Annotated in this window: 53 protein-coding genes (2 of these 53 running past the window's edge); 26 read left to right on the top strand and 27 right to left on the bottom strand. The window is 68.5% G+C overall.

The features are described from left to right. Together mnmC and P8934_RS15435 are read right to left on the bottom strand one after the other, a co-directional pair. Window positions 1-1,624, bottom strand: the 5' portion of a protein-coding gene (gene mnmC / locus P8934_RS15440) for a bifunctional tRNA (5-methylaminomethyl-2-thiouridine)(34)-methyltransferase MnmD/FAD-dependent 5-carboxymethylaminomethyl-2-thiouridine(34) oxidoreductase MnmC (RefSeq protein ID WP_278031829.1). Its footprint begins 392 nt before the window's first position; 1,624 of the gene's 2,016 nt are visible here — the first part of the coding sequence; its start codon is at window positions 1,622-1,624; its stop codon lies off the left edge, out of view. A 179-nt stretch (window positions 1,625-1,803) separates the two neighbouring features. Beyond that, complete coding sequence (locus tag P8934_RS15435; protein WP_106230478.1) at window positions 1,804-2,103, bottom strand: YciI family protein; 300 nt, start codon at window positions 2,101-2,103, stop codon at window positions 1,804-1,806. Window positions 2,104-2,224: 121 nt separating this feature from the next. Between P8934_RS15435 and P8934_RS15430 the strand changes: the two genes are divergently transcribed. Then, entirely contained in the window at window positions 2,225-3,127 is a 903-nt protein-coding gene (locus P8934_RS15430) for a PHP domain-containing protein (RefSeq protein ID WP_133635727.1), read from the top strand. A gap of 70 nt (window positions 3,128-3,197) precedes the next feature. Beyond that, the gene (locus P8934_RS15425; RefSeq protein WP_133635728.1) at window positions 3,198-3,821 is read left to right on the top strand and encodes an L-threonylcarbamoyladenylate synthase; all 624 of its coding nucleotides are present in this window, start codon (window positions 3,198-3,200) and stop codon (window positions 3,819-3,821) included. A gap of 18 nt (window positions 3,822-3,839) precedes the next feature. On the opposite strand, the gene P8934_RS15420 is transcribed toward P8934_RS15425, so the two are convergent. Both P8934_RS15420 and P8934_RS15415 read right to left on the bottom strand, forming a co-directional pair. After that, a complete protein-coding gene (locus tag P8934_RS15420; RefSeq protein ID WP_278031828.1) occupies window positions 3,840-4,772 on the bottom strand; it encodes an ion transporter in 933 nt (310 codons plus the stop codon). 29 nt (window positions 4,773-4,801) lie between these two features. Then, window positions 4,802-5,686: a CYTH domain-containing protein gene (locus tag P8934_RS15415; protein WP_278031827.1), complete on the bottom strand. Its 885-nt coding sequence runs from the start codon at window positions 5,684-5,686 to the stop codon at window positions 4,802-4,804. A gap of 104 nt (window positions 5,687-5,790) precedes the next feature. On the opposite strand from P8934_RS15415, the gene P8934_RS15410 reads away from it, so the two are divergent. From P8934_RS15410 to glrR, 6 genes are all read left to right on the top strand, one after another. Continuing rightward, window positions 5,791-6,471: a TIGR00153 family protein gene (locus P8934_RS15410; protein WP_106230474.1), complete on the top strand. Its 681-nt coding sequence runs from the start codon at window positions 5,791-5,793 to the stop codon at window positions 6,469-6,471. A gap of 73 nt (window positions 6,472-6,544) precedes the next feature. Further along, a complete protein-coding gene (locus P8934_RS15405; RefSeq protein ID WP_133635731.1) occupies window positions 6,545-7,810 on the top strand; it encodes an inorganic phosphate transporter in 1,266 nt (421 codons plus the stop codon). Between the two features lie 174 nt (window positions 7,811-7,984). After that, window positions 7,985-9,298 (top strand): amino-acid N-acetyltransferase, encoded by a 1,314-nt coding sequence (argA, locus tag P8934_RS15400; RefSeq protein WP_278031826.1) that lies wholly within the window; start codon window positions 7,985-7,987, stop codon window positions 9,296-9,298. An 853-nt stretch (window positions 9,299-10,151) separates the two neighbouring features. Beyond that, on the top strand, window positions 10,152-11,657 hold the full coding sequence (locus P8934_RS15395) for a histidine kinase dimerization/phospho-acceptor domain-containing protein (protein ID WP_278031825.1): 1,506 nt from the start codon (window positions 10,152-10,154) through the stop codon (window positions 11,655-11,657). Continuing rightward, a complete protein-coding gene (locus P8934_RS15390; protein WP_278031824.1) occupies window positions 11,654-12,229 on the top strand; it encodes a hypothetical protein in 576 nt (191 codons plus the stop codon). Before P8934_RS15395 ends, P8934_RS15390 begins: the two co-directional genes overlap by 4 nt. Before the next feature lie 15 nt (window positions 12,230-12,244). Continuing rightward, window positions 12,245-13,639: a two-component system response regulator GlrR gene (gene glrR, locus P8934_RS15385; RefSeq protein WP_278031823.1), complete on the top strand. Its 1,395-nt coding sequence runs from the start codon at window positions 12,245-12,247 to the stop codon at window positions 13,637-13,639. A gap of 84 nt (window positions 13,640-13,723) precedes the next feature. Here the strand turns inward: glrR and P8934_RS15380 are convergent, their stop codons facing one another. Continuing rightward, window positions 13,724-14,377 (bottom strand): peroxiredoxin, encoded by a 654-nt coding sequence (locus P8934_RS15380; protein ID WP_278031822.1) that lies wholly within the window; start codon window positions 14,375-14,377, stop codon window positions 13,724-13,726. Between the two features lie 163 nt (window positions 14,378-14,540). Next, entirely contained in the window at window positions 14,541-15,926 is a 1,386-nt protein-coding gene (gene xseA / locus P8934_RS15375; RefSeq protein ID WP_278031821.1) for an exodeoxyribonuclease VII large subunit, read from the bottom strand. A 182-nt stretch (window positions 15,927-16,108) separates the two neighbouring features. On the opposite strand from xseA, the gene guaB reads away from it, so the two are divergent. Both guaB and guaA read left to right on the top strand, forming a co-directional pair. Next, the gene (gene guaB, locus P8934_RS15370) at window positions 16,109-17,578 is read left to right on the top strand and encodes an IMP dehydrogenase (RefSeq protein WP_278031820.1); all 1,470 of its coding nucleotides are present in this window, start codon (window positions 16,109-16,111) and stop codon (window positions 17,576-17,578) included. A gap of 95 nt (window positions 17,579-17,673) precedes the next feature. Beyond that, window positions 17,674-19,251 carry a glutamine-hydrolyzing GMP synthase gene (gene guaA, locus P8934_RS15365; protein ID WP_278031819.1) on the top strand — a complete coding sequence of 526 codons (1,578 nt, stop codon included), beginning with the start codon at window positions 17,674-17,676 and terminating at the stop codon, window positions 19,249-19,251. A gap of 236 nt (window positions 19,252-19,487) precedes the next feature. Here the strand turns inward: guaA and P8934_RS15360 are convergent, their stop codons facing one another. Further along, entirely contained in the window at window positions 19,488-19,922 is a 435-nt protein-coding gene (locus tag P8934_RS15360) for a c-type cytochrome (RefSeq protein WP_278031818.1), read from the bottom strand. 458 nt (window positions 19,923-20,380) lie between these two features. Between P8934_RS15360 and P8934_RS15355 the strand changes: the two genes are divergently transcribed. The 6 genes from P8934_RS15355 (at window position 20,381) to P8934_RS18785 (ending at window position 26,137) form a co-directional block, all read left to right on the top strand. Beyond that, complete coding sequence (locus P8934_RS15355; protein ID WP_278031817.1) at window positions 20,381-20,803, top strand: VOC family protein; 423 nt, start codon at window positions 20,381-20,383, stop codon at window positions 20,801-20,803. 97 nt (window positions 20,804-20,900) lie between these two features. Continuing rightward, entirely contained in the window at window positions 20,901-21,419 is a 519-nt protein-coding gene (locus P8934_RS15350; RefSeq protein WP_278031816.1) for an N-acetyltransferase, read from the top strand. 83 nt (window positions 21,420-21,502) lie between these two features. After that, entirely contained in the window at window positions 21,503-21,964 is a 462-nt protein-coding gene (locus P8934_RS15345) for a YchJ family protein (protein WP_278031815.1), read from the top strand. A 292-nt stretch (window positions 21,965-22,256) separates the two neighbouring features. Further along, window positions 22,257-22,925 (top strand): HAD-IC family P-type ATPase, encoded by a 669-nt coding sequence (locus P8934_RS15340; protein WP_278031814.1) that lies wholly within the window; start codon window positions 22,257-22,259, stop codon window positions 22,923-22,925. Further along, a complete protein-coding gene (locus P8934_RS15335) occupies window positions 22,826-24,988 on the top strand; it encodes an HAD-IC family P-type ATPase (protein WP_278031813.1) in 2,163 nt (720 codons plus the stop codon). The genes P8934_RS15340 and P8934_RS15335 overlap by 100 nt, the downstream gene beginning before the upstream one ends. Before the next feature lie 255 nt (window positions 24,989-25,243). Beyond that, complete coding sequence (locus tag P8934_RS18785; RefSeq protein WP_347403440.1) at window positions 25,244-26,137, top strand: DUF6789 family protein; 894 nt, start codon at window positions 25,244-25,246, stop codon at window positions 26,135-26,137. A gap of 46 nt (window positions 26,138-26,183) precedes the next feature. Here the strand turns inward: P8934_RS18785 and P8934_RS15320 are convergent, their stop codons facing one another. Together P8934_RS15320 and P8934_RS15315 are read right to left on the bottom strand one after the other, a co-directional pair. Further along, window positions 26,184-27,935, bottom strand: coding sequence for a sensor domain-containing phosphodiesterase (locus P8934_RS15320; RefSeq protein ID WP_278031812.1), 1,752 nt, complete (start codon window positions 27,933-27,935; stop codon window positions 26,184-26,186). Window positions 27,936-28,050: 115 nt separating this feature from the next. Continuing rightward, on the bottom strand, window positions 28,051-29,667 hold the full coding sequence (locus P8934_RS15315; protein ID WP_278031811.1) for a sensor domain-containing diguanylate cyclase: 1,617 nt from the start codon (window positions 29,665-29,667) through the stop codon (window positions 28,051-28,053). 304 nt (window positions 29,668-29,971) lie between these two features. Here P8934_RS15315 and P8934_RS15310 point away from each other — a divergent pair, with 304 nt between their 5' ends. The 5 genes from P8934_RS15310 to P8934_RS15290 all read left to right on the top strand — a co-directional run bounded on the left by P8934_RS15310 (window position 29,972) and on the right by P8934_RS15290 (window position 35,073). Beyond that, window positions 29,972-30,727, top strand: coding sequence for a TIGR01458 family HAD-type hydrolase (locus tag P8934_RS15310; RefSeq protein ID WP_278031810.1), 756 nt, complete (start codon window positions 29,972-29,974; stop codon window positions 30,725-30,727). Between the two features lie 123 nt (window positions 30,728-30,850). After that, the gene (locus tag P8934_RS15305) at window positions 30,851-31,321 is read left to right on the top strand and encodes a phosphate-starvation-inducible PsiE family protein (protein WP_098180643.1); all 471 of its coding nucleotides are present in this window, start codon (window positions 30,851-30,853) and stop codon (window positions 31,319-31,321) included. A 134-nt stretch (window positions 31,322-31,455) separates the two neighbouring features. Continuing rightward, window positions 31,456-32,289, top strand: a complete 834-nt coding sequence (locus P8934_RS15300) for a PhzF family phenazine biosynthesis isomerase (protein WP_278031809.1) — start codon at window positions 31,456-31,458, stop codon at window positions 32,287-32,289. A gap of 179 nt (window positions 32,290-32,468) precedes the next feature. Further along, window positions 32,469-34,337 (top strand): glutamate synthase-related protein, encoded by a 1,869-nt coding sequence (locus P8934_RS15295; protein ID WP_278031808.1) that lies wholly within the window; start codon window positions 32,469-32,471, stop codon window positions 34,335-34,337. A gap of 175 nt (window positions 34,338-34,512) precedes the next feature. Then, window positions 34,513-35,073, top strand: a complete 561-nt coding sequence (locus P8934_RS15290) for a hypothetical protein (protein WP_278031807.1) — start codon at window positions 34,513-34,515, stop codon at window positions 35,071-35,073. A 4-nt stretch (window positions 35,074-35,077) separates the two neighbouring features. Here the strand turns inward: P8934_RS15290 and P8934_RS15285 are convergent, their stop codons facing one another. Both P8934_RS15285 and P8934_RS15280 read right to left on the bottom strand, forming a co-directional pair. Beyond that, window positions 35,078-35,293, bottom strand: coding sequence for a TIGR02450 family Trp-rich protein (locus P8934_RS15285; protein ID WP_278031806.1), 216 nt, complete (start codon window positions 35,291-35,293; stop codon window positions 35,078-35,080). Between the two features lie 116 nt (window positions 35,294-35,409). Then, the gene (locus P8934_RS15280) at window positions 35,410-36,408 is read right to left on the bottom strand and encodes an NADP-dependent oxidoreductase (RefSeq protein WP_278031805.1); all 999 of its coding nucleotides are present in this window, start codon (window positions 36,406-36,408) and stop codon (window positions 35,410-35,412) included. 157 nt (window positions 36,409-36,565) lie between these two features. Here P8934_RS15280 and P8934_RS15275 point away from each other — a divergent pair, with 157 nt between their 5' ends. Further along, the gene (locus tag P8934_RS15275) at window positions 36,566-37,405 is read left to right on the top strand and encodes a CPBP family intramembrane glutamic endopeptidase (protein ID WP_278031804.1); all 840 of its coding nucleotides are present in this window, start codon (window positions 36,566-36,568) and stop codon (window positions 37,403-37,405) included. Between the two features lie 442 nt (window positions 37,406-37,847). Here P8934_RS15275 and P8934_RS15270 read toward each other — a convergent pair whose 3' ends face one another. Then, window positions 37,848-38,135, bottom strand: coding sequence for a hypothetical protein (locus P8934_RS15270; RefSeq protein ID WP_278031803.1), 288 nt, complete (start codon window positions 38,133-38,135; stop codon window positions 37,848-37,850). 182 nt (window positions 38,136-38,317) lie between these two features. Between P8934_RS15270 and P8934_RS15265 the strand changes: the two genes are divergently transcribed. Continuing rightward, a complete protein-coding gene (locus P8934_RS15265) occupies window positions 38,318-39,175 on the top strand; it encodes an alpha/beta hydrolase (RefSeq protein WP_278031802.1) in 858 nt (285 codons plus the stop codon). Window positions 39,176-39,296: 121 nt separating this feature from the next. Further along, window positions 39,297-39,935, top strand: coding sequence for a lysozyme-like domain containing protein (locus P8934_RS15260; RefSeq protein ID WP_278031801.1), 639 nt, complete (start codon window positions 39,297-39,299; stop codon window positions 39,933-39,935). Window positions 39,936-40,005: 70 nt separating this feature from the next. On the opposite strand, the gene P8934_RS15255 is transcribed toward P8934_RS15260, so the two are convergent. Together P8934_RS15255 and P8934_RS15250 are read right to left on the bottom strand one after the other, a co-directional pair. Beyond that, window positions 40,006-40,317, bottom strand: a complete 312-nt coding sequence (locus tag P8934_RS15255) for a hypothetical protein (RefSeq protein ID WP_133635756.1) — start codon at window positions 40,315-40,317, stop codon at window positions 40,006-40,008. Window positions 40,318-40,782: 465 nt separating this feature from the next. Next, a complete protein-coding gene (locus tag P8934_RS15250) occupies window positions 40,783-41,652 on the bottom strand; it encodes a LysR family transcriptional regulator ArgP (RefSeq protein WP_278031800.1) in 870 nt (289 codons plus the stop codon). A gap of 135 nt (window positions 41,653-41,787) precedes the next feature. On the opposite strand from P8934_RS15250, the gene P8934_RS15245 reads away from it, so the two are divergent. Next, on the top strand, window positions 41,788-42,402 hold the full coding sequence (locus P8934_RS15245; protein ID WP_278031799.1) for a LysE family transporter: 615 nt from the start codon (window positions 41,788-41,790) through the stop codon (window positions 42,400-42,402). Between the two features lie 60 nt (window positions 42,403-42,462). Here the strand turns inward: P8934_RS15245 and mltF are convergent, their stop codons facing one another. The 6 genes from mltF to P8934_RS15215 all read right to left on the bottom strand — a co-directional run bounded on the left by mltF (window position 42,463) and on the right by P8934_RS15215 (window position 48,751). Further along, window positions 42,463-43,839, bottom strand: coding sequence for a membrane-bound lytic murein transglycosylase MltF (gene mltF / locus P8934_RS15240; RefSeq protein WP_278031798.1), 1,377 nt, complete (start codon window positions 43,837-43,839; stop codon window positions 42,463-42,465). 84 nt (window positions 43,840-43,923) lie between these two features. Beyond that, a complete protein-coding gene (locus P8934_RS15235; RefSeq protein WP_278031797.1) occupies window positions 43,924-44,607 on the bottom strand; it encodes a DUF6064 family protein in 684 nt (227 codons plus the stop codon). A 3-nt stretch (window positions 44,608-44,610) separates the two neighbouring features. After that, window positions 44,611-45,546 carry an aldo/keto reductase gene (locus tag P8934_RS15230; RefSeq protein ID WP_278031796.1) on the bottom strand — a complete coding sequence of 312 codons (936 nt, stop codon included), beginning with the start codon at window positions 45,544-45,546 and terminating at the stop codon, window positions 44,611-44,613. Window positions 45,547-45,606: 60 nt separating this feature from the next. Next, on the bottom strand, window positions 45,607-46,536 hold the full coding sequence (locus P8934_RS15225) for a patatin-like phospholipase family protein (protein ID WP_278031795.1): 930 nt from the start codon (window positions 46,534-46,536) through the stop codon (window positions 45,607-45,609). A gap of 2 nt (window positions 46,537-46,538) precedes the next feature. Continuing rightward, window positions 46,539-48,005, bottom strand: a complete 1,467-nt coding sequence (locus tag P8934_RS15220) for a dihydrolipoyl dehydrogenase (protein WP_278031794.1) — start codon at window positions 48,003-48,005, stop codon at window positions 46,539-46,541. 128 nt (window positions 48,006-48,133) lie between these two features. After that, entirely contained in the window at window positions 48,134-48,751 is a 618-nt protein-coding gene (locus P8934_RS15215; protein WP_138181307.1) for a LysE family translocator, read from the bottom strand. Window positions 48,752-48,896: 145 nt separating this feature from the next. On the opposite strand from P8934_RS15215, the gene P8934_RS15210 reads away from it, so the two are divergent. Next, window positions 48,897-49,388, top strand: a complete 492-nt coding sequence (locus P8934_RS15210) for an Lrp/AsnC family transcriptional regulator (RefSeq protein ID WP_278031793.1) — start codon at window positions 48,897-48,899, stop codon at window positions 49,386-49,388. Between the two features lie 48 nt (window positions 49,389-49,436). Here the strand turns inward: P8934_RS15210 and P8934_RS15205 are convergent, their stop codons facing one another. The 7 genes in view from P8934_RS15205 to hypF are tightly spaced (at most 48 nt apart) and all read right to left on the bottom strand, a layout consistent with a single transcriptional unit that may run on beyond the window. Further along, complete coding sequence (locus tag P8934_RS15205) at window positions 49,437-49,934, bottom strand: hydrogenase maturation protease (protein WP_278031792.1); 498 nt, start codon at window positions 49,932-49,934, stop codon at window positions 49,437-49,439. A 28-nt stretch (window positions 49,935-49,962) separates the two neighbouring features. Further along, window positions 49,963-51,294, bottom strand: coding sequence for a Ni/Fe hydrogenase subunit alpha (locus P8934_RS15200; RefSeq protein WP_278031791.1), 1,332 nt, complete (start codon window positions 51,292-51,294; stop codon window positions 49,963-49,965). Beyond that, window positions 51,291-52,112 (bottom strand): sulfhydrogenase subunit delta, encoded by an 822-nt coding sequence (locus tag P8934_RS15195; protein WP_278031790.1) that lies wholly within the window; start codon window positions 52,110-52,112, stop codon window positions 51,291-51,293. Before P8934_RS15195 ends, P8934_RS15200 begins: the two co-directional genes overlap by 4 nt. A gap of 2 nt (window positions 52,113-52,114) precedes the next feature. Continuing rightward, window positions 52,115-52,948 carry an FAD/NAD(P)-binding protein gene (locus P8934_RS15190; protein ID WP_040185291.1) on the bottom strand — a complete coding sequence of 278 codons (834 nt, stop codon included), beginning with the start codon at window positions 52,946-52,948 and terminating at the stop codon, window positions 52,115-52,117. Continuing rightward, on the bottom strand, window positions 52,945-54,063 hold the full coding sequence (locus P8934_RS15185) for a 4Fe-4S dicluster domain-containing protein (protein WP_278031789.1): 1,119 nt from the start codon (window positions 54,061-54,063) through the stop codon (window positions 52,945-52,947). Before P8934_RS15185 ends, P8934_RS15190 begins: the two co-directional genes overlap by 4 nt. Before the next feature lie 48 nt (window positions 54,064-54,111). Then, window positions 54,112-55,140: a hydrogenase expression/formation protein HypE gene (gene hypE / locus P8934_RS15180; RefSeq protein WP_278031788.1), complete on the bottom strand. Its 1,029-nt coding sequence runs from the start codon at window positions 55,138-55,140 to the stop codon at window positions 54,112-54,114. Further along, window positions 55,141-55,426: the final stretch of a carbamoyltransferase HypF gene (gene hypF, locus P8934_RS15175; RefSeq protein WP_278031787.1), read on the bottom strand. It continues 3,257 nt past the right edge of the window; 286 of the gene's 3,543 nt are visible here — the last part of the coding sequence; its start codon lies beyond the right edge, outside the window; the stop codon is at window positions 55,141-55,143.

Raw genomic sequence — 55,426 nt, 5'->3', positions numbered from 1 at the left:
CCGCCAGGTTGGCCGCGTGGTCGGCCTTGCGAATTCCGGTGTCCGTCTCGCGTGGCGCGAAGGTGGCGCCGAAGGTGAGCTCGCCGTCCAGCGCCGGCGACACATAGCCGCCGGCGCAGATGACCCGCTCGAGCTCGGGCGCGCCCCGGGGCAGGGCGAGCCGGCTGACCTGGCCGCGCACCGGCTGCAGCGGGAGCCGCGTCGTCTGCACGAAGCGGTTGGCCCGTGCCGCATTGGCGACCACCACCTGGTCGGCCGAAAGGCACGCGCCGTCGGCCAGCGCCAGCGACCAGCCCTGCTCGTCCGGGGTCATGCCGACCACCTCCGCACGGCGCAGCTCGACGCCCGGCATGGCGGCGAGCCGGTCGCAGAGGGCGGCCGGCCGCACCCAGCCCGCCTGGGGGTACTCCAGCCCGCCGTGGGCGATCGGCGTGCCGGCCAGTCGCGAGGCCTCGCCCGCCGTCACGCCCCGCACCACGCCCTCCGGCAGCGGATGGTGGGCCAGGAAGCGCGCCTGGCGGGCCCGCTCCTTCTCGTGGGTGGCCAGCTGCAGCACGCCGCAGGGCGACCAGAGGTTCCGGTCGGGATCGAGGATCTCGAGCCAGCGTCGGCTGTGCATCAGGCCGGCGAGGTAGACCCGGCTCTGGAGATTGGTGTCGGCGGCGAGCTTGACGTAGAGCGCCCCCTGGGCGTTGCCGGAACCGCCGCTGCCGGGTCCCTCGCGGTCGATCAGGGTGACCGTCACGCCGCGCCGCGCAAGGGCAGCGGCGGTACTGGCGCCGGCGATCCCGGCGCCGATCACCGCGACGTGGCGGGCGCGGCGCGGCGCCGGGGGCGAGAACCAGGGCGTGCGCTCGCGGCGGCGATCCGCGGTGGGCTCGGCGATCTCGCCGGCCAGCATCTCGCGCTTGCGCCCGAAGCCCGGCACCTTGCGCCAGTGGAAGCCGGCGGCGGCGAGGCCCCGCTTGACCATCCCGGCGCAGGTGAAGGTGGCCAGGGTCGCCCCGGGGCGCGAGCGGGCGGCCATCGCCTCGAACAGCTCGGGTCGCCACATCTCGGGATTCTTCGCGGGGGCGAAGCCATCGAGGAACCAGGCGTCCACCCGGCCGTCGAGCAGCGCCAGCCGCTCGACGGTGTCGCCGAGGTGCAGGTCCAGGGTGACCCGGTCATCGAGCCACAGCCGGTGCACGCCGGCCACCGCCTCGGGCCACTGGGCGACCAGGCGCGCGGCCCGCTCGGCCAGGTCCGGCCAGACCGATAGCGCCCGGGCCAGGTCGTCGCGGCGCAGCGGGAACTTCTCGGTGGAGACCAGGTGGAGCCGGGCGGCCGGCGGGGCATGGGCAGCGAAGCAGGCCCAGGCGCAGAGCATGTTGAGCCCGGTGCCGAATCCCGTCTCGCCGATCACGAAGGGGCGTGTTTCCTGCCAGCCGGCAAACCGCTCGGGTAGCCGATTGGCGGCGATAAAGACATGCTCGGTCTCGAGGCGTCCGTCATGGCGCGAGAAGTAGACGTCATCGAAGGCCATGGAATGGGGCGCCTCCTCGCCGCCTTCCTCCCGGCGCCACGCCAGATTGGCGCTTTCCAGGCCGGACAGCGGGGGCAGGGCATCGGGGGCAGCGGTCACGGCGGGGCCTCCGGGTCTGGTTCCAGGGGGTGGGGTAGAAGGGGCGGGCTGGTCAGGATTTGATCGATCTCGTCTCGGCGGCCTGTCGACCGGGCTGGCGCAAGGCGTCCGCGGCGTTTCAACAGACTTGTCCACAGCAGCTGTGGGAAACCCGCTGTGGACAGTCGGAAGGGCAGGGCTCAGGGCAGGACCTTCTTGAAGGGCTTCACGCTGGCCCGGGCATAGACGCCAGCGATCATGTAGGGGTCGGCATCGGCCCAGGCCTGGGCACTCTCCAGGTCCTCGAACTCGGCGACCACCAGGCTGCCGGAGAAGCCGGCCTCGCCCGGGTCGTTGCTGTCGATGGCGGGGTGGGGGCCGGCCAGCACCAGGCGGCCCTCATCGCGCAGCGCCTCGAGGCGGGCCACATGGTCGGGACGGGCGGCCAGCCGCCGCTCCAGGCTGTTGTTCACATCTTCACTGATGATGGCGTAGAGCATCTTGGGTCTTCCTCGCTGGTAGGCGGCTCGCGCCGCGGGTGCGACCGGCGCCCGGCATTGACCGTCACCGGTCGGGCACGCAACATGGAAGGATATTCTGACAAAGTCACCTGCCGGCGTCATGCCCATGCCAGCACTTCCCGTGCGCTTCGGGGGCGAGCCCCTCACCATCGACCTGCACATGCATTCCACGGCCTCCGACGGCGCCCTGCCGCCGGCCGAGGTGGTGGCGCTGTGCCGTGCCCGCGGGCTGAGCCACATGGCGCTGACCGACCATGACACCATGGACGGTATCGCGGAGGCACAGGCGGCCGCGCGTCGCGAGGGGATCCGGCTGATTCCCGGTACCGAGCTCTCGACCCAGTGGCGCGGCATCAACATCCACGTGGTGGGACTGCTGCCCGAGGGGCCCCGGGGCGACCTGGTGGCCGGGCTCGCCGCCCAGGCCCAGGCCCGGGAGTCCCGCGCGCTGAAGATCGCCGAGCGCATGGAGAAGGTCGGGCTCACCGATGCCCTGGCGCGGGCCCGCGAGCAGGCCGGCTCACCGCGCCCGCTGGGCCGGCCGGACTTCGCCCGGGCGCTGGTCGCGGCGGGGCTGGTGCCCGATATCGGCACCGCTTTCAAGAAACACCTGGGCAACGGCAAGGCCGGCGACATCAAGGCCCACTGGCCCTTTCTCTCCGCGGCGGTGGGCTGGATCCTCGATGCCGGCGGGGTCGCGGTGCTGGCCCACCCGCTGCGCCACGGCCTGACCCGGCGCAAGCGCGGCCTGCTGCTGGACGACTTCGCCGCCGCCGGGGGCCAGGCCGCCGAGCTGGTCAGCGGCTTCCAGAATGCCGACGTGACCCGCGACCTGGCGCGCCAGCTCCAGGAGCGCGACCTCTACGGCTCGGTGGGCAGCGACTTCCACTTCCCCGGCGGCCACCTGGCGCCGGGCAGCATGAGTCCGGTGCCGCGCACCGCCACGCCGCCGGTATGGACCCACCCGCGCCTGGCCGGCCTCGCCGCCCCGGTGGCCGCCTGAGGCGGGGAGCGGGACCGCGACGCGCTATAGTGACAGACACCTTCCACCGGCCACCGAACAGGGAGCTCGCATGAGCCAGTTCTTCCAGATCCACCCCGACAATCCCCAGAAGCGCCTGATCGACCAGGCGACCCAGATCATCCGCAATGGCGGCGTGGTCGCCTACCCGACGGACTCGGGCTATGCCCTGGGCTGCCACCTGGGCGACAAGAAGGCCATCGAGAAGATCAAGTGGCTGCGCTCGCTGGATGACAAGCACAACTTCACCCTGGTCTGCTCCGACCTCTCCGAGATCGGCACCTACGCCAAGGTGGACAACGACGTCTTCCGGCTGCTCAAGGCCCACACCCCGGGGGCCTATACCTTCATCCTGGACGCCACCAGCGAGGTGCCGCGGCTGCTGCTGCATCCCAAGCGCCGCTCCATCGGCGTGCGCGTGCCCGACCATGCCATCACCCGGGCGCTGCTCGCCGCCCTGGGCGAGCCGCTGATGAGCGTTACCCTGATCCCGGTCGGCGAGGAGCTGCCGATGACCGACGCCGAGGAGATCCGCGAGCGGTTCGGCGCCCACCTCGACCTGGTGATCGATGGTGGCGCCTGCCACCTGGACGCCACCAGCGTGATCGACCTGCGCGACCTGCCGCCAAGGATCGTCCGCGAGGGGCGTGGTGACATCACCCCCTTCCAGCTTTGATCCCTGCCTGCCGCCGGCTCACTGGGCCGGCGGCGACCCTCCATCGTCTTCCTCCTCGCCGCCATGTTCGCGCCACCAGGCCTCCTGCTCCTCCTCGGGCAGGCGTGGGTCGGGGGAGTTCTCGTCCAGCCAGGTACCGCACCGCAGGCAATACTTGGCGCGCTGTTCGTGGCGGTCGTGGCCGCACCCCGGGCAGGCCTCGTCGGAGTAGCGGTCGGCGCGGATCGAGCGTATCACCTCGGCCGAGAAGACCCCGGTGGGCACGGCGATGATCGAGTAGCCGATCAGCATCACCATCACCGAGATCGCCTGGCCCAGCGGGGTCACCGGCACGATATCGCCGAAGCCCACCGTGGTGAGGGTGACGATGGCCCAGTAGATCGCCATGGGGATGCTGGTGAAGCCGGCCTCACGGGGTTCGATCAGGTAGACGATCGAGGCGAAGATCGACACCAGCATGAAGACGGTGAACAGGAACAGGAAGATCTGGTGGCTGCTGCGCTTCAGTGCCCCCACCAGCAGTCGGCCCTCGCCGACGAACTCCATCAGGCGCAGCACCCGGAAGATGCGCAGGGTGCGCAGCAGGCGCACCATCACCAGGGTCTGGGCGCCGGGCAGGATCAGCGTCAGCCAGGTGGGCAGGATGGCGATCAGGTCGACGATCCCGTAGAAGCTCTTCAGGTATTGCAGCGGGCGCTCCAGGCAGTAGAGGCGTACCGCCAGCTCCAGGGTGAAGGCGATGGTGAAGCCCCACTCCAGCCAGAAGAAGAGGGTGCCGTAGTCGGCGCGCAGGCTCTCGATGCTCTCCAGCATCACCACCAGCACGCTGGCCAGTATCGCCACGATCAGGGCGATGTCGAAGCCCTTGGCCAGCGGGGTGTCGGACTCGAAGATGATCTGGAAGACCCGGGTGCGCAGGCCTTCGCCGGCGGGCTTGGGGAGGTGGTTCACGGGGGCGTCCTTGTGGTGGCCGGGGCCGGTCAGGCCAGGTCGACGTCGCCGGGCAGCCGGCGGGCCAGCCGCAGCATCCGGCGACCGAAGGCCGGGGTCAGCCAGGCCTCGGTCTCCAGCGCCTCGGCGAGGGCGCGGGCGTCGTCGCGCAGTGAATCATCGTCGCGGGCATCATCGCCCGGGTCGGCCAGGCGTTGGAAGGCCTCGCGCGCCTCGTCCCGCCAGGCCGGCTGGCCGGTATCGGCCAGGGCATCCAGCGCCACGCTGGCGCGATGCAGCCAGGCCGCCGGGGTGGTGCCCTCGGGCAGGGTCCAGCCGCCGCCGAGCAATGCCCCGCCGCGGGCCGCCTTGCTGGTGTCCGAGGGGCGCAGCGCCACGTCTTCGGCCAGCGTCTCGGCCAGCGACCATAGCGCCGCCGGCTCGCCTGCCTTGAGCTCAAGCTCCAGTTCGCGGATCGCCACCGCCTGCTCCCCCGCGCGGATTTCGCCCAGGTCCAGGGCCAGTTCCACGCTCAGCCCGTCCTCCTCTAGCCACCAGGTCTCGCGCATGAAGTCGGTGGCAAAGCGTGGCACCAGGCGCTCGAGCAGGGCCGGGTCACGCTCGGCCATGGGGGGCAGGGTAGCCAGCCCGGCGAGGTCGAGCCCCGGGCCCGGCACCTCCCACTCCCACTCGCCGCGGGTCGAGAGGCCGCCGCCGCCCTGGCCGCGGGTCTTCAAGGTCTGCAGCAGGCGGTCGCCGGCGCGGCGCAGGCGCAACGCCATGCGCGCGCCCTCCAGCTCGCCCTCGGGGGTGTCGTAGTAGGTATTGCCCAGGCGCGTGAGCGTGGGTACCAGGCCGGCCAGGCGGGGGTGGCGTCGCAGGGCCTCGGGCGCCTCGGCCCCCAGGGCCAGCTTGAGTTCGATCTCGTCTGCCATCGGGGCGCCACCTCGGTTTGATGAATATTGGATGATTTTTTCATGACGGTGACAGTGTCAGTCACTATACTGACGCCGCCATTTTCCAGGTTCACAGATGCCCCATGGTGACATCCAATCCCTTCTCCGCGATGTTCGGTCGCTCGCCATTCCATCCGCTGCTGGCCCATATCGTCAAGGCCAATGAGTGCGCCGACGAGCTGCTGCCCTTCTTCGAGGCCTCCCTCGTGGGCGACTGGGACACCGCCGCCCAGCATCGCGAGACCATCACCCGACTCGAGCACGAGGCTGACGAGCTCAAGACCGACCTGCGCCTCAACCTGCCCAATACCATGTTCCTGCCGGTGTCGCGCTCCGACCTGCTCGACCTGATCAGCGTCCAGGACAAAATCGCCAACAAGGTCCGCGACATCACCGGCATCATGCTGGGACGCCGGATGCAGATGCCCCAGGAGCTGGCCCAGCCGATGCGCGACTACATGCGCACCTCGGTGGCCTGCGTGGCCCAGGCACGCCATGCCCTGGAGGAGCTCAAGGACCTGCTCGAGTCCGGCTTCGGCCGCAACGTCTCCGATGTGATGCAGAAGCTGATCCGCGAGCTGCACGTGCTCGAGCAGCAGGCCGACAGCCAGCAGGTGGCCATCCGTCGCCAGCTCTTCGAACTGGAGGACCGCCTGCCCCCGGTGGACGTGATGTTCCTCTACAAGATCATCGACTGGGTGGGCGAACTCTCCGACCGCGCCGAGCGCGTCGGCAGTCGCCTGCAGATCATGACGGCCAACTGAATACCGCGGCCCCGGCGATCCCGGGGCCGCCTCGTGTCGACCTTCTTCTGACCGCAACAAGGGAACCCTCCCTATGTCGATCATTGCGCAGCACGGTGAGATCTTCATCATCCTCGCCTGTCTCTTCGGCTTCTTCATGGCCTGGGGCGTCGGGGCCAACGACGTGGCCAACGCCATGGGCACCTCGGTGGGCTCGCGGGCCATCACCATCAAGCAGGCGATCATCATCGCCGTGATCTTCGAGTTCCTCGGCGCCTGGCTGGCCGGCGGCGAGGTCACCAACACCATCCGCAAGGGGATCATCGACCCCGAACTGCTGCAGGAGGACCCGCAGCTGCTGGTCTACGGCATGCTCGCGGCACTGCTGGCGGCGGCCACCTGGCTGCTGGTCGCCTCCATGAAGGGCTGGCCGGTCTCCACCACCCACTCCATCGTCGGTGCCATCGTCGGCTTCGCGGTGGCGGGCCTCGGCGCGGCCGCCGTGGACTGGGCCGCGGTGGGTACCATCGCCGCCAGCTGGGTGGTCTCGCCGCTGCTGTCCGGCACCATCGCCTTCACCCTCTTCAAGTCGGTGCAGCACCTGATCTTCGAGGCTCGCGACCCCTTCGCCGCGGCCAAGCGCTACGTGCCCATGTACATCTTCCTGGTGGGCTTCGCGGTGACCATGGTGACCCTCACCAAGGGCCTCAAGCACGTCGGCCTGGACCTCGGCTTCGGTGCCAGCCTGCTGCTTGCCATCCTTGCCGGCCTGCTGATCGCGGGGCTCGGCGTGGTCATGGAGCGTCGCGTCAAGGCGTCGAGCCGCCAGTCCGACCAGTTCGGCTTCTCGGGCGTGGAGCGCGTCTTCGGCGTGCTGATGATCTTTACCGCCTGTGCCATGGCCTTCGCCCACGGCTCCAACGACGTGGCCAACGCCGTGGGCCCGCTGGCGGCGGTGATCAGCGTGGTGCAGACCGGCGGCGAGATCGAGGGCGCGGCCCTGGTGCCGTGGTGGGTGCTGGTGCTGGGCGGCGGCGGCATCGTCGTCGGCCTGGTCACCTACGGCCACAAGGTGATCGCCACCGTGGGCACCGGCATCACCGAGCTCACCCCAAGCCGCGGCTTCGCCGCCACCCTGGCGGCCGCCGTGACCGTGGTGCTTGCCTCGGGCACCGGCCTGCCGATCTCCACCACCCATACCCTGGTCGGGGCGGTGCTGGGCGTGGGCCTGGCCCGTGGCATGGCGGCGCTCAACCTGCGGGTCATCGGCACCATTGCCATGTCCTGGCTGATCACCCTGCCCGCCGGGGCCGGCCTTGCCATCTTCTTCTTCTTCACCTTCAAGGGCATGTTCGGTTAAGCGCCGAGCGACAAGGCCGAGCGACAAGAAACCCCGACGGCCGAGGCCTCGGGGTTTCTTTTGTTGCGGCTGATTCCATGCTGCGGCTTGCAGCTGATCGGTGCCGCCGTTTTCGTCGCTCTGATATAGTGGCTAGCGACTCCCCCTTCGTTCACCTGCTGCCGGAGTGCGGCCTTGGATACTCGTTTCCCCTTCGTCGACTGGTTCCGCAATTCCTCCCCCTACATCAATGCCCACCGCGGGCGTACCTTCGTGATCCTGATCGAGGGCGAGGCGATGGCCAGCGGGCGAGGGGAGCAGCTGGTCCAGGACCTGGCGCTGCTGCACACCCTGGGCGTGCGGCTGGTGGTGGTGTTCGGCATCCGGCCCCAGGTGCAGCAGGCCCTGGATGAGGCGGGCATCACGCCCCGGCGCCACCAGGGGCGCTGGGTGGCCGACGAGGCGATCATGGAGAGGGTCGAGCGCATCGCCGCCGAGCAGCGGCTGTGGCTGGAGGCGCGGCTCTCCCCGGGGCTACCCAACACCCCGCTGCACGGCATCGAGATGACCGTGGTCTCCGGCAACCTGGTGATGGCCAAGCCGCTGGGCGTGCGCGAGGGTGTCGACTTCGACCACAGCGGCGAGGTGCGCCGGGTGCGGGCGCAGGCCATCGAGGGACTGCTCGAGCGCGGGTCGCTGGTGGTACTGCCGCCGCTGGGCTTCTCCAGCACCGGCGAGGTCTTCGACCTGGATGCCGCCGAGGTGGCCCGCCACGCCGCCACCGCGCTCGGCGCCGACAAGCTGATCCTGCTCGGTGAAGCCAGTGGGCTCTTCGATCGCAGCGGCCAGCTGCAGCGCCAGCTGACCCCGGGGGAGGCCGAGCCGCTGCTCCGGCAGGCCGCCCCCGCCAGCGAGCTGGCCCGTCACCTCGGGGCAGCCTGTGCTGCCGCGCGGCACGGCGTGGCCCGCACCCACCTGCTCTCCTGGCACGACCACGACGCCCTGCTGGGCGAGCTGTTCACCCGCGACGGCGTGGGCACCATGATCACCGAGCATCGCTACGAGCAGCTGCGTGCGGCGGAACTCGGCGACATCGGCGGCCTGCTCGAGCTTCTCGAGCCGCTCGAGCGGCGGGGCATGCTGGTGCCGCGTTCCCGGGAGCGGCTGGAGTACGAGATCGACGACTACCAGGTGATCGAGCGCGACGGCATGATCATCGGCTGCGCCGCACTGCATACCTTCGGTGAGGCCACCATGGGAGAGCTGGCCTGTGTGGCGGTCCACGACGACTACCGGGGTGGCGCGCGCGGCGAGCTGCTGCTCGCCGAGATCGAACGGCGGGCCCGCCGACTGGGGCTCTCGGCCCTGTTCGCCCTGACCACCCACACCACCCACTGGTTCTTCGAGCACGGCTTTCGCCTGGCCGGCATCGAGGTCCTGCCGCCGCTGCGCCGCGACACCTACAACCACGCGCGCAAGTCCAAGATCCTGGTCAAGACCCTCGCCTGAGCGGCGCGCTGTCGCCAGGCGGCGTCGCCGGGTCATCCGGCGTCGCCATTGGGAGACGCGCCAAATGACTGAAAGACAACATCTTTCAGGATAGCACCCGAAAGGCGTCGCTGACTGGCGACAAAAATCCCACCATTCCCTCCGCCCAGTGGCGGCTACGCCGATCGTTTCCCGCCTGGCCCCTTTCTTTTCACTTTTAACTGCATGATATTGAAAGGATAGTGGGGTTCCTGGCACGCCGTTGGCAATAGTCAGGGTGAGCAAGGGAAAACGGTTCATTCGGCTCGAACCGTTTCCCGGTCGCCGAAGGGAGGCGGGCCATCACTGCCCTGTGCTCCCGCTCCCCGAGGCGGCCAGTGTCTGCTCCAAGCGATGTGTGACTTTAGGTTGCGATGAGACGGTACCGCCGCCAGGCAAGGATCGGTATCGAGAGGGCAAGGATGCCCTGGCATGGATGCCTCTCCCCCGAACGGGGGATCGAATCGCGCAGCATCGTCGTCGGCCTTCGGCCGAGGCGATGGTGCCAGGAACGGAGCAGGGCGGTGCGCCACGCGATGGCTTGCCACCCGCATGAGGATGACCAGCCCCTGGTGGCAGATGGCACCTCATGGCTTCGGGGCCTCCCCGGCCCATGGACATTCGGGCAATGGACGGACCAGGCCGTCGATTGATCGGATGTCCGGACCCTTCAGTTCCCTGCGTATTGGGCCGGCTCTGCCGGCCCTTTTTTTTCCCTTTCGGGGCCTTGCCGGCGGGGTTGTGCCGATTGGCCGCGGGGCGCTCGGCTGAACTCTGGTATCCTTAGGGATGGACGATGGTGGTTTCCGTTACCCTTCTGCAAAGAACACTGTCCATGACCTCAGCCGTTACGCGTCGCTGGAGGCCGCGCTCGCTGTTGCAGCTGGTGCTGCTGGCCTTCCTGGTGGTGATGCTGCCGCTGGCCGTGTTGATGATCCAGGCCGGCCAGGCCCTCTCCGAGCTCTCCCGACTGGCCGATGTCAGTGCCCGCCAGGCGGTAGAGGAGACCCGGCGTGCCCGCTCGCTGGGTGCCCTGGCGCTGGAGATGGAGCGCGGTGCGCGCCAGTATGCCGTGGTCGAGGAAGAGAGCCTGCTGGAGATCTTCGATGATCGTCTCGCGGAGTTCCGTGAGCTACTGGCCCAGCAGAGTCAGCTGCTGCCCGATGACCCCGATGTGGCGGCGCTGGAGGAGCAGCTCGACGACCTCGCCGAGCTGCCCGAGCTGCCGCTCGAGGAGTTCACCGCCCGGCTCTCCGACTTCCTGCCCTTCGCCCAGCACACTGAAGCGATGCGCCGTGCCACCAACCGGCGCATCGACGAGCGCATCGAGAGCATCCGTGCCCGCGCCGAGGGCGTGCAGGTGCGCCTCTGGTGGCAGACCGCGGCCCTGGTCTCGGCGAGCCTGGTGCTGATGCTGCTGTTCACCCGGCTGATCATCCACCCGATCCGCCAGCTCGAACGGCGCATCCTGGGGATCGGCAGCGTGGGCGGCGACACGGCGCAGAAGCCGCCGCCGTTCAAGGGCCCAGCGGAGCTGGTCACCCTCGACGAGCGGCTGGACTGGCTGGCCTCGCGGCTCGACGAGCTGGAAGCCCAGAAGCAGCAGTTCCTGCGCCACATGTCCCACGAGCTCAAGACGCCGCTTGCCAGCGTTCGCGAGGGATCGTCGCTGCTTGCCGACGGTGTGGCCGGCGAGGTCACGCCGCGCCAGCGCGAGATCCTCGATTTGATCGATGCCAGCGGGCGCGAGCTCCAGCAGCTGATCGAGCAGCTGCTCGACTACAACCTGCTCCAGCATAACCGGCAGCTCGACATCGAGCGGCTGGATGTCGCCACCGTGGCCAAGGAGGTGCTGGCCAAGCATCGCCTGGCCCTGGACAACAAGGAGATGCGCGTCAGCTGCTTCGATGGCCCCCTGGCCTGGGAGCTCGACCGCACCGCCACGGCCCGGGTCCTCGACAACCTGATCTCCAATGCCGTCGCCTACGGCGAGGATGGCGGTCTACTGGAGATTCGCGCCCGGCCGCTGCGCGACCGGCTGGTGATCGAGGTGGCCAACAGCGGCGAGCCGATCGCCGAGGAGGATCGCGAGCGGCTCTTCGAGGCCTTCTTCCAGGGCAGCGTTCGCCGCAAGGGGCCGCTCAAGGGCTCCGGCATCGGTCTCTCGGTGGCCGCCGACTGTGCCCGGCTCCAGCATGGCAGCCTGGCGCTGGTGGACGATGCCCGGCTGGCGGTGTGCTTTCGCCTGACCCTGCCCCGGCAGGTCACGGTGACCGAGCCGGATCACGACCACCCGACGCTCGCCCTGGCGGGCGCCCACTCAAGGAACGATACCCCATGACCGCGCGCCCCTGGCTCCTGTGCCTGGCCACGGCCTGGCTGGCCGGCTGCCAGTACCTGCCCGAGCAGCTGCAGTCGTCGCCCTCCGGCCCCTCGCCCATCCAGAGCCCTACCGCCGGGTCGGCGTTCTGCCATGCCGAACTGCCCGACTTCGACAACGTCCCCTGCCTGCTCGACGACTGGATTGCCTTCGGACTGGCCTCCCAGCGCGGCGACCGGGTGTGGCGCGAGGCCACCCTGACGCGCCTGGGCGGCGAGAGCACCGAGCGTCGCCTGGCGCGCGCCGTGCTGCTCGCCTGGGGCGACGAGCAGCAGTGGAACCGCGCCTCGGAGCTCTACAAGGCCGACCTGGCCGGGGCCCCGACCGAACTGCAGCCGCTGCTGCGCTACTGGCTCAACGAGCTGGAGGGGCGTCGTCGCCTGGCCGGCCAGCTGGCCGAGAGCCGGGGCGAGCACCAGGCCATCGTGGAGGAGAACGAGGCCCTCACCGAGGAGCTCGAGGCCATGGCCGAGAAGCTCGAGCAGCTCACCGCCATCGAACAGAGCATCAATCTGCGACAGCAGAATGAATGAATCGGGAGAGACGACATGAAGCAGACCGGACGCCTGCCCAACGCCGGTGACCACGGCGCACACATCCTGCTGGTGGATGACGACGTCAGCCTGTTGAAGCTGCTGGGCATGCGGCTCGAGAGCCGCGGCTACCGTGTCACCACCGCAGAGAGCGGCCGCGAGGCCCTCAAGCGGCTGGAGGTCGCACGCCCCGACCTGGTGCTGTCGGACCTGCGCATGGACGAGATGGACGGCCTGGCGCTGTTCCAGGAGCTCCAGCGCCGGGTGCCGGGCCTGCCGGTGATCATCCTCACGGCCCACGGCTCGATTCCCGATGCGGTGAGTGCCACCCGCCAGGGGGTGTTCAGCTTCCTCACCAAGCCGGTAGATCGCGATGAGCTCTTCACCGCCATCGACGATGCCCTGGCCCAGACCTCCACCTCCGCCACCGACGGTGACGACCGCTGGCGCGAGGCGATCATCACCCGCAGCCCCGAGATGGAGCGCATCCTCGAGCAGGCCCGCATGGTGGCCGCCTCCGACGTCAGCGTGCTGATCACCGGCGCCTCGGGGTCGGGAAAGGAGCTGCTGGCCGGCGCCATCCACAAGGCCAGCTCGCGGGCCGACAAGCCCTTCGTGGCGATCAACTGCGGCGCGCTCCCCGAGCAGCTGCTGGAGAGCGAGCTGTTCGGCCACGCCCGGGGCGCCTTCACGGGAGCGGTGAGCGAGCACCGCGGCCTCTTCCAGGCGGCCGATGGCGGCACCCTGTTCCTCGACGAGATCGGCGACATGCCGCTGACGCTGCAGGTCAAGCTGCTGCGCGCCCTGCAGGAGCGCCAGATCCGCCCGCTCGGCTCCACCACCTCGGTCCCCATCGACGTGCGCATCATCTCGGCCACCCACCGCGACCTCGACCGCGCCATGCACGAGGGGGAGTTCCGCGAGGACCTCTACTACCGCCTCAACGTGGTGAACCTGCGGCTGCCGCCGCTCAAGGAGCGCGCCGAGGACGTCCCGCTGCTGGCCAAGCATCTGGTCGCCCAGGCCGCCGCCCGCCACAAGCCCTTCGTCAAGGGCTTCTCCCCGGAGGCGCTCAACCTGCTGGCCGCCTCGGCCTGGCCCGGCAACGTGCGCCAGCTGGTCAACGTGGTGGAGCAGTGCGTGGCCCTGACCACCTCGCCGATGATCCCGGAGGGACTGGTGGCCCAGGCGCTGGCCGCCGAGGACAACGCCCTGCCCACCTTCAACGACGCCCGGGCCGGCTTCGAGCGCAGCTACCTGGTCAAGGTGCTCAAGATCACCGAGGGCAACGTCACCCAGGCGGCGCGCATCGCCGGGCGCAACCGCACCGACTTCTACAAGCTGCTGGCCCGCCACGAGCTCGAGCCCAGTGCCTTCAAGCCGGCCGCCCGTCAGGCCGAGCACCACTAGGCTTCGTCCGAAAACACGCCCCCAACGCAAGACCCCCTGCCGCGAGGCAGGGGGTCGTCGTTGGGGCGAGTTTAACCGCCCGCCTTACTTGGGCAGCTTGGCCCGGCGCAGGTAGGGGAAGATGGTCTCATACTCGCCGAACTTCGCCTTGGCGTCCTCGTCGGAGACCGTCGGCGGGATGATCACGTCCTCGCCGGTGGTCCAGTCGGCCGGCGTGGCCACGCCCTTGCCGTTGGCGGTCTGCAGGGCGTCCAGGGCGCGCAGCACCTCGGCGAAGTTGCGGCCGACGTTCATCGGGTAGGTCATGGAGAGCTTGAGCTGCTTGTCCGGGCCGATGATGAACACCGAGCGCACGGTGGCGCTGTCGGCCGGAGTGCGGCCGTCCGGCAGGTAGGCGTCGGCCGGCAGCATGTCGAACAGCTTGGCGACCTTGAGGTCCTCGTCGGCGATGATCGGGAAGCCGACATCGCAGCTGGCGAAGCTGGAGATGTCATTGATCCACTTCTTGTGGTCTTCCACGCCATCCACCGAGATGCCGATCACCTTGGTATCGCGCTTCTTCCACTCCTCGCTGAGCTTGGCGACGGCACCGAACTCGGTGGTGCAGACCGGGGTGAAGTCCTTGGGGTGGGAGAAGAGGATCGCCCAGCTGTCGCCGATCCACTCGTGGAAGCGAATCGGGCCCTGGCTGGTATCGGCCTCGAAGTCGGGTACGACGTCATTGATGCGCAGTGACATGGTGATACTCCCTGGTTGATGGGATGTGACGCCCCGGGCGTCCGGTTGTCTGGCCGGGGAAGTGCCTGGCTCCTTGGGATATGGGTATGGGCCCGCCGTCCTCAAGGAGATGGCCTCAGTGTAGTTATCATTTTGTGGAATATCTATATTCCAAAATCTATCGCTACGATGGTTTCCCGCCATGGGACCCAGGATTGTCGACGTCGACGTCGGCCTCGATGCCGGTCACCGTGAGGGCGAGCCGCCCCTCGCCCAGCCGTGCCTCCAGCGCCTGGCCGGGCGTGGTGTCAGCGGCCCGGCGGACGACCCGGCCCTCCGCGTCCTCGAGGATGGCATAGCCGCGCCCCAGCACCGCCAGCGGGCTGACGGCCTGCAGCTCGCGCGCGAGCCCGCCCAGCCGCTCGCGATGGCGGGCCAGTGCCCGCGGCATGGCCTGATGGAGCCGCCAGCGAGCCCGGGTGAGGCGCTGCCCGGCCTGTTCCACCAGCCGGTCCGGCGAGCGCAGGGCAAGGCGCTGGCGCAGGTGGTGCTCGCGGCGCCGTTCGGTGGCGAGCCGCGCCTGCATGGCGCGCTGCAGCCGGCCCTCTAGCTGGTCCAGCTGCCCGCGGCGCGCGGCCAGCACCTCGCCGGGGTGGCGCAGCCGGGCACGCAGGTGGTCCAGGCGCTGGGCCTCGGTCTCCAGGCGGGCGCGCTGGGCGCGGGTGAGCCGTTCGGCCAGCCGCTCGAGGCGGTGGCGCCGCTCGCGGCGGTCGGGCACCAGCTGCTCGGCGGCGGCCGAGGGGGTAGGGGCACGCACGTCGGCGGCGAAGTCGGCCAGGGTGACATCCACCTCGTGGCCCACCGCCGACATCACCGGCAGCCGCGAGTGGAAGATGGCGCGGGCCAGGTGCTCGTCATTGAAGGCCCAGAGGTCCTCGAGGCTGCCGCCGCCGCGCGTGATCAGGATGGCGTCGTGGGCCGGGTCAAGTGCCTGCTGGCGGTTGAGCAGGCCCAGCGCCGAGATCAGCGCCGGCGCCGCCTCGCGCCCCTGCACCGGCACCGGGATTAGCGTCACCTGGGTAAGCGGCCAGCGCGCCGCGAGCACCGCCAGCACGTCGCGGATCGCCGCGCCGGTGGGCGAGGTGAGCACCAGCAGGTGACGCGGCGGATAGGGCAGGGGGCGCGCATTGGCGAACACCCCCTCGGCGGCGAGCCGGGCCTTGAGCCGCTCGAAGGCCGCCAGCAGCTCGCCTTCGCCTGCCGCCTGCACCGCCTCGACGATCAGCTGGTAGTCGCCGCGGGGCTCGAACAGCGACACCTGGCCGCGCACCTTGACCCGGTCGCCGTCGCGCAGGGGGGCGGCGACGAAGCGCGCCCGGGTGCGGAACAGCGCGCAGCGCAGCTGGGCCCGGTCATCCTTGAGGGTGAAGTAGATGTGCCCAGAGCCCGGCCGCGACACCCCGGAGAGCTCGCCCTCCACCCATACCTCGCCGACATCCTGCTCCAGCGCCTGGCGGGCGCGGCGGTTGAGCTCGCTGACGGAAAGCGGGGCGTCCTCGGGGCGGGGCATGGCACGATTATCCCTGGCGGGTGGAGGAGGATACCCTAGCACGCGCCGCGGCCCCGGTGGCAGCGCCCGGGGCGGCAAGGGAGCCGGATAGCCGCCACGCGGATTGCCGGCCCCCGGCCAGGGTCGCTATAATGGGGGATTAACTTCACTCCCTCCCACCAGTTCACTGGGTGTTGCCGCATATGCTACGTATGGCCCAAGAAGCTCTTACGTTCGATGACGTATTACTCGTGCCCGGGTATTCCGACGTCCTGCCCAACGAGGTCAGCCTCCGGACCCGCCTGACCCGCGACCTCTTCCTGAACATCCCGCTCGTCTCCGCCGCCATGGACACCGTCACCGAAGCCCGCCTGGCCATCGCCATGGCCCAGGAGGGCGGCATCGGCATCATCCACAAGAGCATGACCATCGCCCACCAGGCGGCCGAGGTGCGCAAGGTCAAGAAGCACGAGAGCGTGATCGTCAAGGACCCCGTCACCGTGGGGCCCAAGGCCAAGCTGGCGGACCTGCTGGCGATGGCCGAGGAGCACGGCTTCTCCGGCTTCCCGGTGGTGGAGGGCGATACCCTGGTGGGCCTGGTGACCCAGCGCGACATGCGCTTCCAGCCCAACCACGGCGACAGCGTGGCCGACATCATGACCCCCGGCGAGAAGCTCGTCACCGTGCCGGTGGGCACCAGCCTCGACATCATCAAGGGCAAGATGCAGGAGCACCGCGTCGAGAAGATGCTGGTGGTGGATGACGACTTCCGCCTGCGCGGCCTGGTCACCTTCCAGGACATCGAGAAGGCCCGCACCTTCCCCCTCGCGGCCAAGGACGCCGACGGCCGCCTGCTGGTCGGCGCCGCCGTGGGCACCGGCCCCGAGACGCCGGACCGCGTGGCCGCGCTGGCCGAGGCCGGGGTCGATGTGGTGGTGGTCGACACCGCCCACGGCCACTCCAAGGGCGTGATCGAGCGGGTTCGCTGGGTGAAGGAGCACTTCCCGCAGATTCAGGTGATCGGCGGCAATATCGCCACCGCCGACGCGGCGAAAGCGCTCGCGGAAGCGGGTGCCGATGCCGTCAAGGTGGGCATCGGCCCCGGTTCCATCTGCACCACCCGCGTGGTGGCCGGCGTGGGTGTGCCGCAGATCACCGCCGTCTCCAACGTCGCCGCGGCGCTGGAGCCCTACGACATCCCGCTGATCGCCGACGGCGGCGTGCGCTTCTCCGGCGACCTGGCCAAGGCCGTGGCGGCCGGTGCCAGCACCGTGATGGCCGGTGGCCTGCTGGCCGGCACCGAGGAATCCCCGGGCGAGATCGAGCTCTTCCAGGGCCGCACCTACAAGGCCTACCGCGGCATGGGCTCGATGGGCGCCATGTCCCAGACCCAGGGCAGCGCCGACCGCTACTTCCAGGACAAGAGCGAGGGCGCCGAGAAGCTGGTGCCGGAAGGCATCGAGGGCCGCGTGCCCTACAAGGGCATGATGAGCGCCATCGTCCACCAGCTGATGGGCGGCCTGCGTGCCTCCATGGGCTACACCGGCTGCCGCGACATCCAGGAGATGCGCACCAAGCCGCAGTTCGTGCAGATCACCGGGGCCGGCTTCAACGAGTCCCACGTGCACGACGTGCAGATCACCAAGGAAGCCCCGAACTACCGCGCGGGCTGACACACGCTTGAAGCCGGAAGCTTGAAGCTGGAAGTGGCCGCGCCGCTTCCAGCTTTCGTGTTTCCGGGCCGTTCGCCTCTCAAAGGAAAGGCCAGATGACCGACATTCACGCCCACAAGATCCTGATCCTCGACTTCGGCTCCCAGTACACCCAGCTGATCGCCCGCCGGGTGCGCGAGATCGGCGTCTACTCCGAGGTTCGCGCCTTCGACATCACCGAGGCCGAGATCCGCGAGTACGCCCCCAACGGCATCATCCTCGCCGGTGGCCCGGAATCCGTCACCGAACTGGACTCGCCCCGCGCCCCGCAGTGCGTGTTCGAGATGGGCCTGCCGGTGCTGGGCATCTGCTACGGCATGCAGACCATGGCCGAGCAGCTCGGCGGTGCCGTGGAGGGCTCCCACGTCCACGAGTTCGGCTACGCCCAGATCCGCCTCGATGCCGAGACGGCGCTGTTCCGCGACATCTCGGACCACATCGACCATGAGACCGGCAGGAACCTTCTCGACGTCTGGATGAGCCACGGCGACAAGGTCTCCCGGGTGCCCGACGCCTTCACCGTCACCGCCTCCACCCCGAGCTGCCCCATCGCCGCCATGGCCTGGGAGGAGAAGCGCTTCTATGGCGTGCAGTTCCACCCCGAGGTGACCCATACCCTGCAGGGCCTGCGCATCCTCGAGCACTTCGTGCTGGAGATCTGCGGCGCCGAGCGCCTCTGGACCCCGGCCCAGATCATCGAGGACCAGATCGCCCGGGTGCGCGAGCAGGTGGGCGACCGCCACGTGCTGCTCGGCCTCTCCGGCGGCGTGGACTCCTCGGTGGTGGCAGCACTCCTGCACAAGGCCATCGGTGATCAGCTGACCTGCGTGTTCGTCGACAACGGCCTGCTGCGCAAGGCCGAGGGCGACCAGGTGATGGAGACCTTCGCCCGCCACATGGGCGTGAAGGTGATCCGCGTGGACGCCGAGGACTTGTTCCTCGACAAGCTGAAGGGCGAGGCCGACCCCGAGGCCAAGCGCAAGATCATCGGCAACACCTTCATCGACGTCTTCGATGACGAGGCGAGCAAGATCGAGGGCGTGGACTTCCTGGCCCAGGGCACCATCTACCCGGACGTGATCGAGTCTGCCGCGGCGAAGACCGGCAAGGCCCATGTGATCAAGTCGCACCACAATGTGGGCGGCCTGCCCGAGACCATGAAGCTCAAGCTCGTCGAGCCGCTGCGTGAGTTGTTCAAGGACGAGGTGCGCAAGCTCGGCGTCGAGCTCGGCCTGCCCTACGACATGGTCTACCGCCACCCCTTCCCGGGGCCGGGCCTGGGCGTGCGCATCCTCGGCGAGGTGAAGAAGGAGTACGCCGACATCCTGCGTGAGGCCGATGCCATCTTCATCCAGGAACTGCACAACGCCGGCTGGTACCACAAGACCAGCCAGGCCTTCGCCGTCTTCCTGCCGGTGCGCTCGGTCGGCGTGGTGGGCGATGCCCGCCGCTACGAGTGGGTGATCGCCCTGCGCGCCGTGGAGACCATCGACTTCATGACCGCCCGCTGGGCGCACCTGCCCTATGAGCTGCTGGAGAAGGTCTCCAACCGCATCATCAACGAGATCACCGGCGTCTCCCGAGTGACCTATGATGTGAGCAGCAAGCCGCCGGCGACCATCGAGTGGGAGTGATACCTGCGACCATGTCGTAAGCCATGAAGGGCCTATCTCTCGATGGGCCCTTCGCTTTTCAGGTCATCAAGTCCTGAATCTCGTCTGCTAGATAGCCATGTTGGCACTCTTGATGAACATGACAACGCCTGGTTAGGTTCAGGACTTGATGGCCTCGGTGACATGATACCTTTCAGAGACGCGATAGGCTCTCGGAAGGGGTAGTCATTCACAGTGCTGTGGGTAGTTGAAGCGTATTACTCCTCCGCCTGAAGGCGATAGATATACTCGGCGACAGCCAGTATCCGGGCACGAATCACGGACTCCGAATCGTACTCGAAGTCATAGTAGTCTTCGGCCGCTTCAATACCGTATCGTTGTCCCCAGACGGGCATTTCTCGTGATCCGTGTGCCTGGACTTCGGCCGTTCCGTCGATGATTTCGTAGACACGAGCCATGGGGAAGACGTTGTCATTTCTCTGCGCAAGCGTGGTGAGATCAGGAATGCGTGTTTCGATTATTCCTGCGAGAGGCCCGTCGCCTTTGCCCTCCGCGCCATGGCATGCGGCACAGCTGTTGATGTATTCGGATTTACCGACATCCACTTTCTTTTCGTCCTGAGCATGGGCGGTTGTCCAAGTCAAGCCCATAGTGATGGCCAGTAGGGAGGTGCTGATGTTTTTGGTGTTCATGGTTGCTTCCTTACTATTGTTTTTCACTGGTTGTGTGATTTCTGTGTCACGAGGTTGAGGAATTGTATAACTTTCCTTTTGGTGCGTACGTTATATTTTTAGTCGGGGTAATATGAACCTGCAAGTTAGGGTCGAGGGGGAGGTGTTGTGTGTTTTATTCATTATAATTTATTAGAGATCGTCATGTTTCGGGCTTTTTCATGTATTTGCTATTAGCTTGTTGATTGGTTGGTTTAATTAGCTGGTAGGAAGGGTGCTAAAAAATAAGTAATTGTCCGGCCAGCCGAATTATGATTCTGATTGGTGAGTACTATAAAGTTCATGAGTCGGGGCTTTTCCCATTCGTGGTTCGAAAAAGTCACCGTCGCATAGGCTGAAGTACTCAACCCGTGGCCCTGAATCTCGTTTGCCCGCTATGGTGTGGCTAGTGATAGGGCACAGGCCGGGAGGTAATCACGATGGATCAGCGTGTGAGTCTGATCACCCTGGGCGTCGGCGACCTGGCGCGGGCGCGGCGCTTCTATGAGCGGCTGGGCTGGCAGGCGGGCATGGCAGTGGATGACGAGGTGGTGTTCTTCCAGCTCAACGGGCTGATCCTGTCGCTCTATCCTCGCGCCGCCCTGGCTCGTGATGCCGGCGTGGTGGACGCAGGCGGCGGCTTCGCCGGCATCACCCTGGCCCATAACGTGCACTCTGAGGCAGAGGTGGATGACGTGCTGAGTGAGGCCGAGCGCGCCGGCGGGCAGATCGTGACCCCGGCCAGCCGGGCAGAGTGGGGCGGGTATTCCGGCTATTTCGCCGACCCCGACGGCCACCTCTGGGAGGTGGCGCACAACCCGGGATTTCCCATCGATGCCGGGGGCAACACATTGCTCGGTTGAACACTTGCGGCGACGAATTCGGCATTTCCCCACGGCAACCATCTCCGTTGCGCGCTCCAATGGCGTCCTCGAAGACTGCCTGCAAGGAACAAGGATCATGAACACGCCACGTCATCCCACCATCCGTCCCGAGACGCCTGATGACGCCGATGTCATCGAGGCCGTCACCTTCTCGGCCTTCCGCGGGGCGCCACATACCAGCCATACCGAGCAGCATATCGTGCGTGCGCTGCGTGAGGCGGGGGCGCTGGCCGTGTCGCTGGTCGCCGAATGTGATGGCGAGCTGGTGGGCCACGTGGCGGCCTCCCCGGTGACGCTTTCGGATGGCACGCCGGAGTGGTACGGGCTGGGGCCGGTATCGGTGCTGCCGGCGTGGCAGGGCCGGGGCATCGGCTCGGCGCTGGTGCAGGCCTGTCTGGCGCGATTACGGGAGCGCGGTGCCCGGGGCTGTGAGCTGGTGGGCGAGCCCGGCTACTACCAGCGCTTCGGCTTCCGCTCCCTGCCGGGGCTCATCCTGCCCGACGTACCGCCGAAATATTTCATGGCCCTCTGTTGGACCAACGAACGGCCCCAGGCGCGGGTGGCCTTCCATTCGGCTTTCGCGGCAACGGGCTGATCATTAGGGCCTGAGCGGCGAACCGGCTTGCTCTTGCGGCAACGGGTACCCTATAGGGGTAAGGCCCACCACACGAGGTTTGCATGACACAGCCCGCCTCCACCTCTTGCTCCTGCGGCAGCGGCCGTCCGCTCGCCAGTTGCTGCGGGTGCTATCACGCCGACGAGCCGGCGCCGACCCCTGAGGCGCTGATGCGCTCGCGCTACAGCGCCTTCGTGCTCGATCTGGCCGACTATCTGCTGGCGACTTGGCACCCGAGTACCCGGCCAGCGAGCCTGGCGCCGGACCCCGCGACCGTCTGGAAGCGTCTCGAGGTGCTCGAGAGCGACGAGGAGGGCGAGCGGGGGCGGGTGCATTTCCGCGCCACCTTCCGCGAGGGGCGGCGTTGGTCGGTGCTGGAGGAGTCGTCGCGCTTCGTGCTCGAGGCGAGGCGTTGGTTCTATCTCGATGGCAACCCCGCCGTCCACCGCCTCAAGCCCGGCCGCAACGCGCCCTGCCCGTGCGGCAGCGGGCGCAAGTTCAAGGCCTGCTGCGGGCTGGCGTAATCGGGGCAGTTGCCCCGCAGCCAGGATAGGTAGCGTCTCAGGAATGGCAGCGCACTCCCTCCCGAGGCACAGCGTCCCGAAGCCTGATATGGTGCCCCGCAGGGGGCAAGTTGCGGCCCAAGATGACATCGTGGAGGGAGGAGCCTCTCCCGTCGCATGACTGTTCATCCTGCAACGCAACCGAGGAGGAGGCATTGCTGGTGCGATCTACGCCGCTCAATCCGATAGCCTGCTCGTCAGTCTTTACGGGCTCTGGCACGACTATCGATAATTTGACGCGATACTCCTACCGATGATGGATCCTGACTGGCATTCGCTTCCTCTCAAGGACGTTTTCGATCGATTGCGTACCACGCCGCAGGGTCTGTCCACTGCTGATGCGAAGAGTCAGCTGAGGGAGACGGGGCCGAACGTTATCGAACGCACGGCCGGCCCACCCTGGTACCAAATACTGCTGCATCAACTGGCCGATCCGATCGTTTACGTGCTGCTCGGTGCCGGTCTTCTCGCCATCCTGATCGGCAAGGTCGCGGACAGCTTCGTGATCCTGGCCGTTGTTGTGCTCAACACCATCATTGGCTTCGTGCAGGAAATGCGCGCCAGCCAGGCGATCGCCGCCCTGAGCCGCATGGTGCCACAGAGCGCCACCGTGCTGCGCGATGGCAATCCCACCACGATACCGGCACATGAAGTGGTGCCGGGGGATGTGCTCCAATTGCAGGCGGGTGATCAGGTCGCTGCCGACATGCGCCTGTTCGAGGTGAACGGACTGCAAGTCGATGAATCGCCGCTCACCGGGGAATCACTGCCGGTCGACAAACAGGAAACCGCGGTGGAAAGCGAGGCGGTGATCGCCTGTCGATGGCCTTCGGCGGAACCCTGGTCACCGCGGGCACAGCGGATGGCGTGGTCGTTGCCACCGGTGCAGCCAGTGAACTCGGTCGGATCTCCCGACTGCTGAGCGAGACTACCGAGTTGCAGACACCGCTGACGCGGCGCCTCGCCCGACTCGCCAGGGTAATCACGCTGGCGATCCTCGTTGTCGCTGCCTTGATTTTCCTGGTCGGCATGTGGCGCGACAATCCTTTCCTCGACAGCGCGCTGGCGGCGATCACGCTCGCCGTTGCCTCGATTCCCGAGGGGCTGCCCGCCGTCATTACCATTGCCTCGGCGATCGGCGTGCAACGCATGGCACGACGCCAGGCGATTATCCGTCACCTGCCCGCCGTCGAGACCCTCGGCAGTACCACGGTGATCTGCACCGACAAGACCGGTACCCTGACGCGCAACGAGATGACGGTCGAGACCCTGTGGGTTCCGGAGGGAGAGATCGAGCTGTCAGGGGTAGGCTATGCGCCCGAGGGAGAGTTGTATCGGGATGGCCAGACACTCGATCCATTGCCGGAGGATATCCAGCAATTGCTCATCGCGGGCCTACTCTGTAACGATGCGCAACTTACGTCCGAGGGCGGACGCTGGCGCATTGTGGGCGATCCTACCGAGGGTGCCCTGATTGTCGCCGCATCCAAGGTGGCACTCGACGCAGACAGGTTGCGGCAAACCTTCCTGCGCAACGATGAAATCCCGTTCAGCTCAGAGAGCCAGTTCATGGCGACGCTGCACGAACCCCCCGAGCATCCAGCCACGGTCTACGTGAAGGGTGCCCCGGAAGTGATCGCGAAGATGTCACCGGCATTCTTCGATGGCCAGCCAATGTCGATCGAGGCCGTTCACGAGGCCGCACACGAACTCGCCGGACGAGGGATGCGCGTGCTGGCCATGGCCATGGCGACACCCGCAAGCGATACGGAACTGGAGGCTTTATCCTGGCAGCACGAGCTGCGCTTTCTCGGACTGGTCGACATGACCGATCCACCCCGTGAGGAAGCCGTCAAGGCGGTCAGAAGCTGCCAGCAGGCGGGAATCATCGTCAAGATGGTTACCGGCGATCACGCTGAAACTGCCCGCGCGATCGGCAGGAGTATCGGTTTGCTGGATTGCGCCGATATCGGCGACGAGGTGGTGACGGGAAGGCAGATCGAAGCGGCATCCGATGACGAACTGATTGCGCTGTCGAGCTCCACCAACGTGTTCGCGCGCGTGGCGCCGGAGCACAAGTTACGGCTGGTCAAGGCCCTGCAGGCCAACGGCCAGGTCGTGGCCATGACGGGCGATGGCGTCAACGACGCGCCGGCCCTCAAGCGCGCGGAGATCGGGGTTGCCATGGGGATCAATGGCACAGCGGTTGCCAGGGAAGCGGCCGACATCGTCCTCGCGGACGACAATTTCGCCACGATCAGCGCGGCGGTCGAAGAGGGCAGGCGTGTCTATGATAATCTCGCCAAGTCCCTGGCGTTCATTTTGCCCACCAGCCTGGGGCAGGCGATGATCATCCTGGTTGCCGTGCTCTTCTTCCCGATTACCGACGGTCATCTGCTGATGCCGATCGAGCCGGTGCAGATTCTCTGGGTGAATCTGGTCGTCGCCATCGCGCTGGCCCTGCCCCTGGCCCTGGAAGCCCGGGAACCGGGACTGATGCAGCGTCCGCCACGGCCCCCGAATGAGCCGTTGCTGAGTACTTTCCTGGTATTGCGCACCTTCCTGGTTGGCGCGCTGATGACCGCCGGTGCGGTATGGCTGTTCTTCCGCGAGTACCATGCCGACCTGCTGGCGGGTGTCTCGACAGATCAAGCGCGCAGCGCAGCACAAACGGCGGCCGTCACCACCATCATCCTGTTTCAGATGCTGTACCTGCTCAATTGTCGTTCGCTCACCCAGACCTTCTGGCGCATCGGTCTGTTTAGCAACCGGTGGGTCTATATCGGCATATGCGCGACCCTGGGCCTGCAATTGGCCTTCGTCTACCTGGCGCCTTTCAACCGTCTGTTTCATACGCGGCCGCTGGATGCGGCGGATTGGGTCATGTCGGCGGCCGTGGCGCTGGGGGGATTCCTTATTATATCAATGGAGAAATGGCTCTGGCGCCGGAAGGAGGGCAGCAGCAATACACAGGAGCATGTCTGATGTTCTTCGCAGACAAATTCTTCCCGGGGAAATGTGGAACACGGGGATATAAGGGACAAACTCTGAGGGGGCCGCTTGGGGCCAACCTGCCATCCCTCATCGAGAAGTTTACTTAAAGGTTCGGGTGTCCACTTAGCCGGGTCAACTCCAGCCGGAGGGTAATCGTGATGGAACAGCGCATCAGTCTGATCACCCTGGGCGTCGGCGACCTGGCGCGGGCGCGGCGCTTCTATGAGCGGTTGGGCTGGGGCGGGCATGGCGGTGGATGACGAGGTGGTGTTCTTCCAGCTCAACGGGCTGATCCTGTCGCTCTATCCTCGCGCCGCCCTGGCTCGTGATGTCGGTGTGGTGGACGCGGGCGGCGGCTTCGCCGGCATTACCCTGGCCCATAACGTGCACTCTGAGACCGAGGTGGATGACGTGCTGAACGAGGCCGAGCGCGCCGGCGGGCGGGTCGTCAAGCCGGCCAGCCTCGCGGCGTGGGGCGGGTACTCCGGCTATTTCGCCGACCCCCGACGGCCACCTCTGGGAGGTGGCTCACAACCCGGGGTTCCCCATCGATGCCCACGGCAATACCCGGCTTGGCTGATCGAGGCCTCCCGATGTGAGCGCAGGGGCGAGGCTTGCCGGGCGCCTGGCCCTGTGCATCGTCTCCGAGGGCGTGACTACACTGAAAGGCACAGCCACCGCAGGGAGGACGCCATGAGCACTCGCCTGTTACGAGGGTTGATGGCCGGGTTCGCGGCCACCCTGGTCATCTCCTTGATCCTGATTCTGCGCCTGGCAGCGGGCATCATCCCCTGGTACGACCCCATCGAGGTCATGAACCTGGCCGCTCAGGACCTGCTCGGCGCGCCGGACAGCCGGCTGCTGGCCTGGGGCATCCATTTCGTGGTGGGCACGCTGATCTGGGGGCTGCTGTTTGCGCTGCTGGTCCCCTATCTCCCGGGCCGCACCCCTACCCGCCGGGGCCTGGAGTTCGGCGTGGGCAGCTGGCTGGTGGTGATGGTCACGGTCTTTCCCCTGGCGGGCTCCGGCCTGTTCGGCCTGGGCTTCGGGCTGGTGGCACCACTGTCCATGCTGATCGCCCATCTCATCTTCGGCGCGGTGATCGGGGCCGTCTATGGCTGGGGGAAAGGCGTGGTCTAGCCCCGGGCGCGTCGGCAATCGGGGGCACTGAGTCAGCCGAGTCGTGTCACGCCCGCCCGGCAAGCCAGGTCTCGAAGGCGCTGGGCAGCAGCGGCCTGGCAAGCAGGTACCCCTGCACCTCGTTGCAGCCCAGTTCGTCCAGGCAGGCGAGGGCGGCCTCGCTTTCCACGCCCTCGGCGACGACGCGGTAACCCAGGTCATGGGCCATACCGATCATCGAACCGACCAGTGTCCGGGTCCGCGCATCCTCGCCCAGGTGGGTGATGAAGCCTCGGTCGATCTTGACGATATGCGCCGGTATCTCGTGCAGGTAGGAGAGGCTGCTGTAGCCGGTGCCGAAGTCGTCGATGGCGATCAGGATGCCCGCCGCGATCAGCGCATCGAGCTGGGAGGCCGCCGCCTGCCCCTTGCCGATCAGGGCGCTCTCGGTCACCTCCAGCTCGATGGCGTCGGCGGGCAGGCGAGCCTGGTGGAGTTCCGCGAGTACCCGCTCGGCGAAGTCCGTTTCCTCCAGGTTGGTCGCCGAGACATTGATCGAGATCCGCAGCCCTCGCCCCTGCTCGTGCCAGAGCGCGGCCTGGCGAATCGCTCGGCGCACCACCCAGGCCGTCAGGGTCCGGGCCATGGGTGTGTTCTCGATCAGCGGAATGAATTCCGCCGGCGAGACCTCGCCAAGGACGGGATGTCGCCAGCGCAGCAGGGCCTCGCTCCCCTGGCAGACACCACTCGCCACGGCAACCCGGGGCTGGAAGACGAGATAGAGCTCGTCCTCGCTCTCCAGGGCCCGCTCGATATCGGAGAGCAGCATGCTGCGGCGCTTGAAACGCTGGTCCAGCTCCGTGGAGAAGACGCCGGCATCCTCTCCCATCTGGCGTGCGTCCAGGCTCGCCGCATGGGCGCTGCGCAGGATATCGGAGGCGGTCGTCTCGCCCAGCCGGAAGGAGGCGATGCCCACCACCGGCCGCACCAGCACGGGAACTTCGCGAGCCGACTCGAGCGCCATCAGGTGTTCACGCAGGCGCAGCGCATGGTCGATGAGGCCGGCATCGCTGTCCACGGCCACCAGGTGCACGAACTGGCAGCCGCCGAGGTAGTAGAGCCGCGACCCTTGGCCGATGGCTTGCTGCAGGCATTGGGCGGATACCTGGGTCAGCTCGTCCAGGAAGGCGGGCCCCATGGTGCGGTGCAGGGCGCTCAGCTGGCTGGGCTCGACCACCTCGGTGAAGAGGGCGGCCCGCCGCTCGTCGGGTGCATCGAGGGCCAGGTCCTGCAGGTCCTCGTCGAACTGGCCGCGATTCGCCATGCCCGTCAGGGGATCGACCCTGCCGAAGGCGTGCTGCAGTTCGATCTGGGCCATAACCATGGCGGCGAGGTCGACCAGCGCCGCCCTTTCCTGCTCGGTGATCTCACGGGGCGCCTGCCCCAGGACACACATGGCCCCCAGTGTATGGCCTTCCCGGGTGGTCAGCGGCGCCCCGGCATAGAAGCGGATGCCCGTGCGGGCCAGGTGGCTGTCCCGGTAGCAGCTCGAGGCCAGCAAGTCGGGGATAACGACGACCTCGGCGGAGGCGGAAACATCGGCACAGGGCGCCCTCTCGCGGGGGATCTCACGGTGATCGACCCCCACCCTCGACTTGAACCACTGGCGATCGGCATCCGTCAGCGATACCGCGGCGATCGGCAGGTCGAAGAGCTGGCTGGCCATTCGAGTGAGGCGATCGAAGCTCTCGCTGGACGGGGTATCGAGGAGGTTGAGTTGCCGAAGCGCGAAAAGGCGTGCCTGTTCGGGGGTTTTCATCGACGTGGAACGGCTCATGGCGAAAGACGTCGGCAACTTACCATCGGGAAAGCGGGATCCCTAATGAATCCGAACTATCAGCGTCCCAAACGCCTGGCGCGATGGCGGGGAGCGTTTACCAGCGAACCGCCACGCGGTTTCTGCCCTCGCGCTTGGCCTGGTACATGGCGGCGTCGGCGCGCTGTGTGACGGCCTCGACGCTGGCGTCGCCCGGCAGGAAGCAGGTGACGCCGATGCTCACCGTGAAGTGGAAGGGCAGCGTCTCTGCCTCGATCGTGGCCTCGGCGATCTGGCGCAGCAGGCGCCAGGCGACGGCCCAGGCTTCCTCGGCGGACATGCCGGGCATGATCACCATGAACTCTTCCCCGCCGGTGCGGCAGGGCAGGTCACTCTGGCGCAGGTGGTGTCGCAGGGTGTCCGCCAGCAGCCGCAGGCCCTTGTCGCCCTCGGCGTGGCCCAGGGTATCGTTGATGACCTTGAAGCGGTCGATGTCGATCATCAGCAGGGCCGCCTGGCTACCGTCGTCCTTGACCGACCTGGCGACGCTTCTGGCGGCGTCGTCGAAGGAGCGGCGGTTGGCCAGCCCGGTCAGGGGGTCGGTACTGGCCTTGCGGGCCCAATCGGCTTCCTGATGCCGCTGCCGGGTGATGTCCCGATAGACCCAGAGGTGACCATGGTACTGGTCGGCGACGAACAGGGGCGTGTAGGCGCGCTCGAGGAAGCGGCCATCTGCCATGGCCAGCAGGTCGCGGCTCTGCTTGCGCCTGGCCACGATGAGCTCCTCGATGCGCGCCACGAAGCCTTCCGGTTCCGTGAAGTACGCCTTGGTGGACTGGGCGGCCTCTTGGCAGTCCATGCCCACGAGGTGCTCGGGCGGCGCATCGATGCCGAAGAGGTCGCAGAAGGCCTGGTTGGCCACGATGACCCGGCGCTGCTCGTCCTCGAGCAGCAGGCCCACGTCCAGGCCCTCGATGACCACCTCCAGCTGGCGCTTCGAGACGAGCTGGGCGGTCTCCAGCGTCTTGCGCGGGGTGATGTCGAGCTCGCCCATCACGATCATCGGCAGGCCCGTCTTGGGGTCGGTGGCGCGGCACAGGTCGAGATGATGCCAGCGCTCGCTGTCGTCGACCCGCATGATGGCCTCCAGGGAGGTCCTCGGCTCGCCTTCCAGCCGCTGGAGGAGCCCCTCGGCAAGGTCGCGGTCCGAGAAGCAGGCCGCGAAGGAGGTCTGGCCCCGACGGGCGGCGAGGGCGGCCGGATTGCGCACCAGCTGGCGCCCCTGACCATCGAACACCGAGACCATCATGGGCGTGTGCCTGACCGCCTCCAGGGCTCGCAGGCTGGAGGCATCCAGGGAGATGTCGCTTTCCAGCCCTTCCACCAGCATGCCGGTGCGTCCCTCATGCGTGAAGTAACGGCTGCAGCGGCAGTGCAGCGAGATGGCCTGGCCGCCCGGGTAGAAGCTCCAGTGTTCATCGATGGTCTCGCCCCTTGCCAGGCGCGGGAGGTAGTCCGCCAGGCGTCGCCGCGTCGCCTCGCTCATCGTCGAGGAGAAGTCACGGGCATAGAGCGCCTGCGGCGTTTCGGCTCCCCAGAGTCGCACGGCCGCGGCATTGGCATAGTGCATCCGTTCCTGTTCGATATCGAAGATCCAGATCGGTGTCTGGAGCCGATCGAGAAGGGCGGCCTGGTCGTGGGTGGCCGCCTGGGGAACGTGGTGAAAGGAGGTCACGATATCGGAAGGGTCCTGGCGGTGGTCGAGGGTATCCGCCGTCGGTGACGAGTCATTGCAGATTACCGCATTCCATGAAATGTAACCCTATCACTGGACTAGAGATACATCAGCCTTCTGTGCCATGACCACCATCAATATGGATGAGAATTTCATCCCCCCCGCATCGTACTCCCGCGATGGGCCCCATTGGCGAGAAGTCTTCGTGAAGTGCGCAGTGCGATTACCCGCCTCCGAACAGCGCGATGCCGGACGATCGATTTTCCAGAGGCTAGGCTGATGGAAACGTTGCCAGGAGACGACCATGCTCAAGGCAGTACTGCTCGATATCAGTGGCGTGCTGAGCGAGGACGGCGAGGCCCTGCCAGGTGCCGTGGAGGCGGTGGCGCGGCTGCAGGCGAGCGGGCTGGCGCTGCGCTTTCTCACCAATACCTCGCGCAAGACCTCGGCGGCGGTCTGCGAGGAACTGCAGCGGCTGGGCTTCGCCGTGGAGTCGGCACAGGTGTTCACCGCCCCGGGCGCGATCCGTCGCTATCTCGAGCGCCATCGCCTCTGCCCCTACCTGCTGATCCACGAGCGGCTTGAGCCGGAGTTCGCCGACCTGCCCCCGGGCGAGCCCAACGCTGTGGTGCTCGGCGATGCCGAGCAGCGCCTGGACTATGCCCACCTCGACGAGGCCTTCCGCCTGCTGCTGGACGGGGCGCCGCTGCTCGCCGTGGGCACCAATCGCTACTTCCGTCAGGCGGGCACGCTGCACCTGGATGCGGGGCCCTTCGTACGTGCCCTGGAGTACGCCGCCGGCGTCGAGGCGCGGGTGCTGGGCAAGCCCGCGGGCGACTTCTTCCATGCCGTGCTCGAGGAGGCCGGGGTGGCGCCCGGCGAGGCGCTGATGGTGGGCGATGACGTTGAGTGCGACGTGGCTGCCGCCATGGCGGTCGGCCTGCAGGCGTGCCTGGTGCGCTCCGGCAAGTATCGCCCGGGCGACGAGGAAAAGGCCCCCGAGGCACGCTGCGAGGCGAGCCTGGCCGACCTGGTCGAGGCACTGCTGGTAACCCGATAGTCGCGGGCGCGATAACCGACAGCCCATCCTGCCGTCTGGTGTCCTCCTGCGCGGCGCCATATGCTGGAGCAGCGCACCGGGCCGGCGCGTTCGCTTGCCGGCAAGCCGCTCAGGAGATACGCCATGGAACACGAGGAGAGCACCGAGGGCCGTTCGCCGCGGCTGATGCACGACGAACTCCCCAAGGAGCATGAAGACCCGCTGATCCGCAGGCTGCACCTCGTCATCCGCTTCGCCATCAAGATTCTGGCGGTGCTGATGGTGCTGGTGATCATCTGGGGCGTGCTGGACGTGGTCTACGTGCTCTACTCGCGCTTCATGGCCCCGCCGGTGATGCTGTTCGAGGTCAGCGATATCTTCCTGATCTTCGGCGCCTTCATGGTGGTGCTGATCGCCGTGGAGATCTTCATCAACATCCGGCTCTACCTCGGCACCAATATCCTGCCGATCCGGCTGGTGATCGCCACGGCGCTGATGGCGATCGCGCGAAAGGTGATCATCCTCGACACCGAGCTCGTCACCGCGGAGGAGATGCTGGCCATCGCGGCGGTGGTGCTGGCGCTCGGCGTGACGCACTGGCTGGTCGGCAAGTAGTCGTCGTGGCCTCGGGCCTGGAGGGCGAGGCCGGCGGCGGCATTCACTGGCGCCAGTTGCGCCGGGAGCCGGCTTGCTACCCCGACCGGGTGCGCCATAGTGAATGATGACCCCACCACTGGAGGTGCTTTCCCATGACCGGCACCCTCTATCGACTCTCGGCCTTCACCCGTGACCCCGCCGGCGGCAACCCGGCCGGGGTCTGGCTGGGGGAGGTGCTGCCCGATGCCTCCACCATGCAGCGCATCGCGGCCGAGGTCGGCTATTCCGAGACGGCCTTCCTCGCCCCGGCGCAGGGCGAACATCGCCGGGTGCGCTACTTCAGCCCCGAGGCCGAGGTGAGCTTCTGCGGCCATGCCACCGTGGCCGCCGGTGTGCAGCTGGGCCGCCTGGAAGGCGCCGGCACCTACCGGCTGGAGACCGCCGTCGGCGAGGTGCCGGTGACGGTCAGCCAGGCGGGCGACGAGTGGCGGGCCTCCCTGGAATCCGTCTCGCCCGCCCACCGGCCGCCCGGGCCCGGCCTGGTGGACGAGGTCCTCGCCCTGCTGGGCTGGCGGGCCGAGGAGCTGGCGGCCGACCTGCCCCCGGCGCTGGCCTATGCCGGGGCCTGGCACCTGGTGCTGGCGGTGGCGGACCGCGAGCGACTCGCCATACTGGACTATGATTTCGAGGCCCTGAGGGCGCTGATGGCCCGCGAGGGCCTCACCACCCTGCAGCTCGTCTGGCGCGAGTCCGCCACGCGCTTTCACGCCCGCGACCCCTTCCCGGTGGGTGGGGTCGTGGAGGACCCCGCCACCGGTGCCGCGGCCGCCGCCCTGGGCGGCTACCTGCGGGATGCCGGGCTGCTCCAGGCCCCTGCGCGGCTGACCATCCGCCAGGGCGAGGCGATGGGACGCCCCAGTGAGCTGGAGGTGGAGATCCCCGCCTCCGGCGGCATCCGCGTGGCCGGCACCGCGGTGGTACTGTAAGCCTGTCTCCCGCGTCCCCGCGTCCCCGCGTTGAGAGCCCGCGTTTCCCTGCCCGGGGCGGCCGGGTAGGGTGGCAGCTGGCACCCGCCGCCCGGGTGCACCACGCTTCAACGACGTCCGTGCGGAGTCGACGCCCTTCGCACTCCTCCCGGCATCAACCCGATCAGGAGCCCGTCACCATGAGCCAGCCCGTCATCGCCGACAACAAGCCCGCCACGGTGAAGCTGACCAAGGGCAAGGAGTACGCCTTCTGCCGCTGCGGGCGCTCCGCTAGCCAGCCGTTCTGCGATGGCTCCCATGCCGGCACCGGCTTCACGCCCAAGAGCTTCGTCGCCGAGCAGGACGGCGAGGCCACCCTGTGCCAGTGCAAGCACACCGCGGATGCGCCCTTCTGCGATGGCACCCACCAGCGGTTCGCCGACGACCAGGTGGGCAAGGAGGCGCCCAGTGAGCAGGCCTCCGGCGAGAAGGCTACCGCGAGCGGGCCGGTGGTCGCCGACAACAAGCCCGTCACGGTGACCCTGACCAAGGGCAAGGAGTACGCCTTCTGCCGCTGCGGGCGCTCCGCGGATCAGCCATTCTGCGATGGCTCACACGCCGGCACCGGCTTCACGCCCAAGAGCTTCGTCGCCGAGCAGGATGGCGAGGCCACCCTGTGCCAGTGCAAGCACACCGCCGATGCGCCCTACTGCGACGGTACCCACCAGCGGTTCTCCGATGACCAGGTTGGCAAGCAGGCACCCGGCGAAAAGCAGGGTGAGAGCGAGAGCGATGAGTCGCCGCAGTCCAAGGCCCCGGAGGCCAAGGCCACCCGGGAGGAGCCCACGGTGGCGTTCATCCACCGGCTGGCCCGGGAGGGCCTCGAGCAGATGGGCCCCCATGGCCCGACCACCGCCATGGGGGTGCCACGCCATACCCTGCCGCACTGGGACGACCTGCAGATCATGGCCGCCCAGCTGGCGACCCAGCCCCTGATGGAGGAGGCCGAGGTCGCCACCGAGCTGGTCATCGGCCCCGAGGCCAAGAAGCCGCTGACCTTGAGCATGCCGCTGTTCATCTCGGACATGAGCTTCGGCGCCCTCTCCGAGGAGGCCAAGATCGCCCTGGCGCGCGGCGCCGAACGGGCCGGGACCGGGATCTGTTCCGGGGAAGGGGGCATGCTGCCGGAGGAGCAGCAGGAGAATGCCCGCTACTTCTACGAGCTGGCCAGCGCCCGCTTCGGCTACCGGGAGGAACTGCTCGAGAAGGTCCAGGCCTTCCACTTCAAGGGCGGGCAGGGCGCCAAGACCGGCACCGGCGGTCACCTGCCGGGCAACAAGAACACCGGCAAGATCTCCCAGGTGCGCGGCATCCCGGAGGGCGAACCCGCGGTCTCGCCACCCACCTTCCAGGACCTGCACACGGTGCAGGACTTCCGCCGCTTCGCCGACCGGGTGCGGGAGGTGACCGGCGGCATCCCGGTGGGCTTCAAGCTCAGTGCCAACCACATCGAGCGTGACATCCAGTTCGCCCTCGACGCCGGTGCCGACTACCTCATCCTGGATGGCCGCGGCGGGGCCACCGGCGCGGCCCCGGCACTCTTCCGCGACCACATCAGCGTGCCCACCATCCCGGCCCTGGCCCGTGCCCGGCGCTACCTGGACGAGCAGGGGGCCAGCGGCCGGGTCACCCTGATCGTCACCGGCGGGCTGCGGGTGCCGAGCGACTTCGTGAAGGCCATGGCCCTGGGGGCGGACGGCATCGCCATCGCCAACAGCGCCATCCAGTCGATCGGCTGCGTGGCCGCGCGGATCTGCAACACCAACAACTGTCCGGCCGGCGTCGCCACCCAGCGCAAGGACCTGCGCCAGCGGCTGGACGTCGACAAGTCGGCCCGCCAGCTGCAGAACTTCCTCGAGGCCTCCGTCTCGCTGATGCAGGTCATGGCCCGGGCCTGCGGCCACGACCGGCTGGACCAGTTCAACCGCGAGGATCTGGCCACCTGGCACCGCGAGATGGCCCTGCTCAGCGGGGTGCGCTACGCGGGCGTGCTGGACCCGCGCGGCTGAGGGTCGAGAGCTCCGCTGTCCCCCTGACGGCATCGGCTGGCCCGGGGGACGACGACACCCGTCGGGTCGCCGGCCGGCAGCCCTCGCGTGGTGGGGGCCGGGCGGGTCGACTATCGTCAAGGCAGGGGAAGGACGCTCCACGGGCAGGGAGGCCCCGGGGTTCGGAGGTCGCACCATGCAGCGCATCCGGCATATCCATGCCATCACCAAGCGCCTGATCGTCATGACCACAGTGGCGGTCGCCGTGCTGGGCGCGATCTTCGCGCTGACCTTCTTCTACAACCAGCGTTTCCTGGTGACCTGGGCGGTGCCCCTGTGCGGCATCATCGGGGGGTTCGTCAGCATCCAGCAACGCCTGAACAAGGTCACGGACGAGGAGCTCGCGCTGCTCAATGCCTCCTGGTTCCAGATCCTGCTGGTGCCCATCTTCGGCGGGGTGTTCGCCCTGGTGCTCTACCTGGTGTTCCTCTCCGGCATCGTCTCCGGCGATCTCTTTCCCGCCTTCTCGTTCCCGACCCGGGACGAGATCGAGGAGGGCGAGGACTTCATGCTGCACATCTTTCAGGAGACCTACCCGAGCACCGGGCCGGACCTGGCCAAGCTGCTGTTCTGGTCGTTCGTGGCGGGCTTCTCGGAGCGCTTCGTGCCACAGCTGATCAGCTCGGTCACCTCATCGGTGTCCGAGGCCGCCGAGCGGGACGAGCGGGACGAGAGGGATGACATGGAGGAGCGCTGAGTGATCAGCGCCAGCCCATCAGCCAGGTGTCATCATCCTTGAGGGCCTGCCAGTGCAGGGTGGTCTCGCGGCGGGTGTAGACGGCCTCGAGAACCACCGCTACCACCGTCTCCTCCGCGTCGCGTTCCAGCGCCGTCACCAGGAAGTGCTTTTCCTTGTTCCGGGGCCTTACCGCGGTCCACTTGCTGTGGTACAGCTTCTCGGGATTGATGGTGTTCATGGTCGTTTCCTCGGCTGGCGGGATAGCGCTCCAGTGCCGGGCAGCGCCGTCAGGCGTGGAACAGGGCGCGCCGGCGGGCCGGCGCACCCTGCGTGATCGACATCCACCGGCCCGGATCAGAGCCTGACCAGCATCTTGCCGCGGTTGGCGCCCTCGAACAGCTTGAGGAAGGCGTCGGGGGTGCGCTCGAGGCCCTCCTCCACGGTCTCCTCGTAGTCGAGCTGGCCGCTCTCGACCCGAGGGCCGACCTCATCGAGGAACTGCGGATAGTGCGCCCAGTGGTCGAAGACGATGAAGCCCTCCATGCGGGCACGGCGGATCAGGATCATCGCCAGGTTGCCGGGACCGGCGCTCGGCGTTTCCTCGTTGTAGCGGGCGATCATGCCGCAGATGGCGATGCGCGCGCCGACCTTGAGGGTGTTCAGCGCCGCCTCCAGGCAGGTGCCGCCGACGTTCTCGTAGTAGACGTCGAAGCCCTCGGGGCAGGCCTCCTGCAGCGCCTCGGTGAGCTGGGCGGCGTCCTTGTCCCGGTAGCTCACCGCCTTGATGCCGTGGGACTCCAGCCACTCGAGCTTCTCGGGGGCCCCGGCGATGCCGACCACAGTGCCGCCCCTGGCCTTGGCCAGCTGCACGGCCAGCGAGCCCACTGCGCCGGCGGCGCCACTGACCAGCACGTTGTCGCCCTCCTGCATCTCGGCGATGCGGTTGAGGCCGGTCCAGGCGGTCATGCCCGGCATGCCCAGCACGCCCAGGTAGGCCTGTTCCGGGACCTCGAAGGTGGGCAGGGGTTCCAGCTGGTCACCCGGCAGCTGGGCGATGTCCCGCCAGCCGCCCATGTGGCGCACCCTGGTGCCCACCGGGAAGGCCGCATCGCGGGACTCGATCACCTCGCCGATGGCCGCCCCTTCCAGGGGGGCGTTCAGCTCGAAGGGGGCGATATAGGTCGTCACGCCGCTCATGCGGCCGCGCATGTAGGGGTCCACCGACAGCCAGCTGTTGCGGATGCGCACCTCGCCTTCGGCGAGCGAGGGCAGTTCCCGCTCATGCAGCTCGAACAGCTCGCGTGCCGGCGTGCCCTGGGGATGGTCGTTGATGGTGAAGTAGCGGGATTGCATCGTGCGGCTCCTTCGCTTCGGTGTGTAGACGACCAGTCTAATGCAGTGGCGGCGGACGGGCCAACCTGTCCGATCGTGCCGGCTGGCCCTGGCGAAGGATGCGGATTCGCCGGGCAGCCGCCATCATGGGTGCCCCGGCCACACGGCAAGGACGCCCATGCTCGCCTTATCCATGCTCTACTCCCTCTCGCTGATCGTGCTCGGCCTCTGTGCCGATGCGCGGTGGCGCATCGGCGGGGCCGTGGCGGTGCTGATGGTGGCGGGGCTCGTCGGCCTGGCGACCTGGCCCTTCGTCGCGATGGCGCTGGGCTATGTGGCGCTCAGCGCCTGGATGCAGGCCCGTCCGGGGCCGCCCTGGCTGGCCTGGGCGCGTATCGCGGTGTGGGTCGTCGCCAGCGCCGGGCTCGTGCTCCACGCCTGGCCGGGCCACGAGGGACTGGTGGTGGTCGAACAGCAGGTGCTGAAGGCGGATAGCCTGTCCGTGAGCCTCTACCTCAACCACGACAAGGTGCTGGTGGCCTGGTCGCTGCTCGGCTGGCTGCCGTTGTTCGGGCGCAGCGTGTCGCCGGTCGGCGGGATGTCGTCGCTTGCCGTGCCATGGCTGGCTGTCGCGGGCATCGTGGCCTTCATGGGGCTCGCGGTGGCGCTGGGGCTGGTGGCGTGGCAGCCGGGTCTACCGGAGGTGGCCTGGGTGTTCGCCGTGGCCAACCTGCTCAATACCTGTATTGCCGAGGAGCTGCTGTTCCGGGGCATGCTGCAGCGCTGGCTGATGGGGCGGGCAGGGGCGCTGGCCGGCTTGGCGCTGAGCAGTGGGCTCTTCGGCGTGGCACATCTCACCGGGGGCGGGGCCTTCGTGCTGGTCGCCACCGCGGCCGGGCTGCTCTATGGCCTGGTCTACCTGTGGACGGGCCGGCTGGTGTGGGCGGTGCTGGTGCACTGGGGGCTCAACCTCAGCCACCTGCTGCTGTTCAGCTATCCCATGCTGGCGGGTGCCTGAGATGACCCAGGGGGGCTTGTCGGCATTCCACCCCGACGGGTCAGGGTGGAAGGGTGTCAGGGGTGGCTCTTCCCTGAGCCCTCGTCGTGACGAGTCTTGCGCCTGAGGGGGTGGCTCTTCCTTGAACCGCTCATCGCGACGAGTCGTTCTCCTGCCCAGTATCAAGCCAAAGGTGTGCCAATATCATTATTTTAACTTTTAAATCAGGTATTTATAGTTTTATAGGTGCCCTTGCCGGGGTTCTCCAGTTCGGCGAACGTGCTGATACTGTCGCCAGCCGCCAACAGGATCGGCGCGCAAGGCGAGCAGGCGGGCTCCTGCTGGGCTGGGGGCTGTCGCTTATCCGAGACAGTCGTGGCCCCTCGGGCATCTTGCGCGGTGTCAATCGGGCCATGTCGCCCTCCGGACGCCGGGGTAGGGGACCGCAAGCCACCGGCCGCGATCAGTCCCCCTTATCCAGGGCATGAAGCCCCCTGGCAATCAGCTCGTCGGCCAGCGCCCGGGAGGCCAGGGCGAACTCCACCCGTGCCGTGGCCAGGGCACTCAGGTCGCGCGAGTCGACCTGATGCTCCAGGCGGTCGAGGCGCGCCTTGGCCTCGGCCAGCCGCCGGGCCAGTGATGTCTCCAGGCCGATGCAGGCCTGGGGCAGGTCGGGCATCGGGAACAGCTGCTCCACCAGTTCCTCTTGAACTGCATCAGGTAGCTCGCATGCCAGGGTCGGGATGTTCATTGTGCGACCTCCTCGGCCTCAGGGGCGGCCAGGATGTGACGTCCTGCGGTTCGGGGCCCACCAGCAGCGGGACAGGCCCCTCTCTGTGACTATAGTGTGTTTTTTTGTAAGTCAAGGCGAGAATCTGGTCCTGGCTTGGCTGGACTAGGCTGGTGGATGAGCCTCGGGTCTCGAGGATGCCGATGAGTGACCTTCATCCCCTGTTTCGCCTGCTCCTCTGGCTGCTGCTGGTCTACGCCATGCTGGTGATGGTGGCCTGTGCCTTCCAGGGCCGGCTGCTCTACCTGCCCCATGTGGGCGGACGCGAGCACCTTGCCACCCCGCAGGACCGCGGCCTGGCCTATCAGCCGGTCACCCTGGGTACCGAGGACGGCCTGCGACTGGATGCCTGGTGGGTGCCGGCTCGGACGTCGCGGGGCGCCCTGCTGTTCCTGCACGGCAATGCCGGCAACATCTCCCACCGGCTGGACTCGATCGAGCAGTTCCACCGCCTGAGGCTCTCGGTGCTGATCCTCGATTACCGGGGCTACGGCCGGAGCGAGGGCAGCCCCTCGGAGGCGGGCACGGCGCTCGATGCCCGGGCCGGCTGGCACTGGTTGCGCGAGACGGCTGGCCTGCCGCCCGGCGAGATCGTGCTGTTCGGCCGTTCGCTGGGGGCCGCGGTGGCGGCCAACCTGGCGCGGGAACTCCGGGGCGAGGCGCGCCCCGCGGCGCTGATCCTGGAGTCGGCGTTCCGCTCGGTTCCCGAACTGGCCCAGCGGCTCTACCCCATCCTGCCGGCCCGCTGGCTATCACGCTTCGACTACGATACCGCGGCCTATGTGGCACAGAGCGAGGCGCCGGTGCTGGTCATCCACAGCCGGGAGGACGACATCATCCCGTTCGCCGAAGGTGAGGCGGTCCATGCGGCGGCGCCCGAGCCCAAGCGGATGCTGGTGATCGGCGGCAGCCACAATACCGGCTTCCTGGAGAGCGAGGCGGTCTACCTGGCGGGTATCGAGGCCTTCCTGGTCGAGGTCGCGGGCTTGCCCGCCCCCTGAAGACAGAGGCGCGCCCTCACGGGGGTGGCCGGTGTAGTATCGGGCTGTGCACCAGCGACAGGAGGGCGACATGGCATCGGCGATCGGTTGGCTCGGGACCAGGCCGGCAAGAGGGGCCTGCTTGCGGCGTGTGGCGGGGTTCCTGCTGGTCGGCGGATATCTCCTGGTGGCCAGCGGCTGCGCCATGCTGGCGCCCTCGCCGCCGGAGGATCAGCGCAATATCTGCGAGATCTTCCGTGAGCAGCCGTCCTGGTATGACCACGCCCGGGCCGCCGAGGAACGATGGGGCACCCCGATCGCCACGCAACTGGCGTTCATCCAGCAGGAGTCGAGCTTCCGCAGTCATGTGCGGCCGCCACGCACCCGCCTGCTGGGCGTGATTCCCTGGCGGCGGCCGTCCTCGGCCAAGGGCTATGCCCAGGCCCAGGATCCGGTATGGGGCGAGTATCGCGACGATGCCGGCGGCCTCTTCGCGCGCCGTACCCACATGAAGCACGCCACCGACTTCATCGGCTGGTACAACGCACGATCACGCCGCCAGCTGGGTCTCTCGCTGCACGACCCCGAACGGCTCTACCTGGCCTACCACGAGGGCCAGGGTGGCTATCGGCGGGGCACCTACCGGGCCAAGCCCCGGGTGAGGCAGGCGGCTCGCCAGGTGGCCGCCCGGGCTGACCGCTATCAGGCACAGCTCGGGGCCTGCGAGGCCGAGTTTCGCTGTCGGCGCTTCTATCAGGTCTGGCCGTTCTGTCGCGCCTGAACGAAAACACCCCACCCGGCCCGGGGCCGGATGGGGTGCGGTGACTGCACTGGCAGGTACGGTCACGGCCTCAACGGTGAGGCTCTTCCTCGAACAGCTCCGCCTTGGCATCACGCATGACGTCCTCGCAGGCAGCCTGATGGGCGAGCTGGGTGAGCAGGCTCTGGCTCAGGGCGAAGCCCTTCTCCAGGCAGGTGTCGACGTCCTCACGGCTCACTTCGGGGGTGACGTTGCAGTCAATCTTGATCGTTCTTCCACCACCGTCCAGCCTGTCGGCGAATTCCCGAAAGCGCCAGGCGATTCGCTCCTTCCAGCTGGCTGATTCTTCCACGCCCTCGTTTACGCTAAACGTGCACTGCCACTCCGGTTTGTAGACCTTCATGAGAACCTCCTGTGCTGGCTTGAAAGAATGATCGATCGTGTTTTCTGCTCCGTATCTGAAGATGTTGCACAATCATCATACAGCCTTTACGCCGCCGGGCCAGTGCCCACGGACCGGGGCTGGCAAAGCCGGGACTCTCCTGGACGGCGAGGCCATCGAGTTGTCGCACGGATGGGGGGTGGCCCTGACCCGGTCGACGGTGCCGCGTCGGTGAGGGTCGTCAGCCCAGGTAGGCGGCGAATGCTTCGAAGGCGGTCCGCTGCAGTTGGGCCTGATGTGCCCAGCACTTGAGAACGTAGGAATCGAACGGACGAGCTTGCGCTTGTGGGGTATGCATTGCAGTTGCCCTCCTCATGGGGGTTGCCATACCACCATAGGCGTTTTCTTGTTGCAGTGCAGCATTATCTTTGTAGTGGCATGCCGAGCCTCCTTCCCGTCCGTTGTGGGGCACGGTTGGTCGCCCTGCTACGTCAGCCTGATCTCGCCCAGCACGCCGGTCAGTCGCTCCAGCACCTCGCCGCTGTGCCGCCAGAAATGCCAGTAGAGTGGCACGGCGAGCGAGTGCTCGGGGGCGATGCTGGCCAGCCGACCCTCGGCCACCAGCGATGCCACCTGCATCCGCGGCAGCATGCCGTAGCCCATGCCGGCGGTGGCCAGGCGCACGAAGCCTTCCGACGAGGGGCAGAGGTGGTAGGGAAAGCGGCCGTGGTAGCCGCAGCTGGCGAGGAAGCGGTGCTGCAGCTGGTCATGGGGGCCGAAGACGATGGCCGGTGCCTGGCGGAAGGCCTCGGGCGTCGGCCCGTCCGGGAAGTGGCGGGCGATGTAGGCCGGGGTGGCATAGGGGTGATAGACCATGGTGCCCAGCGGCACGCAGCGGGCCCCGGCGATGGGCTGGTCGCTGGCGCAGAGGCAGGCCGCCACCTCGCCGTCGCGCAGACGCTTGAGGCCCACGTCCTGGTCCTCGACCACCATGTCCAGCAGCAGGCCCTCCGCCCGGCAGAAATCGCCGACGGCCGCGGCCCACCAGGTGGCCAGGCTGTCGGCATTGAGGGCGATGCGCAGCCGGGGGGAGGCCTCCTCCAGGGTGGGCAGGGCCGTGCGCAGGTCGCGCTCGAGCAGCTGGACCTGCTGGACATGGTTGAGCAGCCGCTGGCCCGCGGGCGTGGGCCGCAGCGCCGGGTGGCGGATCAGCACCGGCTGACCCAGGCGGACCTCCAGCGCCTTGATACGCTGGGAGACCGCCGACTGCGAGAGGCCCAGCTGCTCGCCGGCGCGCTCGAAGCCGCCGCACTCGACCACCGTGGCCAGCGCCTGGAGCAGCTTGTAATCCAGCATGGGACCTCCGTATCGGAAGGAGACAGGCACCCAAGTATTAGCAGAACTGATGTGATATTAGCAGGATGATTTTCCGGCATGACGGGGCAGGACTATGCTGGCCACTCTCGATGGGGCCAGGAGAGGGAAAAGGCGATGCTGGAGAGCTATCTGACCGGGCTTGTGGTGTGCGGTGGGATCATCGTCGCCATCGGCGCGCAGAACGCCTATGTGCTGGGGGTGGCCATGCGGCGGGAGCACCACTGGTGGTCGGCCGGGCTGTGCATGAGTACCGACGTGCTGCTGCTGGCCGCCGGGATGTTCGGGGTCAGCGCGGTGCTGCTGAGCATGCCGAGCGCCATGGAAGCGCTGCGCTGGCTGGGGGTGGTGTTCCTCGCCTGGCTGGCGGCGCAGGCCTTCCATCGCGCCGCCACCGGGCGGCAGGGGCTGGCCGGCGGCGCTGCGGGCGGGCGCAGCCGCCGGGGGGTGGTGCTCGCCACCCTCGCGGTCACGCTGCTCAACCCCCAGGTGTACCTCGATACCCTGCTGCTGATCCCGGCCATCGGTGCCCAGCAGCAGAGTGCGGCTACCTTCGTGGCGGGCGCCGTTACTGCCTCGATCCTCTGGTTCAGCCTGCTGGCCTGGGGCGGCTCGGCGCTCTCGCCCTGGCTCTCCCGGCCCCTGGCCTGGCGGGCGATCGACGCCACCATCGGCGTGATGATGGCGGTCATCGCCGTGCACCTGGCCGGGGGAACCGGCCTCGCGGCCTGACGCCGCCTGCTGGCTCAGGGAGGCGTAGTGGTTTTTCCCCTGGAAGCGAGGACAAGGTGATCATTCATCGTCAGTCGACGTTGCCACCGCAGCGCCGATCACGTCCTGGTAGTTGCGGATCCGCTGGACGTAGTGCACCGGCTCGTAGCCCCGCGCGTAGCCGTAGCGGGTCTGCGGGTAGTAGCGCTTGTCGGCCTTGAGCGGCAGCACCTGCTTCATGTCCTCCCAGGAGTTCGGGTTCCTGCCGAGCTCGCGTGCCAGCTCCCGGGCGTCCAGCAAGTGGCCACGGCCGATGTTGTAGCTCGCCAGGGCCAGGTAGGTGCGGTCCGGCTCGGGAATGGTCTCGGGCAGCCGTTGATGGCGGTCGGCGAGATACCGGGCGCCGCCGTCGATCGCCGCGGCCGGGTCCAGGCGATTGGCGACGCCGAGGGACTGGGCGGTATTCTGCGTGAGCATCATGATGCCGCGCACCCCGGTGGGCGAGACGGCCTGGGGGTCCCAGTGCGACTCCTGGTAGGCCAGGGCCGCGAGCAGGTCGGCAGGCATCCCGGTGGTCTCCTCGGCCGCCAGGAAGAGCTCGAAGAAGGAGGGCAGGCGCTCATCGATGCGCCGGTTCAGCGCGCGCAGGTCGACGAAGTCGAATTCGCCGATATAGGCGTAGTAGCGCTCCTCCATCGCCGCGACGCTCTGCTGCCCCTCGGCGCTCCCCATCCACTGCCCGGCCATCTCGGCCAGCGCCTGGTGCCCGGCGGGCAGGTACCAGCCCAGCCGGTCACCGCTGGTGAGGTTCATGGCGACCTCCAGGTGCGGGAAGTGGCGGCGCACCACCCGCACGATATTGGAGTCGGCCAGGGTGCACTCGATGCGCCGCTCGGCCACCTCGGCCAGCAGCATCTCGGTGGTGCGTGGGTCCTCCTCGAAGGCGATACCGGTGTGGCGGTTGACCAGGCTCGCGAGCTTCTCGGCATAGCTGGAGTCCGCCGTGACGCGGATCTCGACGCCGGCCAGCTCCTCCACCCGGCGCGGCAGGGGCCGCATGTCGCGGTGGCAGACCAGCTGCTCGACGATGTCGGTATGGCCGGGGCCGCGCCGGAAGCGCGCGTCGCGGGAGGGCAGGTGGGTCAGCCCCGCGGCGGCCAGGTGGACCTCGCCGCTCTCCAGGGCCTCCAGCACCTCGGCGGTGGAACCCTGCAGGCTCCACTCGACCTCCCAGCCATGGGCCTCGGCAAACCGCTGGACCAGGTCATGTTCCGGCCCCGCTGGGGTCTCGTGGCGGTCCAGGTAGTAGGTAGTGGCGGCGTTGCGGGTGGCGACCTTCAGCGTCTCGCCAGGCTCGGGCGGGTCGAGCCGCGTGACCGGGGGCTCGCCCGGTTCGCAGCCCAGCAGCAGGGCCAGCGACAGCAGCAGGGTGGCGGTGAACAGGCGGGATCGGGACATGGGACGGGTATCCTGGCCAGAGGGAGGATCGGGCACCGAGAGGTCCAGCGTACCAGCCTATGGCCGCGTTCTCGGCGGGACGAGTCAACGCGGGGCCTTGCTTGCCGGCCACAGCCTCGCTGCCAGGGCCGCGGCGATGGCCAGCAGCGGCAGCCAGGCGCCGGGGGCGTCGAGCAGGAAGAGTGTGAGCGCGCTCAACAGGCACCAGAGGGCGGGAACGACCATCAGTGACCAGGCGCGGGGGGCCGGCTCGGCCATGGCCGCCACGCCCAGGGTGGCGATGGCGAGCGGGTCGGGCGTGAGTCCGATGACCTCGGCGCCCGCCAGGCCTCGGCCTGTGGCCAGGTCGGTAAGCGGGTGCAGGGCCAGGGCATAGGCGAACAGCCCGATGCCCAGCCCGTGCCGCACGCTCCAGTGACCCGGCAGGCGCAGCCCGCCGCCCAGGCTGCCCAGGGCCACCAGCAGCAGCGCCTGGAGGCTGAACAGCGGGATGACGTAGGCGATGCCCCAGTGGATGGGGGCGTAGCGCTGCCACAGGAAGGCCCAGGCCACGAAGGCCCAGGCCACGGCCAGCAGAATGGCGACCAGGCGAGTGCCCCGCGGGCCGGGGCGCAGCAGGACGACCAGTGCCACGGCGCCCAGCGCCAGGGCGAGCAACTGGGCGGGCCACAGCGCCTGGTTATGCAACTCGAACAGCCGCGCATAGACCCGTGGCGAGAACATCAGCAGGTCCTCGGGGCGATAGCTCCACCAGGCGCCGCCCACCATGCCCTAGAGCCCTCGCACGTGGTCGGCCATGCGGCGGCGCATGGCATCGTCGGGCAGCGGCTCGCGGGCGGCGGCGAGGTTCTCGCGGACATGGTCGACGCGGGTGGTGGCGGGAATGGCGCAGGTGATTGCCGGGTGGGAGATGATGAACTTGAGGATGAACTGCGCCCAGGTGGTGGCGCCGATCTCGGCGGCCCAGGGCGGCAGCGGCTTGCCCGCCAGGCGACGGATCAGGCGCTTGCGCTGGAAGGGGCGGTTGGCGATCACGCCGATGCCGCGCTCCCGGGCGAGGGGCAGCAGGCGACTCTCCGCCTCGCGGTCGACGATGTTGTAGGTGAGCTGGACGCTGTCCAGCGGCGCGTGCCGCATGATGCGCTCGAGCTCCTCATGGCGTCGTCCATGGGAGGTGGTGATGCCCAGGTGGCGCACCTCGCCGGCCGCCTTCATCGCCTGCAGGGTCTCGAGATGGCCCTCCCAGCCCAGCAGGTTGTGGACCTGCAGCAGGTCGAAGCGCGGCACGCCCCAGGCCTGGCGGGAGGTCGCGATCTGCGCCGGCCCCTCGGCGGGACTGGAGGTCCAGACCTTGTCCGCGGCATAGACGCGATCGACGGCCTCGAGGCGCTCCAGGGCATGGCCGATCGTCGCCTGCGAGGAGCCATACATCGGCGAGGAGTCGATCAGGCGTCCGCCCGCGGCGAAGAAGGCCGCCATGACCGCGGTGCACTCCTCGAGCAGTACCGGGTCATCGCCGACGTTGAAGGTGATCCAGCTGCCCAGGCCGACCCGGGGCAGCGCCTCGCCGGTGCCGAGCAGTTCGCGGGTCAGCGGTTCGGCCGCCCGCGCCAGGCCGCCGGCAGAGGGCAGCGCCGTGATGGCCGCCGTGGCGAGCAGGCCGCGCAGCAGCCGGCGGCGGGACAGGGGTGGAAGAGGCTGGGCCATGATGCGCTCCTGGGAATGCTGAGCACAGTGTAGCTGGCGGGTGAGGTGGGCCGGGTGCCGTCAGGGCGAGGGGGCGGCCTGCAGGGCCAGCCAGCCCTCGAGCAGGTCACGGAGCTCCTCGGCGGTGGGCTCGGTCTGGCGCAGGATCTCGTCGATGCGGTTGAAGTGCAGCAGGCGCACGCCCCGGGTCTCCGGACGCAGGTAGATGTCGGGTGGCCGGTGGTGGAGCGCCTGTCGGATGATCGCCTGCTGCATGATCTTGAAGCTGTTGAATAGCATGTCGGTCAGGCCGAGCTCCTCGCCATCCTCCTGCCGACGGCTGCCCGAGACGTCCACCGCGATGACCAGATCGACCTCGCCGTAGAGCAGGTCGAAGGGCAGGGGCTTGGAGATGCCGCCATCGATCAGCAGCTGCTTACCATGGTGGATGGGCAGAAAGAGCCCCGGCACCGCCATGCTGGCCTCGATGGCCGGGAACAGGAGGCCCTCGTCGAGGGTCACGCTCTCCCCCGTCCAGTAGTCGGTGGCCACCACCTCGAGCGGGATGCGCAGCTCGTCGAAGGTGCGAACCTCGGTATGGCCGGCCAGGAAGTGGAGGAAGCCGGCCGAGTCGAGCAGCCCGGCATCGTCGTGCCCGAACGGCACCAGCGCCGACAGCTCCACCTCCGATTCGGCCAGGCCCGAGAGGGCATCCAGGGGCGAGCCGGCCACGTCGTCGAAGATGTCGCGGATCGCCTCGGCCGGGAGGCCCGCGGCATAGAGCCCGCCGATCACCGCGCCGATGCTGGTGCCGACGATGCGGTCGGGCACGATCCCGAGCTCGTCGAAGACCTGCAGGATGGCGATGTGCGCCAGGCCGTTGGCCCCGCCCGAGCCCAGCGCCAGGCCGATGGTCGGCCGGGGCGACGGGGTATCGGGAGAGGCCGACGCGCCCGGGGCTGCCGCCAGCAGGGTGGCAGTGAACAAGGCAAACGCCAGCCGTGGCGTCATGCTCAGTCTCCGGGCCCGCACTCCATGCAGCGCTCGGTGATGGCCGGGCCCTGCTGCAGGTTGGCATTGAGGTCGCGCAGGGCGCTGCGCAGTCCCTCCTCGAGCACCGGGTGGTAGAAGGGCATCTCGAGGATGCGGCTCACGCTGGGCCGCTCTTCCAGCATCCAGGCCAGCAGGTGCGCCATGTGCTCCACCCGGGGACCGAACAGCTCGGCGCCCAGGAACTGGCCCGAGCCGTGCTCGGCATAGAGGCGCATCAGGCCGCGATTCTGGCGAATCACCACGGCACGCCCCTGATCCTCGAAGGAGGCCTCGCCGGTGGCGATGCAGTCGCAGCCGCCGTACTGCTTTTCCAGCTCGGCGCGGCTCGCGCCGATGGTGGCCATCTGCGGGTCGGTGAAGACCACCGCCAGGGGCACGTTGCGGGTGCCGGCGCGCAGTTCCGGATAGCGCCCGGCGTTGTCGCCGGCGATCCGCCCCTCGGTATTGGCCACGTGCAGCAGCGGCAGCTCCTGGTTGGCATCGCCGGCGATGAAGACGTGGCTGGGGCTGTCATCGGCATTGCGGCACTGCAGGGTGAAGCGGTTGTAGTGGGGCACCCCCTTGTCGTCGACCGCCAGGCCGGCCTTCTCCAGGTCGAGCCGGTCGACGTTGGGACGCCGGCCGGTGGCCGCGAGCAGGTAGTCGAAGCGCTCGGTGATACGCCTGCCGGTATCGCGTTCGAGGAAGGTGATCACCACGGCGTCGCCGTCGCGCTCGATGCGCTCCACCTCGGCGTCGGGGTCGACATAGAACTCCTCGTTGAAGGTGCGGTCGGCGTAGTCCCGCACGGCCTCGTCCTGGAAGGGGCCCAGTGCGCCACCCACGCCGAAGACCCGCAGGCGCACGCCCAGCCGGTGCAGGGCCTGGCCGAGCTCCAGGCCGATCACGCCGGGGCCGAACACGGCGACCGACTCGGGCAGGTCGTCCCACTCGAAGACGGCGTCGTTGATGACCAGCCGGTCGCCTGCCGCCTCGAAGAAGCCCGGCCAGGTGCCGCGCGAGCCGGTGGCGATGACGATGGTGCGTGCCGTCACGCGGGTATGGTCGCCGACGACCAGGGTGTGCGGGTCCTCGAAGCGCGCATGGCCCTCGAGGCGGTTGTCCTCGCCCAGGCGCTCCACCGTCTTCATCACGCTCCCCACGAAGCCGTCGCGTTCGCGCTGGACGCGTTCCATGACGGCGCGCCCGTCCACCTCCACGGGGCCGGTGCGCACGCCGAAGCCGCCGGCATCGCGGGCGTGGTGGGCGGATTCGGCGGCGGCGATCAGCAGCTTGGAGGGCATGCAGCCGACCCGGGCACAGGTGGTGCCATAGGCCCCGCCCTCGATCAGCAGCACGCTGTCGCTGTGCTTGCTGGCGGCGTGCCAGGCACTCAGGCCGGCGCTGCCGGCGCCGATGATGGCGATATCGACCTCACGTTCCTGCATCGGGCTCTCCTTTCATTGGTGGCATGGGTAGGCGCGTCGATGTGCATGGCCTCACTATGGCACAGGGTGGGGATGGGCCGCCGGGACGCAACGGTGGCGTCTTGACGCAGGACAAGGCCGCCGGCCCCTCAGGCGGCCAGGCGCAGGGCGAAGCCGATCATCAGCGAGCCGAAGGTCCAGCGCTGCAGGCGCGCCCGCAGCGGGCTGCCGGCGAACCAGCGCTGCAGCGCGGCCCCCAGGGTGGCGTAGCCGGCATCGAACAGCAGGCCGATGCCCACCAGCAGGCTGCCCAGCAGGGCGAACTGCAGCAGCACGGGCCCCTCCCCGGGAGACACGAACTGGGGCAGCAGCACCGAGCAGAACAGCAGCGACTTGGGGTTGAGCAGGTTGGTCAGCAGGCCACGGCGCCAGGCGCGGCGGTGACCGTCGTCGAGCATCCCCACACTGACAGCGTCGATGCCCTCCGTGACGGGCGGCGAGCGGAGCAGCTGCAGGCCGATCCAGGCCAGATAGGCGCCCCCCGCATAGCGCACCGCATCGAAGGTCCAGGGCGCGCTGGCGAACAGCGTGGCGAGCCCCAGGGCCGCCAGGGCCACGTGCAGGCCGCGCGCCACGGCCAGTCCCACCGCGGTGGCCAGCGCCCGGGTGTGCCCCTGCTGGCTGCCGGTCTGCAGCACCAGGAGCATGTCAGGGCCAGGCAGCAGGTAGACCGCCGCCAGGGCCCCGATGAACAGCCACAGCTCCATGGGTTCGCCTCCCGCCGTCGTGAAACGTCTTGCTGGAACGCTGCCAGTCTAGCCCCGGGGGCGCCGGCAGGTCCTTGCGAAGTCGGCCAGGAAAGCGGATAAAGTTGGCAGAAAATGCCAATGAAGAAAATTGAGGTGAATGTTCATGCCAAACACTCGGCTGGATGCCATCGACCGGCGCATCCTGGCGGCACTGCAGCGTGACGCCCGGCTGAGCAACGTGCAGTTGGCCGAGGAGGTGAACCTCTCGCCCTCGCCCTGCCTGCGACGGGTGCGCCAGCTGGAGGCGGCGGGGCTGATCCGCGGCTATCACGCCGAGCTGGACCGCGGCGGGGTGGGCCTCGGCCTCACTGTCTTTGTCGGGGTCAAGGTGGAGCGCCACCATGAGGCCGAGGCCAATGCCTTCCGCGAGGCGGTCGTGGCGCTGCCGGAGGTGGTCTCTGCCCACCTGGTGTCGGGGGAGTCGGACTTCCTGCTGCAGGTGGTGGTGGCGGACCTGGCGGCCTACGAGCGCTTCCTGACCGGGACCCTGCTGCGCCTGCCGGGCGTCAGCGACATCCGCAGCAACTTCGCCATCCAGACCGTCAAGGAGCACGGCCCACTGCCGCTCACACGGCCCGGGGGCGAGAGCCGGTAGCCGCTGCCCATCGGTTGACGCCCCTGAGGCCCGCCCTGGTCCGGGACCCTAGCCGGCATCGAGCCAGCCCAGGACCGCCGCGTGCAGTCGCCGGGCCTGCGCCTCGTCGAGCCCGGGTGCCGTCATCTCGTGGCTAGGCATGTCGTGGCCTGCTTCTGCCGGCATCTCGATGCCGATGATCCGGATGCCCGCCCGGAAAAGCCCCAGGGCCTCGACCAGCGCCAGGGTGCTCGCCAGGTCGAGTCCGTGTGATGACAGCCGCGCGGCGGCGTTGGGGAGTTCTGCCGGCGCAAAGACCTTGAGGGTGCCGGGCGGTCCCTGGCCCCGCATGGCATCGACCAGCAGCAGGCGGTCGCGTGGCGTCACCGCGTGCAGGAAGAGGTCGACGGGCTGGTCGAGTCGCGCGACCGTGAGGTCATCGCGCTCGCACAGCGCATCGCCCAGCCACTCGGCGGCGAGCCAGCCCAGCCGGTCCCCGCCATGGGGCGAGCCGAGCCCGAAGAGATAGGCATGGCCCCCGGGCCGGCCGTCTGCGGCGTTCGTCACGGCCGCGCCCGGGGCATTCCTGCGGGGCTTATCTTCGCCAGTCATTTTCTCGCAAGTCATTTTTTCTCAAGACATGGAAGTCCAGGAAGTGGGTGGCGCAGGAGATGCAGGGATCGTAGTTGCGGATCACCATCTCGCCGTGCAGGCGCAGGGCGTCGTCGTCACGCTCCAGGCCGAAGCGCGTGAGGCTCGCCGCGAGGTCCTCCTCCATCCGCGCCTGGTTCTGGCTGGTCGGGGGGACGATGCGGGCCTCGACGACCCGTGCCTGGTCGTCCAGCGCATAGCGGTGCCAGAGGATGCCGCGGGGGGCCTCGGTGCAGCCGACGCCGACCCCGGCCCGGGCGGGCGCCTCGACACGGGGCTCGGCGGCGGGGTCGTAGTCCTCGGTGAGGCGCAGCGCCTCGGCGAGGGCGACATGCATCTCCACCGCCCGGGCGACGATGCTGTGGAACATGTTGCGGCTGGGAAAGCGCACGCCGAGGTCGTCGAGCTGCTGTCGCAGCTCCTCGGGCAGGCGGTCGAGGTTGTTGTTGAGCCGGGCCAGCGGCCCGACCAGGTAGGGATGGCCGTCGAGCTGGGCGTGCAGGGCGGTGGAGTGGGGCACCTGGAACTCGCGAAAGTGCTGCTCGAAGTCGGCCGGGGCGATGTCGAGTCCCTGGTCGGAGACGATCCGGCCCTCAGTGATGGGGTAGTCGTGGTCATGGCGCAACGAGACGGAGACGAACGCCTGGTCGTCCTCGGGCAGCGGCAGGCCGGCGACCCAGGTGATCAGCTCGCGGGCCTCCTCGAGGCCTTCCGCCAGGTGCTGTCGAAGGGTCTCGATGGCCGCCGTGTCGGGGGCGTGGAAGAAGCCGCCCGGACAGATGCCGACCGGGTGCACCGAGCGGCCGCCGAAGGTGCGGATGATCTCGTTGCCGAGCCCCTGGAGCCGCAGGCCACGGCGCACCTCGTCCGGGTAGTCCCTGGCCATCGCCGGGGCGCTCTCAAAGCCGAGGAAGTCGGGGGCGGCCAGCAGGTGGATGTGCAGGCTGTGGCTCTGCAGCCACTCGCCGCAGTACATCACCCGGCGCATCGCCTCCACCCAGGGGCTGGGCGTGACGCCGAGGATCGACTCGATCGCCGCCACCGCACTCATCTGGTAGGCGACGGGGCAGATGCCGCAGATGCGGGCCACGCTGTCGATCACGTCCTGGGTGCTGCGGCCCTCGAGCAGCTTCTCGAACAGCCGGGGCGGCTCGAAGATGCGCAGCGTCAGCGCCTCGATCCGGCCGGTCGCGATGCGGATGTCCAGGGCGCCCTCGCCCTCGACCCGTGCCAGGATGGGTACATGGATCTCGCCGGTTCGCGTGTCGTGACTCATCCCTGCTCCTCCTCGCGGCCCTGACGCGTGATGACCCGCGCCTGCCAGTCCAGGCCCTCACTCCGGAACGGTTCGGCATGGCCGTTGATGAACAGCAGGCGCCGGGCGATGTCGCCTGCCGGCATGCCGGTATCGGCCAGGTGGCTGGCCAGTGCCGAGACGTTGGCCTGCACGGCGGGCCCGTAGCAGGCGTAGCAGTCCCGCTGCCAGCGGGGGCAGATCGCGCCGCAGCCGGTGCTGGTGACCGGGCCCATGCAGGGCCGGCCCTGGGCGACCATCACGCACACCGCCTGCTGGCGCTTGCACTCCATGCACACCGCACTGTGGTCGACCCGGGGCAGGTGGCCGGCCAGCAGCGACTTGGTGGCGCCGAGCACCTGTTCGCCGCTGACCGGGCAGCCCCAGAGCTCCAGGTCGACCTTGACGCTCTCGGCAATCGGGGTCGAGTCGGCGAGCAGGTCGATATGCTCGGGCTTTGCATAGACCCCGGACACCCACTCGTCGGCGTCGTGGAGGTTGCGCAGTGCCTGGATGCCGCCGGCGGTGGCGCAGGCGCCGATGGTGACCAGGTAGCGACTGCGCTGGCGGATGCCGTGCAGGCGCGCGGCGTCCTGGGAGGTGGCCACGCTGCCCTCGACGAAGGCGACGTCGACCTCGGCTTCCTCGTCGATCGGCCCGGCCTCGGCGAAGTGCAGGATGTCGACGGTCTCGGCCAGGGCCAGCAGGGGCTCGCCCAGGTTGAGGAAGGCCAGCTGGCAGCCGTCGCAGGAGCTGAACTTGTGCACTGCGATGCGTGGGCGGCGGGTCGCGGTGGTCATGGTCAGACTCCCCTGTGCGACAGGTAGGGCGCCAGTTCCCGGCAGGTGAAGACCGGGCCGTCACGGCACACGAACTTGGGCCCCAGCTGGCAGCGGCCGCAGGAGCCGATGGCGCAGTGCATGTTGCGCTCCATGCTGAGCCAGATCCGCTCTTCCGGCACCTCGCGCTCGCGCATCGCCTTGATCACCGCCCGCATCATGCCCTCGGGGCCGCAGATGAAGACCGAGCAGCGCGCCGAGTCGAAGTCGATGCGCTCGAAGAACTGGGTCACCGGGCCGGTATGCCAGGGCCAGAACGTATCGCCGGTGTCGGCGGTCAGGTAGACCTCGACGTCCGGGTGACGGCGCCAGGCGGCGTAGCGATCGCGCCAGATCAGGTCGTTGGAGTGCTTCACCCCCTGGATGATATGCATCCGGCCGTAGCGTCCGCGCCGGTGCAGGACGTACTCGATCAGCGAGACCGACGGGGCGCAGCCCAGGCCGCCGGTGACGATCACCAGGTCGGTACCCTCGGCCTCCTCCGTGGGCCAGCCGCGACCGTAGGGGCCGCGCAGGCCGAGCCGGTCACCGACCTCGAGCCGCCCCAGGTTGCGGGTGACCGAGCCGACCTTGCGGATGGTGTGGTCGATCATCGCCCGCTCGTCGGGGTCGGAGACGATGGAGATCGGCACCTCGCCCATGCCCGGCAGGTAGAGCATGTTGAACTGGCCCATCGAGAAGCGGTAGGCGGCCTGCACCTCGGGGTCGGTGAAGCGCAGCTGCAGGCTGAACATGTCCGGGGTCTCGTCCCTGCAGCCGACGACCTCGGCCTCGAAGGGCACCAGCGCGCTGGTCATGGCGTGTCCTCCTCGTCGGGGGCCTTGGAAAGCGCCTCCAACTCCTCGGTCACGTCGATGCCCACCGGGCACCAGGCGATGCAGCGGCCGCAGCCCACGCAGCCGCTGCGGCCGTACTGCTCCACCCAGGTGCCGAACTTGTGGGTCAGCCACTGCCGATAGCGCTGGGGCCGCTCGGCGCGGATGACGGTGCCATGGATGTAGCTGTGGTCGGGGTCGAAGCAGCTGCCCCACTGCCGGCCGTGCTCGGATGTCTTCCCGTCCAGCGAGAGTTCGTCGAGGTGGGTCTGGCAGAAGCAGGTAGGGCAGACCGCGGTGCAGTTGCCGCAGGTCAGGCAGCGGTCGTTCAGGCTCTGCCAGTGCGGGTGGGCGACGGCCGCCTGCAGCATCTCCGGGAGCGAGGCATCGGGCAGGCCGCGCGTCTGCTGGCGGGTGGCACGCTCGACCCCGGCCTCCACCTGCTCAAGCTGGTCATGGCTTGCCAGGGTCGTCTCCAGGGTGTCGAGGATGGCCTGGCCTTCCTGGGTGTGGGCCTCCACCACGAAGCCGTCGTCGAGTTCCGAGAGCGCCAGGTCGAAGCCGTGCTGTGCCCGCGGGCCATCTCCGGTGGCGGTACAGAAGCAGGTGGCCGCGGAGCGCATGCAGTTGACGGCGACCAGGAAGAGGTTAAGGCGTCGCTCGCGGTAGTGCGGGTCCGGGTGGGCGTCATGCAGGAAGTGGCGGTCATGGACCGCCAGCGCCGCGAGGTCGCAGGCCCGCACGCCGATGACCGCCGTTGGCTGGGCCTCGGGGGGCTGCTCGCGGAACACCAGCCGGCCGTCGGGCTGTCGCTCGCTTCGCCACAGGGTCTCGCGAGGGGCAAAGGTCAGCGGCTTGATCGCCTGGGGGCCGGTGGCCCAGTCGAAGAGGCGTCCGGAACCGGTGCGCTCGAGCCGGTAGTGGCCGGGGGCCTGGTCGTCGATGATCCCGACAGGCAGCTGCTCCACCGTCGCGAGGGGCTCGAAGAGGATGGCATGGTCGCGCACCCGGGGCCCGATGACCTCATAGCCCGCCTCCACCAGCCGGTCGAGGAGTGACTGGAGGCGCTCGCGGGCGAGAAAGTGCCGTACCTTCATGGTGCCGTGTCCCCTTCAACGATCGTCAGGTGGGCGGCGCTGCCTCGCTCAGCAGATGCGCGGCAGCGGGTCGTCCTCGAGCTCCTGCAGGAGGCGCTCGCCGCCCCACTCGTTGACCAGCAGCAGCCGGTCGTGGTGCGGGTCGAGTGCGCCGATCCGCTGCGCCCCTCGCCCCTGCGGCAGCGCCTGCCAGCGGCGCAGGGCCTCGTCGGCCTCGTCCTCGGCCACGATGGCGACCACCCGCCCCTCGCAGGCCAGATAGAGGGGGTCGTAGCCCAGCATGTCGCAGACGCTGCGCACGCTGCCGCGGATCGGCAGCCGTGGCTCCTCGAGCGTCACGCCAAGCCCCGTGGCCTGGATCACCTCGTGCAGCACCGTCGCCAGGCCGCCGCGGGTCGGGTCGCGCATGAAGCGCAGGCCGGGCATCGTCAGCAGCGCTCGGGTCAGGGGCAGCACGCTGGCGCTGTCGGAGGCCAGGTTGCCGCTCAGGCCGAATTCCTCGCGGGCCAGCATCACGGCGATGCCGTGGTCGCCCAGCGGCCCGCTGACCAGCACCGCATCCCCTGCACGAATGCCGCGGGTACCGAGGCTCAGCCCGGCGGGCCGCGTGCCGATCCCGGACACGCCGAAGTAGAGCCCGCCGCAGAGCCCGCGCGGCAGCACCTTGGTGTCGCCGGCCACCACCTGGACATCGCAGGCCCGGGCGGCCTCGGCCAGGCTGGCAACGATCCGCTCGAGCGCCTCGAGCGGCAGCCCCTCCTCCAGGAAGGCGTTGAGGCTCAGGTAGCGCGGGGTCGCCCCGCAGACGGCGAGGTCGTTGACGGTGCCGTGCACCGCCAGGCTGCCGATGTCGCCCCCGGCGAAGAACAGCGGCTGCACGGTGACCCCGTCGCTGGTGAAGACCAGCTCGTGGTCGCCGTCCGGGAAGGGGGGCAGGATGGCGGCATCGGCCAGCGGCGCCAGCCAGGGATTGCCCAGCTGGCGGACGAACACCGCATCGATCAGCTGGCGCATGAGGCGCCCGCCGTTGCCGTGGGCCAGGGTGACGGTGGCCGTGTCGGGACCGGGCTGGGTCACTCACTCCTCCTCGTGCCGTGACAGTCGGGCCAGGCACTCCATGACCTGGCCGACACTGATCGCGGCGTCGTTGCAGGGCAGCCGCTTGTGCAGCAGCACCCTGAAGCCATCCTCCTCCAGGGCTGCCAGGGCCCCCTCGGTCAGTCGGCGATTCTGGAACACGCCGCCGGTCAGGCCGAGGGTCTCCACCCCGGTCGCCTCCCGAGCCGCCCCGGCCTGGCGGCACAGCACCCGCACCAGGGTGGCATGGAAGTCCGCGGCGCGCCGTTCCGGGGCGAGGCGTGCG

This window comes from Halomonas sp. CKK8 (genome assembly GCF_029625235.1).
GTDB classification, from domain to species: Bacteria; Pseudomonadota; Gammaproteobacteria; order Pseudomonadales; family Halomonadaceae; genus Halomonas; species Halomonas ventosae.
The sequence above is the reverse complement of the archived record's forward strand: the minus strand, read 5'-3'. Positions and strand labels throughout refer to the sequence as shown.

Excerpts from the sequence above, each read along its gene's own strand:
- P8934_RS15435 (WP_106230478.1), bottom strand. The coding sequence starts at position 2,103 with ATGCTCTACGCCATCATCAGTGAAGATGTGAACAACAGCCTGGAGCGG.
- P8934_RS15430 (WP_133635727.1), top strand. The coding sequence starts at position 2,225 with ATGCCCATGCCAGCACTTCCCGTGCGCTTCGGGGGCGAGCCCCTCACC.
- P8934_RS15425 (WP_133635728.1), top strand. The coding sequence starts at position 3,198 with ATGAGCCAGTTCTTCCAGATCCACCCCGACAATCCCCAGAAGCGCCTG.
- P8934_RS15415 (WP_278031827.1), bottom strand. The coding sequence starts at position 5,686 with ATGGCAGACGAGATCGAACTCAAGCTGGCCCTGGGGGCCGAGGCGCCC.
- P8934_RS15410 (WP_106230474.1), top strand. The coding sequence starts at position 5,791 with ATGGTGACATCCAATCCCTTCTCCGCGATGTTCGGTCGCTCGCCATTC.
- P8934_RS15405 (WP_133635731.1), top strand. The coding sequence starts at position 6,545 with ATGTCGATCATTGCGCAGCACGGTGAGATCTTCATCATCCTCGCCTGT.
- P8934_RS15395 (WP_278031825.1), top strand. The coding sequence starts at position 10,152 with ATGACCTCAGCCGTTACGCGTCGCTGGAGGCCGCGCTCGCTGTTGCAG.
- P8934_RS15390 (WP_278031824.1), top strand. The coding sequence starts at position 11,654 with ATGACCGCGCGCCCCTGGCTCCTGTGCCTGGCCACGGCCTGGCTGGCC.
- glrR (WP_278031823.1), top strand. The coding sequence starts at position 12,245 with ATGAAGCAGACCGGACGCCTGCCCAACGCCGGTGACCACGGCGCACAC.
- P8934_RS15380 (WP_278031822.1), bottom strand. The coding sequence starts at position 14,377 with ATGTCACTGCGCATCAATGACGTCGTACCCGACTTCGAGGCCGATACC.
- xseA (WP_278031821.1), bottom strand. The coding sequence starts at position 15,926 with ATGCCCCGCCCCGAGGACGCCCCGCTTTCCGTCAGCGAGCTCAACCGC.
- guaB (WP_278031820.1), top strand. The coding sequence starts at position 16,109 with ATGCTACGTATGGCCCAAGAAGCTCTTACGTTCGATGACGTATTACTC.
- guaA (WP_278031819.1), top strand. The coding sequence starts at position 17,674 with ATGACCGACATTCACGCCCACAAGATCCTGATCCTCGACTTCGGCTCC.
- P8934_RS15360 (WP_278031818.1), bottom strand. The coding sequence starts at position 19,922 with ATGAACACCAAAAACATCAGCACCTCCCTACTGGCCATCACTATGGGC.
- P8934_RS15355 (WP_278031817.1), top strand. The coding sequence starts at position 20,381 with ATGGATCAGCGTGTGAGTCTGATCACCCTGGGCGTCGGCGACCTGGCG.
- P8934_RS15350 (WP_278031816.1), top strand. The coding sequence starts at position 20,901 with ATGAACACGCCACGTCATCCCACCATCCGTCCCGAGACGCCTGATGAC.
- P8934_RS15345 (WP_278031815.1), top strand. The coding sequence starts at position 21,503 with ATGACACAGCCCGCCTCCACCTCTTGCTCCTGCGGCAGCGGCCGTCCG.
- P8934_RS15340 (WP_278031814.1), top strand. The coding sequence starts at position 22,257 with ATGATGGATCCTGACTGGCATTCGCTTCCTCTCAAGGACGTTTTCGAT.
- P8934_RS15335 (WP_278031813.1), top strand. The coding sequence starts at position 22,826 with ATGGCCTTCGGCGGAACCCTGGTCACCGCGGGCACAGCGGATGGCGTG.
- P8934_RS18785 (WP_347403440.1), top strand. The coding sequence starts at position 25,244 with ATGGCGGTGGATGACGAGGTGGTGTTCTTCCAGCTCAACGGGCTGATC.
- P8934_RS15320 (WP_278031812.1), bottom strand. The coding sequence starts at position 27,935 with ATGAAAACCCCCGAACAGGCACGCCTTTTCGCGCTTCGGCAACTCAAC.
- P8934_RS15310 (WP_278031810.1), top strand. The coding sequence starts at position 29,972 with ATGCTCAAGGCAGTACTGCTCGATATCAGTGGCGTGCTGAGCGAGGAC.
- P8934_RS15305 (WP_098180643.1), top strand. The coding sequence starts at position 30,851 with ATGGAACACGAGGAGAGCACCGAGGGCCGTTCGCCGCGGCTGATGCAC.
- P8934_RS15300 (WP_278031809.1), top strand. The coding sequence starts at position 31,456 with ATGACCGGCACCCTCTATCGACTCTCGGCCTTCACCCGTGACCCCGCC.
- P8934_RS15295 (WP_278031808.1), top strand. The coding sequence starts at position 32,469 with ATGAGCCAGCCCGTCATCGCCGACAACAAGCCCGCCACGGTGAAGCTG.
- P8934_RS15290 (WP_278031807.1), top strand. The coding sequence starts at position 34,513 with ATGCAGCGCATCCGGCATATCCATGCCATCACCAAGCGCCTGATCGTC.
- P8934_RS15285 (WP_278031806.1), bottom strand. The coding sequence starts at position 35,293 with ATGAACACCATCAATCCCGAGAAGCTGTACCACAGCAAGTGGACCGCG.
- P8934_RS15280 (WP_278031805.1), bottom strand. The coding sequence starts at position 36,408 with ATGCAATCCCGCTACTTCACCATCAACGACCATCCCCAGGGCACGCCG.
- P8934_RS15275 (WP_278031804.1), top strand. The coding sequence starts at position 36,566 with ATGCTCGCCTTATCCATGCTCTACTCCCTCTCGCTGATCGTGCTCGGC.
- P8934_RS15270 (WP_278031803.1), bottom strand. The coding sequence starts at position 38,135 with ATGAACATCCCGACCCTGGCATGCGAGCTACCTGATGCAGTTCAAGAG.
- P8934_RS15265 (WP_278031802.1), top strand. The coding sequence starts at position 38,318 with ATGAGTGACCTTCATCCCCTGTTTCGCCTGCTCCTCTGGCTGCTGCTG.
- P8934_RS15255 (WP_133635756.1), bottom strand. The coding sequence starts at position 40,317 with ATGAAGGTCTACAAACCGGAGTGGCAGTGCACGTTTAGCGTAAACGAG.
- P8934_RS15250 (WP_278031800.1), bottom strand. The coding sequence starts at position 41,652 with ATGCTGGATTACAAGCTGCTCCAGGCGCTGGCCACGGTGGTCGAGTGC.
- P8934_RS15245 (WP_278031799.1), top strand. The coding sequence starts at position 41,788 with ATGCTGGAGAGCTATCTGACCGGGCTTGTGGTGTGCGGTGGGATCATC.
- mltF (WP_278031798.1), bottom strand. The coding sequence starts at position 43,839 with ATGTCCCGATCCCGCCTGTTCACCGCCACCCTGCTGCTGTCGCTGGCC.
- P8934_RS15235 (WP_278031797.1), bottom strand. The coding sequence starts at position 44,607 with ATGGTGGGCGGCGCCTGGTGGAGCTATCGCCCCGAGGACCTGCTGATG.
- P8934_RS15230 (WP_278031796.1), bottom strand. The coding sequence starts at position 45,546 with ATGGCCCAGCCTCTTCCACCCCTGTCCCGCCGCCGGCTGCTGCGCGGC.
- P8934_RS15225 (WP_278031795.1), bottom strand. The coding sequence starts at position 46,536 with ATGACGCCACGGCTGGCGTTTGCCTTGTTCACTGCCACCCTGCTGGCG.
- P8934_RS15220 (WP_278031794.1), bottom strand. The coding sequence starts at position 48,005 with ATGCAGGAACGTGAGGTCGATATCGCCATCATCGGCGCCGGCAGCGCC.
- P8934_RS15215 (WP_138181307.1), bottom strand. The coding sequence starts at position 48,751 with ATGGAGCTGTGGCTGTTCATCGGGGCCCTGGCGGCGGTCTACCTGCTG.
- P8934_RS15210 (WP_278031793.1), top strand. The coding sequence starts at position 48,897 with ATGCCAAACACTCGGCTGGATGCCATCGACCGGCGCATCCTGGCGGCA.
- P8934_RS15200 (WP_278031791.1), bottom strand. The coding sequence starts at position 51,294 with ATGAGTCACGACACGCGAACCGGCGAGATCCATGTACCCATCCTGGCA.
- P8934_RS15195 (WP_278031790.1), bottom strand. The coding sequence starts at position 52,112 with ATGACCACCGCGACCCGCCGCCCACGCATCGCAGTGCACAAGTTCAGC.
- P8934_RS15190 (WP_040185291.1), bottom strand. The coding sequence starts at position 52,948 with ATGACCAGCGCGCTGGTGCCCTTCGAGGCCGAGGTCGTCGGCTGCAGG.
- P8934_RS15185 (WP_278031789.1), bottom strand. The coding sequence starts at position 54,063 with ATGAAGGTACGGCACTTTCTCGCCCGCGAGCGCCTCCAGTCACTCCTC.